At 70.2% G+C, this 56,824-nt stretch carries 47 protein-coding genes, 3 rRNA genes and 1 pseudogene (2 of these 51 only partly in view); 34 read left to right on the top strand and 17 right to left on the bottom strand.

Going from position 1 to position 56,824, the window contains the following annotated elements; genetic code table 11:
• Both OG247_RS11050 and OG247_RS11045 read right to left on the bottom strand, forming a co-directional pair.
• Positions 1-2,100, bottom strand: the 5' portion of a protein-coding gene (locus OG247_RS11050; RefSeq protein ID WP_327252070.1) for an MXAN_6230/SCO0854 family RING domain-containing protein. 657 nt of this gene lie to the left of the window's left edge; only the first 2,100 of its 2,757 coding nucleotides appear in the window; the start codon lies at positions 2,098-2,100; the stop codon falls past the left edge of the window.
• Between the two features lie 149 nt (positions 2,101-2,249).
• Positions 2,250-2,876 (bottom strand): TetR/AcrR family transcriptional regulator, encoded by a 627-nt coding sequence (locus tag OG247_RS11045; RefSeq protein ID WP_327252069.1) that lies wholly within the window; start codon positions 2,874-2,876, stop codon positions 2,250-2,252.
• Between the two features lie 155 nt (positions 2,877-3,031).
• Here OG247_RS11045 and OG247_RS11040 point away from each other — a divergent pair, with 155 nt between their 5' ends.
• Genes OG247_RS11040 through OG247_RS11025 form a run of 4 tightly spaced genes read left to right on the top strand, consistent with a single transcriptional unit; the run spans position 3,032 to position 7,250 of the window.
• Positions 3,032-3,829 (top strand): acetoacetate decarboxylase family protein, encoded by a 798-nt coding sequence (locus OG247_RS11040; protein ID WP_327252068.1) that lies wholly within the window; start codon positions 3,032-3,034, stop codon positions 3,827-3,829.
• Positions 3,829-4,713, top strand: a complete 885-nt coding sequence (locus tag OG247_RS11035; RefSeq protein ID WP_274552546.1) for an SDR family NAD(P)-dependent oxidoreductase — start codon at positions 3,829-3,831, stop codon at positions 4,711-4,713. The genes OG247_RS11040 and OG247_RS11035 overlap by 1 nt, the downstream gene beginning before the upstream one ends.
• A 12-nt stretch (positions 4,714-4,725) precedes the next feature.
• Positions 4,726-6,012, top strand: coding sequence for an amidohydrolase family protein (locus tag OG247_RS11030; RefSeq protein WP_327252067.1), 1,287 nt, complete (start codon positions 4,726-4,728; stop codon positions 6,010-6,012).
• Positions 6,009-7,250 carry an amidohydrolase family protein gene (locus tag OG247_RS11025; protein ID WP_327252066.1) on the top strand — a complete coding sequence of 414 codons (1,242 nt, stop codon included), beginning with the start codon at positions 6,009-6,011 and terminating at the stop codon, positions 7,248-7,250. The genes OG247_RS11030 and OG247_RS11025 overlap by 4 nt, the downstream gene beginning before the upstream one ends.
• A gap of 85 nt (positions 7,251-7,335) precedes the next feature.
• Here the strand turns inward: OG247_RS11025 and OG247_RS11020 are convergent, their stop codons facing one another.
• Positions 7,336-10,392 (bottom strand): NACHT domain-containing protein, encoded by a 3,057-nt coding sequence (locus tag OG247_RS11020; RefSeq protein WP_327252065.1) that lies wholly within the window; start codon positions 10,390-10,392, stop codon positions 7,336-7,338.
• Positions 10,393-10,519: 127 nt separating this feature from the next.
• On the opposite strand from OG247_RS11020, the gene OG247_RS11015 reads away from it, so the two are divergent.
• From OG247_RS11015 to OG247_RS11005, 3 genes are read left to right on the top strand one after another with little or no spacing between them, the layout of a single operon-like run.
• Complete coding sequence (locus OG247_RS11015) at positions 10,520-11,416, top strand: sterol desaturase family protein (protein WP_327252064.1); 897 nt, start codon at positions 10,520-10,522, stop codon at positions 11,414-11,416.
• Complete coding sequence (locus tag OG247_RS11010; protein WP_442813253.1) at positions 11,413-12,138, top strand: lysoplasmalogenase; 726 nt, start codon at positions 11,413-11,415, stop codon at positions 12,136-12,138. The genes OG247_RS11015 and OG247_RS11010 overlap by 4 nt, the downstream gene beginning before the upstream one ends.
• A gap of 18 nt (positions 12,139-12,156) precedes the next feature.
• Entirely contained in the window at positions 12,157-13,200 is a 1,044-nt protein-coding gene (locus tag OG247_RS11005) for a zinc-dependent alcohol dehydrogenase family protein (protein ID WP_327252063.1), read from the top strand.
• Positions 13,201-13,279: 79 nt separating this feature from the next.
• Here the strand turns inward: OG247_RS11005 and OG247_RS11000 are convergent, their stop codons facing one another.
• The gene (locus OG247_RS11000) at positions 13,280-14,824 is read right to left on the bottom strand and encodes a S8 family serine peptidase (protein ID WP_327252062.1); all 1,545 of its coding nucleotides are present in this window, start codon (positions 14,822-14,824) and stop codon (positions 13,280-13,282) included.
• Between the two features lie 255 nt (positions 14,825-15,079).
• Here OG247_RS11000 and OG247_RS10995 point away from each other — a divergent pair, with 255 nt between their 5' ends.
• The 3 genes from OG247_RS10995 (at position 15,080) to moaA (ending at position 18,283) form a co-directional block, all read left to right on the top strand.
• Positions 15,080-15,445, top strand: a complete 366-nt coding sequence (locus OG247_RS10995) for a DUF485 domain-containing protein (RefSeq protein ID WP_327252061.1) — start codon at positions 15,080-15,082, stop codon at positions 15,443-15,445.
• Positions 15,442-17,097 (top strand): solute symporter family protein, encoded by a 1,656-nt coding sequence (locus tag OG247_RS10990; RefSeq protein ID WP_327252060.1) that lies wholly within the window; start codon positions 15,442-15,444, stop codon positions 17,095-17,097. Before OG247_RS10995 ends, OG247_RS10990 begins: the two co-directional genes overlap by 4 nt.
• Positions 17,098-17,293: 196 nt before the next feature.
• Positions 17,294-18,283 carry a GTP 3',8-cyclase MoaA gene (gene moaA / locus OG247_RS10985; protein ID WP_327252059.1) on the top strand — a complete coding sequence of 330 codons (990 nt, stop codon included), beginning with the start codon at positions 17,294-17,296 and terminating at the stop codon, positions 18,281-18,283.
• Between the two features lie 58 nt (positions 18,284-18,341).
• Here moaA and OG247_RS10980 read toward each other — a convergent pair whose 3' ends face one another.
• Together OG247_RS10980 and OG247_RS10975 are read right to left on the bottom strand one after the other, a co-directional pair.
• The gene (locus OG247_RS10980; protein ID WP_442813252.1) at positions 18,342-18,602 is read right to left on the bottom strand and encodes a hypothetical protein; all 261 of its coding nucleotides are present in this window, start codon (positions 18,600-18,602) and stop codon (positions 18,342-18,344) included.
• A gap of 136 nt (positions 18,603-18,738) precedes the next feature.
• A complete protein-coding gene (locus tag OG247_RS10975; RefSeq protein ID WP_327252058.1) occupies positions 18,739-19,017 on the bottom strand; it encodes a DUF3099 domain-containing protein in 279 nt (92 codons plus the stop codon).
• 232 nt (positions 19,018-19,249) lie between these two features.
• On the opposite strand from OG247_RS10975, the gene OG247_RS10970 reads away from it, so the two are divergent.
• Positions 19,250-19,528: a GlsB/YeaQ/YmgE family stress response membrane protein gene (locus tag OG247_RS10970; protein WP_327252057.1), complete on the top strand. Its 279-nt coding sequence runs from the start codon at positions 19,250-19,252 to the stop codon at positions 19,526-19,528.
• Positions 19,529-19,631: 103 nt separating this feature from the next.
• Here OG247_RS10970 and tyrS read toward each other — a convergent pair whose 3' ends face one another.
• The 3 genes from tyrS to OG247_RS10955 all read right to left on the bottom strand — a co-directional run bounded on the left by tyrS (position 19,632) and on the right by OG247_RS10955 (position 23,978).
• Positions 19,632-20,897 carry a tyrosine--tRNA ligase gene (gene tyrS, locus OG247_RS10965; protein WP_327252056.1) on the bottom strand — a complete coding sequence of 422 codons (1,266 nt, stop codon included), beginning with the start codon at positions 20,895-20,897 and terminating at the stop codon, positions 19,632-19,634.
• A 121-nt stretch (positions 20,898-21,018) separates the two neighbouring features.
• Positions 21,019-22,419: a metallopeptidase TldD-related protein gene (locus tag OG247_RS10960; protein ID WP_327252055.1), complete on the bottom strand. Its 1,401-nt coding sequence runs from the start codon at positions 22,417-22,419 to the stop codon at positions 21,019-21,021.
• Positions 22,416-23,978, bottom strand: a complete 1,563-nt coding sequence (locus OG247_RS10955) for a TldD/PmbA family protein (RefSeq protein ID WP_442813251.1) — start codon at positions 23,976-23,978, stop codon at positions 22,416-22,418. The genes OG247_RS10960 and OG247_RS10955 overlap by 4 nt, the downstream gene beginning before the upstream one ends.
• A gap of 146 nt (positions 23,979-24,124) precedes the next feature.
• Here OG247_RS10955 and fabG point away from each other — a divergent pair, with 146 nt between their 5' ends.
• The 3 genes from fabG (at position 24,125) to OG247_RS10940 (ending at position 26,290) form a co-directional block, all read left to right on the top strand.
• Positions 24,125-24,844 (top strand): 3-oxoacyl-[acyl-carrier-protein] reductase, encoded by a 720-nt coding sequence (fabG, locus tag OG247_RS10950; RefSeq protein WP_327252053.1) that lies wholly within the window; start codon positions 24,125-24,127, stop codon positions 24,842-24,844.
• Positions 24,845-24,849: 5 nt separating this feature from the next.
• Complete coding sequence (gene fabI, locus OG247_RS10945) at positions 24,850-25,623, top strand: enoyl-ACP reductase FabI (protein WP_327252052.1); 774 nt, start codon at positions 24,850-24,852, stop codon at positions 25,621-25,623.
• 235 nt (positions 25,624-25,858) lie between these two features.
• Entirely contained in the window at positions 25,859-26,290 is a 432-nt protein-coding gene (locus OG247_RS10940; RefSeq protein WP_327252051.1) for a hypothetical protein, read from the top strand.
• On the opposite strand, the gene OG247_RS10935 is transcribed toward OG247_RS10940, so the two are convergent.
• Entirely contained in the window at positions 26,271-26,975 is a 705-nt protein-coding gene (locus OG247_RS10935; protein WP_327252050.1) for a FadR/GntR family transcriptional regulator, read from the bottom strand. The genes OG247_RS10940 and OG247_RS10935 overlap by 20 nt on opposite strands.
• A gap of 129 nt (positions 26,976-27,104) precedes the next feature.
• Between OG247_RS10935 and OG247_RS10930 the strand changes: the two genes are divergently transcribed.
• The 4 genes from OG247_RS10930 (at position 27,105) to OG247_RS10915 (ending at position 29,530) form a co-directional block, all read left to right on the top strand.
• Positions 27,105-28,400 carry a CynX/NimT family MFS transporter gene (locus OG247_RS10930; protein ID WP_327252049.1) on the top strand — a complete coding sequence of 432 codons (1,296 nt, stop codon included), beginning with the start codon at positions 27,105-27,107 and terminating at the stop codon, positions 28,398-28,400.
• 5 nt (positions 28,401-28,405) lie between these two features.
• Positions 28,406-28,525 carry an SGM_5486 family transporter-associated protein gene (locus OG247_RS10925; RefSeq protein ID WP_266876817.1) on the top strand — a complete coding sequence of 40 codons (120 nt, stop codon included), beginning with the start codon at positions 28,406-28,408 and terminating at the stop codon, positions 28,523-28,525.
• A 139-nt stretch (positions 28,526-28,664) separates the two neighbouring features.
• The gene (locus OG247_RS10920; RefSeq protein WP_327252048.1) at positions 28,665-28,880 is read left to right on the top strand and encodes a hypothetical protein; all 216 of its coding nucleotides are present in this window, start codon (positions 28,665-28,667) and stop codon (positions 28,878-28,880) included.
• A 131-nt stretch (positions 28,881-29,011) separates the two neighbouring features.
• A complete protein-coding gene (locus tag OG247_RS10915; RefSeq protein WP_327252047.1) occupies positions 29,012-29,530 on the top strand; it encodes a SixA phosphatase family protein in 519 nt (172 codons plus the stop codon).
• A gap of 113 nt (positions 29,531-29,643) precedes the next feature.
• On the opposite strand, the gene serB is transcribed toward OG247_RS10915, so the two are convergent.
• Positions 29,644-30,843 (bottom strand): phosphoserine phosphatase SerB, encoded by a 1,200-nt coding sequence (gene serB, locus OG247_RS10910; protein ID WP_254387950.1) that lies wholly within the window; start codon positions 30,841-30,843, stop codon positions 29,644-29,646.
• A gap of 451 nt (positions 30,844-31,294) precedes the next feature.
• On the opposite strand from serB, the gene OG247_RS10905 reads away from it, so the two are divergent.
• Positions 31,295-33,865, top strand: a complete 2,571-nt coding sequence (locus OG247_RS10905) for an FHA domain-containing protein (protein ID WP_442813250.1) — start codon at positions 31,295-31,297, stop codon at positions 33,863-33,865.
• 106 nt (positions 33,866-33,971) lie between these two features.
• Here OG247_RS10905 and OG247_RS10900 read toward each other — a convergent pair whose 3' ends face one another.
• On the bottom strand, positions 33,972-34,661 hold the full coding sequence (locus OG247_RS10900; RefSeq protein WP_327252046.1) for a transglycosylase SLT domain-containing protein: 690 nt from the start codon (positions 34,659-34,661) through the stop codon (positions 33,972-33,974).
• Between the two features lie 682 nt (positions 34,662-35,343).
• Here OG247_RS10900 and OG247_RS10895 point away from each other — a divergent pair.
• The 3 genes from OG247_RS10895 (at position 35,344) to OG247_RS10885 (ending at position 37,527) form a co-directional block, all read left to right on the top strand.
• Positions 35,344-36,501: a GAF domain-containing sensor histidine kinase gene (locus OG247_RS10895; RefSeq protein WP_327252045.1), complete on the top strand. Its 1,158-nt coding sequence runs from the start codon at positions 35,344-35,346 to the stop codon at positions 36,499-36,501.
• Positions 36,494-37,153, top strand: coding sequence for a response regulator transcription factor (locus OG247_RS10890; protein ID WP_327252044.1), 660 nt, complete (start codon positions 36,494-36,496; stop codon positions 37,151-37,153). The genes OG247_RS10895 and OG247_RS10890 overlap by 8 nt, the downstream gene beginning before the upstream one ends.
• A 128-nt stretch (positions 37,154-37,281) precedes the next feature.
• The gene (locus OG247_RS10885; protein WP_243338617.1) at positions 37,282-37,527 is read left to right on the top strand and encodes a chaplin; all 246 of its coding nucleotides are present in this window, start codon (positions 37,282-37,284) and stop codon (positions 37,525-37,527) included.
• A 442-nt stretch (positions 37,528-37,969) separates the two neighbouring features.
• Here the strand turns inward: OG247_RS10885 and OG247_RS10880 are convergent, their stop codons facing one another.
• Positions 37,970-38,749: a hypothetical protein gene (locus OG247_RS10880; protein ID WP_327252043.1), complete on the bottom strand. Its 780-nt coding sequence runs from the start codon at positions 38,747-38,749 to the stop codon at positions 37,970-37,972.
• A 141-nt stretch (positions 38,750-38,890) separates the two neighbouring features.
• Here OG247_RS10880 and OG247_RS10875 point away from each other — a divergent pair, with 141 nt between their 5' ends.
• The 4 genes from OG247_RS10875 (at position 38,891) to OG247_RS10860 (ending at position 42,198) form a co-directional block, all read left to right on the top strand.
• Positions 38,891-39,685, top strand: a complete 795-nt coding sequence (locus OG247_RS10875; RefSeq protein ID WP_327252042.1) for an ABC transporter ATP-binding protein — start codon at positions 38,891-38,893, stop codon at positions 39,683-39,685.
• A 65-nt stretch (positions 39,686-39,750) separates the two neighbouring features.
• Positions 39,751-40,182, top strand: a complete 432-nt coding sequence (locus OG247_RS10870) for an NfeD family protein (RefSeq protein WP_266909853.1) — start codon at positions 39,751-39,753, stop codon at positions 40,180-40,182.
• Positions 40,183-40,328: 146 nt separating this feature from the next.
• Positions 40,329-41,327: an SPFH domain-containing protein gene (locus tag OG247_RS10865; protein ID WP_327252041.1), complete on the top strand. Its 999-nt coding sequence runs from the start codon at positions 40,329-40,331 to the stop codon at positions 41,325-41,327.
• Positions 41,328-41,427: 100 nt separating this feature from the next.
• The gene (locus OG247_RS10860; RefSeq protein WP_327252040.1) at positions 41,428-42,198 is read left to right on the top strand and encodes a sulfite exporter TauE/SafE family protein; all 771 of its coding nucleotides are present in this window, start codon (positions 41,428-41,430) and stop codon (positions 42,196-42,198) included.
• A gap of 79 nt (positions 42,199-42,277) precedes the next feature.
• On the opposite strand, the gene OG247_RS10855 is transcribed toward OG247_RS10860, so the two are convergent.
• The 3 genes from OG247_RS10855 to OG247_RS10845 form a co-directional block, all read right to left on the bottom strand.
• Entirely contained in the window at positions 42,278-42,781 is a 504-nt protein-coding gene (locus OG247_RS10855) for an HNH endonuclease (RefSeq protein ID WP_327252039.1), read from the bottom strand.
• Positions 42,782-42,942: 161 nt separating this feature from the next.
• Positions 42,943-43,476: a YbhB/YbcL family Raf kinase inhibitor-like protein gene (locus OG247_RS10850; RefSeq protein ID WP_327252038.1), complete on the bottom strand. Its 534-nt coding sequence runs from the start codon at positions 43,474-43,476 to the stop codon at positions 42,943-42,945.
• A 68-nt stretch (positions 43,477-43,544) separates the two neighbouring features.
• Positions 43,545-44,327, bottom strand: coding sequence for a sporulation protein (locus OG247_RS10845; protein WP_327252037.1), 783 nt, complete (start codon positions 44,325-44,327; stop codon positions 43,545-43,547).
• 137 nt (positions 44,328-44,464) lie between these two features.
• On the opposite strand from OG247_RS10845, the gene OG247_RS10840 reads away from it, so the two are divergent.
• From OG247_RS10840 to OG247_RS10815, 6 genes and pseudogenes are all read left to right on the top strand, one after another.
• Positions 44,465-45,106: a DNA-3-methyladenine glycosylase gene (locus OG247_RS10840; protein ID WP_327252036.1), complete on the top strand. Its 642-nt coding sequence runs from the start codon at positions 44,465-44,467 to the stop codon at positions 45,104-45,106.
• A gap of 552 nt (positions 45,107-45,658) precedes the next feature.
• Positions 45,659-47,183, top strand: a 16S ribosomal RNA gene (locus OG247_RS10835).
• Between the two features lie 283 nt (positions 47,184-47,466).
• Positions 47,467-50,590, top strand: a 23S ribosomal RNA gene (locus OG247_RS10830).
• 107 nt (positions 50,591-50,697) lie between these two features.
• A 5S ribosomal RNA gene (gene rrf / locus OG247_RS10825) occupies positions 50,698-50,814 on the top strand.
• Together the 16S, 23S and 5S rRNA genes form the textbook arrangement of a ribosomal RNA operon.
• A 159-nt stretch (positions 50,815-50,973) precedes the next feature.
• Positions 50,974-52,122 (top strand): annotated as a pseudogene (locus OG247_RS10820) (hypothetical protein); the annotation flags it as partial.
• Between the two features lie 540 nt (positions 52,123-52,662).
• Complete coding sequence (locus OG247_RS10815) at positions 52,663-53,547, top strand: hypothetical protein (RefSeq protein ID WP_442813599.1); 885 nt, start codon at positions 52,663-52,665, stop codon at positions 53,545-53,547.
• Positions 53,548-53,611: 64 nt separating this feature from the next.
• On the opposite strand, the gene OG247_RS10810 is transcribed toward OG247_RS10815, so the two are convergent.
• On the bottom strand, positions 53,612-54,883 hold the full coding sequence (locus tag OG247_RS10810; protein ID WP_327252035.1) for a DUF1015 domain-containing protein: 1,272 nt from the start codon (positions 54,881-54,883) through the stop codon (positions 53,612-53,614).
• A gap of 88 nt (positions 54,884-54,971) precedes the next feature.
• Between OG247_RS10810 and OG247_RS10805 the strand changes: the two genes are divergently transcribed.
• Positions 54,972-56,015: an HAD-IIA family hydrolase gene (locus tag OG247_RS10805; protein WP_327252034.1), complete on the top strand. Its 1,044-nt coding sequence runs from the start codon at positions 54,972-54,974 to the stop codon at positions 56,013-56,015.
• Positions 56,016-56,215: 200 nt separating this feature from the next.
• Positions 56,216-56,824, top strand: partial view of a FecCD family ABC transporter permease gene (locus OG247_RS10800; RefSeq protein ID WP_442813598.1) — the 5' portion only. 435 nt of this gene lie beyond the right edge of the window; the window shows 609 of its 1,044 coding nt (coding positions 1-609); the start codon lies at positions 56,216-56,218; the stop codon falls past the right edge of the window.

The following is a 56,824-nucleotide window of genomic DNA, read 5'->3' as shown; positions in this document are numbered from 1 at the left end:
TGGAGGTGGGGATGGGGATGAAGGTGGGGATGGGGACGCGTGCGGGCCGTCCGCCGGCCGGGCCGTGAACCCGGTGAAGGCCCGCGCCAGCTCCTCGAACGGCACCCCGCTGTAGCCGGACACCAGTGCCACCGCGTACGCGTCCCCGCGCCCGGCGAGCCCGGCCGGGTTCAGGTCGACGTACTCCGTGTCCCCCTGCCGTGCCGGTACCGGTACGGGAGCCCAGCCGTGGCCGCCCGAGTGCACGGCGCCGGCCCCGGGCCTCCCGTGCACCGGGCGGCCCCGGTCGCACAGGCCGGTGAACTTCCAGTCGGCGTCGAAGAAGGCCACCGCCAGGTCCAGGTGCGCCACCTGGTTGCGGGCCTCGCTCCAGTGCAGGAACAGCCTCAGCTCCTCGCCCGCCGGAAGCGCCAGGACGCTGCCCCGGGGCACCGAGGCCGGAGCCCCGGCGTGGGCCTGCTCCCCTGAAGGCACGGGCAGTTCCGCGAGCCCGGAGTCCAGGACGGCCAGCTCGTAGGGTTCCCCCTCGGCGAGGGCGAACCGGCGCAGCACCTCCGCTTCCAGCAGGGCCGCGGCCGCCGTGACGAGCGGGCCCGGAAGCGGCGGGCGGTCCTCCGCCACGGACCGGACGTGCCCGGCCGGGCCCTTGGGGAAGAACACGCGCCGCGAGCCGGTCCGGTCCCGGGCGCGTCCGCGCAGGGCGCCGAGCGCGGCCAGCAGCGGGCCCGCGCCGACGGCGGGGAGCCCGCGGGCCAGCTCCCGGGCCAGCTCCGGGACCAGACGGTCGCCGGTGTGCAGGCGCAGCAGATGGTCGAGGCGCAGGACGAGTTCCTCCGGGCGCTCCCCGGCCACCGCGGCGGCCGCCCCGGGGTCCGCCCCGGCGAGGGCCCGCTCCAGGCGCCCGGACCAGGTCGCGGGCCGGAGCCGGTTCCCCTCCACGCGTAGGGCGTCCGGATGGGCGGCGGCGCCCTCCCGCAGCGCCGCGCCCAGGGCGCCGGACAGGACGGTGCCCCGCAGCACGGCGAAGGCCAGGGCGGCCCGGGGATGGCGGGCGTACCGCTCGAAGGGGTGCAGGGTCTCGGCGGCCCGCTTCCAGGCGGTCGGATGCCGCAGCAGCTCCTCGACGAGGCCGGGGACGGGCAGCGCGTCGAGTACGCCGAGCAGGGCGCGGCGCAGCGGCCGGTCCGGGGAGTGGAACCGGGAGGGCGCGGGCGTGAGCAGCGCCGGGTCCCCGCCGGACAGCGCGGCGAGGAGCCGCAGCACATCGGTGGCGCTGGTCAACCGCCCGGCCAGCAGCGGCAGTACGGCATTCCGCGGGGCGGGTCCGGTCAGCAGGCGGGCCAGGACCAGCGCCCGGGTCTGCGGTACGGGGATCCGCGCGGGCAGCCAGTCGAGCCCGGCCGGTGCCAGCGGGACCAGCAGCGCCAGGTCGGCGCGGTCCTCCGGGGACAGCGGGGCCGGTCCGGCGAGTAGCGGGGCCAGCACCCGGGCGGCGTCGGCCGAGGGGTCGGTGCCGAGCCGCAGCAGCCGGAGCGGGCCGGGCGGGATCCCGCTCCCGTCGCCGTCGGGCACGCGGTGCTCCGTAGCGAGGGAGAGGAAGGGCGCGGCCGGGTCGAGGGGGCGCAGGCAGACGGGGCAGCCGGGGTGGTCGGCGTGGTCGGCGCCCTCCCGGCAGGAGCCGCAGACGAGATGGGCGCACGGGGCGAGGGGACGCACGGGCCGGGTCTCGGCGCAGAGGGCGCACGGCCGGGCGGGGTCCCGGCGCAGCAGGGTCAGGACGCGTTCGGTGTACCAGCGCTCGGTGTCGCGCGGGATGGAGAAGGGGAAGCGGCGGAAGGCCGGCCGGTGCGCCGGGTCGGCGCCCGCGAGCCCGTCGGCCAGTGCCAGCAGGCGCGAGCGTTCCTCGGCCAGATCGGTCGGCGCCAGGACGGCCAGGGCGGCGTACAGCTCCCGGCTCAGGGTGTGGCCGCGTTCCAGGAGTTCGCCCTCCAGCGGGCGGACCCCCTCGGTGCCGGGCGAAGCGGCGGCCGGCGGCCGGTCGACGTAGACGGTCTGGAGCCGGCGCAGCATGAGCTCTTCGACGGATCGGGTGACGGGCACGGCCTGGTTTCCCTCGTTTCCCTCCGCGAACGAAAAACGGGGGCGGAGAGAAGGCGCGCGGACTTTCCGTGAAAGGGAGAGGATGCACGCCGGGGAGCCGCCCCCGTGAGGCAGATCCCACCACGGGCGGCCGCGCGGCGGCAAGCCGGTTACCCGGCCGGTGGCGTCAGCAGGGCCTTCACCAGGGCCCTCAGGGTCAGTTGGAACAGCCGTTCCGGATCCACCGGCCGGGCCAGCGCGCGGGCCAGCGGCGGGTCGTGCGGGGCGTCGGCCGGATCCCAGAGCTCGCTCTCGGCGGGGGACTGGGCGGGGGAGCGTTCGCGATTGCGCTCGACCAGGACGAAGCCGATGATCTGGAACTGGATCGCGCGCACCGCATCCGCGGCCCGGCTCCCGCGCAGGCCGGCCGCGTGCACCTCGTGGACCAGGGCCTGCTGGGCGGGCAGGAACATCCGGTCGGTGAGGCCGCGCTCGTGGACCATCGCGATCAGGTGCGGGCGCTCGCGCAGCTCGCGGCGCAGTGTCCGGGCGACCGAGACGATGCGGTCGCCGGGGTTGCGGCCGACCGGCCGGATGGCGCCCACTTCCTCCACGGTCCGCTCCACGAGGGCGTCGAGCAGTGATTCGCGGTTGCCGACGTGCCAGTAGATGGAGGTCACCGCGGTGCCCAGCTCGGCGGCGAGCTTGCGCATGGTGAGGGCGGCGGGGCCGTGCTGTTTGACCAGGGACGCGGCGGCGTCCAGTACCTCCGCGCGGGTCAGCGTGGTTCTGGCCATCGTGTCCGCCCAGCTTTCTGTCGATCCGTCAGATCAGTTACGTGCAAGGGTCTTTACCCTTCATCGGTCCCGGTGTAACTGTGTTACAGAACCAGCTGCGTCAGAACCGACTGCCTCAGACCCGACTGCGTCCTAGACGAAGGATGGTGCGATAGATGGCACGCGTACGGTACGGAGCGCGCACCGAGGCCGAGATCGCCGCTTCGCGCGAGAAGAGTTCCAAGCTCCCCGACATCTGGTCCACCGGTGTGGTGGCCGTTTGGGAGACCGACCCGGACGTGGTGGCGGCGGTCCTCCCGCCGCCGCTGAAGCCCACGGAGCGGCCCCTGGTGCGGGCCAACATCAGCAAGGTGGACCTGCCCGGCTACCCGCTCGGCGCCGGCTCGGTGGCCGTCGCCGCCCAGCACGACGGGGTCGAGGGCTGGTACCCGCTGGTCATGCCGATGAGCATGGAGCGCGCCCTGATCGGGGGCCGCGAGGTCTTCGGCGAGCCGAAGAAGCTCGGCGAGATCACCGTCGAGCGCGAGGGCCTGGTCGTCCGGGCCTCCCTCGCCCGGCACGGGATCGCCTTCGTGGAGGTGCGCGGGGCGGTGGACCGCGTGCTGCCGCTGCCGGAGCCCACGGTGAAGACCGACTTCTACTTCAAGTTCCTCCCCGCGGTGGACGGTTCGGGATTCGACGCCGATCCGGTACTGGTGCACTGCACCCGCAACGAGAAGGTCCGCAAGCTGGAGCACGTCACCGGCGACGTGGTGCTCCGCGAGTCGATGTTCGACCCGGTGGCCGACCTTCCCGTACGCCGCCTCGTCGAGCTCACCATCGGCGAGAAGACCACCGACCAGCGCGGCAGGGTCGTCGAGCGGGTCAGCGCCCAGGCCCTGCTCCCGTACATCCACCAGCGCTACGACGACCCGATGCAGATCCTCGACGGACCGCCCGAGGGGAGCGTCTGATGCGACTCGAACCGGGACAGGTGGCCGTGGTCACCGGGGCCGCGAGCGGCATCGGCCTCGCCATGGCCCGCCGCTTCGCCGCCGAGGGGCTGAAGGTGGTCCTCGCCGACGTGGAGGAGGGCGCCCTGCGCAAGGCCGCCGACGAACTCGCCGCCGACGGCGCCGAGGTCCTCGCCAAGATCGTCGACGTCAGCGACCGGGACTCCGTGATCTCGCTGGCCGACGCGGCGTACGAGACCTTCGGCGCGGTGCACGTCCTCTGCAACAACGCGGGCGTCGGCTCCGGAGCCGAGGGCCGCATGTGGGAGCACGAGCCCAACGACTGGAAATGGGCCTTCTCCGTCAACGTCTGGGGCGTCTTCCACGGCATCCAGGCCTTCGTCCCCCGCATGATCGCGGCCGGCGGCCCCGGCCACATCGTCAACACCTCCTCCGGAGACGGCGGCATCGCCCCGCTGCCCACCGCCTCCGTCTACGCGGTCACCAAGGCGGCCGTGGTCACCATGACCGAGTCGCTCTACGCCCACCTCAAGGCGGAGGGCGCGGCCATCGGCGCCTCCGTGCTCTTCCCCGGACCGCACATGCTGCGCACCGGCCTGTGGGAGTCGCACCGCAACCGGCCCGACCGGTACGCCAAGGAGCGCCCGCGCAAGTCCCCGTACCGCAGCCTCGACCAGTACGAGGCCGCCATGAAGCAGGCCGGCCACGAGGTGAACTTCACCCCGGTCGAAGACGTCGCGGACCACGTCGTGGACGGCATCCGCGCCGACCGCTTCTGGATGCTGCCCGACAGCGAGCACAGCGACCGGCAGATCCGCGCCCGGTCGCAGTCGATGCTCGACCGCGCCAACCCCGCCTACCTGGAAAGCTTCATCCTCGACTGAGGAGCCTCAATCGTGAGTGCGTACGAAGACCCGTACCTGATCATCTCCTCCGACTGCCACGCGGGGCTGCCCACCGAGCAGTACCGCCCCTACCTGGACCGCGCCTTCCACCCGCAGTTCGACGAGTTCCTCGGCGAGCGCGACGCCCGCCGCGCCGAGGCCACCAAGCTGGGCGTGCGCAACGAGGCCTTCGCCGAGAAGTGGTTCCACGACCACGAGGAAGGCCTCAAGGGCGGCTGGGACGTCACGCAGCGGCTGAAGGAACTCGACGGCGACGGCGTGGCCGCCGAAGTCGTCTTCCCCGACGCCGACGCCGTGGACAGCCAGACCGCCGCCCCCTTCGGGGTGGGCCTCGGCCTCTCCGGCGACCAGGACCCCGAGCTCGGCATGGCCGGAGCGCAGGCGCACAACCGGTGGCTGGCCGAGTTCGTCTCCGAGAATCCCGAACGGCACTGCGGGGTCGCCCTGCTGCCCATCACCGGCGAACCGGACAAGGTCGTCGCCGAGATATACCGGGCCAAGGCGTCCGGGCTCGGCGCCCTGATGATCCCGGCCATGTGGGTGGACAAGGCCCCCTACCACGACCGCCGTTACGACCCGGTGTGGGCGGCGGCGGCCGAGACGCAGATGCCGATCGTCACCCACTCGGGATCCTCGCCGCGCCACGAGTACGGGGACCACCTGGGCATCTTCGTCTCCGAGGTCACCTGGTGGCCGGCCCGCCCGCTGTGGTTCCTGCTCTGGTCCGGGGTCTTCGAGCGGCACCCGGGGCTGAAGTTCGGCGTCGCCGAGTCGGGCTGCTGGTGGCTGCCGAACCAGCTCTGGTTCATGGACCGGCTCTACCTCGGCGCGCACGGTGGCAAGAAGCTGTCGCCGTTCGAGGAGCTGAAGCGGCCGCCGAGCGAGTACCTGGACCGGCAGGTGTTCATCTGCGCCACCAACACCAAACGGCGCGAGCTGGCCCAGCGCTACGAGATCGGCGTGGACAACATCCTGTGGGGCTCGGACTTCCCGCACCCCGAGGGGACCTGGCCCAACACCCGGAACTGGCTGAGGAACACCTTCCACGACATCCCCGTCGAGGAGACCCGCCGGATGCTGGGCCTGGCCGCGGCGGACGTCTTCGGCTTCGACACCGAGAAGCTGGCGCCGATCGCCCGCCGCATCGGCCCCACCCCCGCCGAGCTCGGCCAGAGCGCGGACCAGGCGGCCGTCGAAGCCTCCTGGTCGCGCTCGCGCGACGTGGGCCGGCACTGGCTGACCGACAACGACTTCCCGGTCCTGGGGGTGAACCCGTGAGCTCCGAGACACCGGCCGCCGGGGAGGACCGCTACACGGTCATCTCGGCCGACTGCCACGCGGGCGCCGACCTGCTGGACTACAAGCCGTACCTGGAGAAGCGCCACCACGAGGAGTTCGACGCCTGGGCCGCGACCTACGTCAACCCGTACGAGGACCTCCTCGCGGACACGGCCGACCGCAACTGGAACTCCCAGCGCCGGCTGGCGGAGCTGGAAGCCGACGGGATCGTCGCGGAGGTGCTCTTCCCGAACACCATCCCGCCGTTCTTCCCCAAGGCCTCGCTGATGGCCCAGCCCCCGACGGCGGCCGAGTACGAGATGCGCTGGGCCGGGCTCCAGGCCCACAACCGGTGGCTGGCGGACTTCTGCGCGGACGCGCCGGGCCGCCGGGCGGGCGTGATCCAGATCCTGCTGAACGACGTGGACGCGGCGGTCCGGGAGATCCGCCGCACCCGCAACGCGGGCCTGACCGGCGGCATCCTGCTGCCCGGCGTCCCGCCCGGCTCCACCGTTCCCGAGCTCTACTCACAGGTCTACGACCCGATCTGGGCCGTCTGCGACGAGCTGGACGTCCCGGTCAACCACCACGGCGGCTCCGCCTCGCCGCCGCTGGGCGACGAGCCGGCGGCAAGGGCCGTCTTCATGGTGGAGACCACCTGGTTCTCCCACCGGGCCCTGTGGCACCTCATCTTCGGCGGGGCCTTCCGCCGCAACCCCGGGCTGAAACTGGTCCTGACGGAGCAGGGCTCCGGCTGGATCCCCGGCGTCATCGAGATGCTGGACTACTACCACGGCCGGCTGGTGGCGGCCTCGGCCACCGCCGAGGCCAAGTTCGGGGCCGGGCTGGCCGAGTCCATGGGCAAGGGGCCGGGCGAGGTCTGGCGGGACAACTGCTTCGTCGGAGCGAGCTTCATGCGCCCCCACGAGGTCCCGCTGCGCGACCGGATCGGCCTCGACAAGATCATGTGGGGCAGCGACTACCCCCACGACGAGGGCACCACGCCCTACTCCCGGGAGGGCCTGCGCATCGCCTACGCGGGGCTGCCCCGCGAGGAGGTCGCCGCCATGGTCGGCGGCAACGCCGCCCGGGTGTACGGCTTCGACCTCGCCCTCCTCGACGCGGTGGCCGCCAAGCACGGCCCCCTCGTCTCGGAGGTCGCGCAGCCCCTGACGGAGGTTCCGGCGGGAGCCACCAGCCCGGCCTTCGCCCGCGGGGGCTCGGTCCGGGTCTGGTGACGGGGAGCGCGCAGACGCCCCGTAGCACCACCTCGGCCGCCTGACCCGGCGATCCCGGCGGCCCCGGCAGCCCCGCCGGAGCGGTTCAGTCCCTGCGGACGAGCCGCTCCGGCGGGATCAGCTCCGCCCCGGTGACGTGCGTGCCCCGGCGCAGCTCGATCACCAGCTCCTCCAAGGGGGCGAGCGGCGACAGGTCCACGGTCCCCAGGCATTCGCTCAGCACCAGCCGGCGCAGCGCCGGGACATCGCGCAGCGCCTCCAGGGTGCCCTCCAGCGCGCACCGGATCAGCACGAGCCGGCCGAGGCGTTCGTACGGCAGGAGCGCCCCGGCCGAAATGGGCGCGGCGTGCCGGATCTGCAGCGCGGTCAGCCCCCTGAGCGGCAGCGAGCGCACCAGCTGCCGGTACTGGCCGCTCCCGGCGACCGTCAGCTTCTCCACCAGCGGCCACCGCTCGATCCCGTCGAGGGTCATCCGGCGGGCGCCCTGCCACAGGTGCAGCGCGGTCAGCGAGTCCGCGGCCGGTACGTCCCCGATCCGCCGCTGCTCCGGTTCGAAACCGATGACCAGCGAGCGCAGGCCGGCCGCCCCCGCCAGCGGGGCCAGCGAGAGGTCGTCCCGCAGGTAGCCGAAGGCGAGGCTGTCCGCCCGCAGCTCGGACACCACCTCGATCCCGGTGACCTTCGGGCAGTCCAGTACGCCCAGGTGCCGCAGCGCCGTCCGCCCGGCCAGCGGGGACAGGTCGGCCAGCCGCGCGTTGCGGTGCAGGATCAGCGACTCCAGGTCCCGCCGCCCGGCGATCTCCGGCGGCACCGGCCCGTCCCAGGTGACGTGCACCCGGTGGATGTGCGGGAGCCGGTCCAGGGCCCGCAGCTGTCCGGCGGTGCGCACGTGCAGGTGGGCCGCGCGCATGGAGGCGTCGGCGAGCACCGTGTCCACGTAGGCGTCCACGGGGAACCGCCCCCAGGCATCGGACAGTTCGCGCCCCACCTCGTAGCGGTCGTCGGTCCGGAAACCCGCGATGACCTGGAGGGCCCGGTCGCCGCCGACCAGTGCCGCGGTACGGATCGTCGCGGCGGCCTCCTCCTCGGTGAGCCCGGCCGGCTCCGGCAGCAGCTCCAGGACCAGCTCGCCCGCCTTGGCCAGCTCCCCGGCCTGGCTCGGGGAACGCGGCGGCAGCAGCCGGGCCGTACGGGCCTCCACCTCGCGCCAGACCTCCGGGTCCAGCTCCGGCGCGTGCTCCAGACAGGCTGCCGCGAGCAGCACCAGGCGGCTGCGGTCGGCTTCGACCTGGTCGGCGCGGTGCAGCAACTGCCGCAGCAGCGAGGCGCGTTCGTCGGGGCGGGCGTGCCCCACGGCCATCCGGACCACGTTGTCCCAGGTGTCCTCGTGGGCATTGCGCACCAGGACGCCGAAGTCCCGCGCCTCCACGGCCGCCTTGGCGCCGAGGTAGTCCTGGAAGGTGCGGTGGACGAACAGCACCGAGCCCGGCACCGGCTCCCGGAGCAGGCCGCTGCGGATCAGCAGGTGCCGGAACACCGTCTGCGCGCTGCCCTGCGCCTTGACCTGCGGCATGGCGTCGAGCGATTCGGCGATCATCCTGATCGCCTCCTCGGCGGAGGCCTCCACCTGCCCGTTGCGGATCAGCCAGTACGCGAGCCGCTGGAGCAGCAGGGTCTGTTCGTCCCGGCTGAGGTAGACGCCCTCGACCCCGGAGATGTCCCGCTCGCTGTCGCGGCGGATCAGGAGCATGTCCAGCGCCGCGTCGTAGAGCTCCTTGCGGGCCCGGGGCAGGTGCATCCGGCGGTCCCGGTTCAGGGCGCAGAGCAGGGCGCACATCAGCGGGTTCGTCGCGAGCCGGCCCAGGTCCCGGCGGGTGGCGACGGCCTGCAGGAGCGCCTTCTCGTACCGGTCCAGCAGCTCGCGCTCCCGGCCGGAGCCCTCGCCGTCGGCTTCCGCGCGGGCGGAGTCGTGCCAGTGCGTGATGAAGGCGCCGACGTCGTCGCGTTCCATCGGCAGCAGGGCGAGCGAGGAGAAGCCCTGGGCGGTCAGCCAGTCCTCCGGTACGGCCGAGGGGCGGGTGGTGACCACGAAACGGGCCGCCGGGTACGCGGTGAGCAGCTCCCGGAGCCAGGACTCGGTCCGGCTTCGCAACCGCGGCGGCACCTCGTCGACCCCGTCGACCAGCACCAGCGCCCGCCCGGCGGCGAGGAGCTGCTCGACCCAGCCCTCCGGGGCCGTCAGCGGGACCCCGGTCGCGGTCAGCCAGTCCCCGGGCCGCGGGAGCCCGGCGGGGGAGTTGAAGGAGCGCAGCGGCAGGACGAAGGGGACCAGGGTGTTCCAGTCGCGCAGCTGGGGCCCGAAACTGCTGCGGGCGGCGTTCAGCGCCAGCCACTGGACGAGGGTGCTCTTGCCCGAGCCGGCCGGGCCGCGCAGCAGGACCCGCTCCGCGGAGTTCAGGGCGACCTCGGCCTTGACCGGGGTCTGCGGGCCGGGCTCCTCCAGGAGCTGCGCGCCGCTGACGGCGAGGCTGATGTAGGCGAGGTCCAGGGGCCAGTCCCGGCGGTCCTGGCTGAAGGTCAGCCCGAACAGCTGGACCCGTGCCTGGGCCCGGGCCACGTGGTGCGCGTACTCCTCCTCGAACCGTGCCGCCCGGTCGTCGGCGCCTCCGCTTTCCGTGCTCCCACTTCCAGCGTCCCCGCTTCCCGCGCTCCCGCCCCCGCCCCCGCCCGCCGGGTCCTGCGGGCCGCTCCTGCCCGCCGCGCGGCACAGGGCGAACAGCTTCCGGTAGGCGGCCGCCGCCGCACGGCTCAGGGCGGCGCCGGCCGGGGGGTCATCAGCAAGCGCCGGGCCGGGGTCCGTCGCGAAGAGGGCCCGGGCCTCCCTAGGGCCCAGCGCGGCGAACACCTCGCCGACGGCGGTCACCGCCGCCAGCCGGTCGGGCTCCGAGAGTTCCGTGAGTTCCGCGACCGCCCCGGCCAGCCGGCCCGCCAGCTCGTGCGCGAGGCGTCGTACCGCGGGATCGCCCGCCTTCGCCGGCCTGAGCCGGCGCGCCGGCCCCGGCCGGGACTTCGCCAGGGCGAGCGCCACCGCCTCGGCCGTCCTTAAGGCCGCGGCCCCGAAACCCGCCCCTGAGTCCGTCATCCCCATGTCCTCCCCTTGCCCGGACACCCTCACCCGGAAGCATCTCGTGAACCGTCGGTAACACCGATGGATACCGATCGGTAACAACCACTAGCCGAGCCCCCGAACCCGCCTCTATGGTGCGGACATGCCGAACCTGCCCGATGTCGTGCTGTGGTCCATACCCGCCTTCGTCCTGCTCACCGTGATAGAGCTCGTGAGCTACCGCATCCATCCCGACGAGGACGCCGCCGGGTACGAGACCAAGGACGCCGTTACCAGCCTCGGCATGGGGATCGGCAGCCTCGGCTTCGACTTCCTCTGGAAGATCCCGATCGTCGCGATCTACACCGCGGTCTACGAGCTCACCCCGCTGCGCGTCCCCGTCCTGTGGTGGACCATCCCGCTGATGCTGCTCGCCCAGGACTTCCTCTACTACTGGCAGCACCGCGGCCACCACGTCATCCGCATCCTGTGGGCCTGCCACGTCGTCCACCACAGCAGCCGCAAGTTCAACCTCACCACCGCCCTGCGCCAGCCCTGGACCAGCGCCACCTCCTGGCCGTTCTACCTCCCGATGATCGCGCTGGGCGTGCATCCCGCCGCCATCGCCTTCTGCTACTCGGTCAACCTCGTCTACCAGTTCTGGATCCACACCGAGCGCATCGACAAACTGCCCCGGCCGATCGAGTACGTCTTCAACTCCCCCTCCCACCACCGCGTCCACCACGCCTCCCAGGGCGGCTACCTGGACCGCAACTTCGGCGGCATCCTGATCGTCTGGGACCGGATGTTCGGCTCCTGGGTCGGTGAGACCGACAAGCCCGTCTTCGGTCTCACCAAGAACATCGGCACCTACAACCCGCTGCGCGTCGCCACCCACGAGTACGCGTCCATCGCCCGGGACGTACGCGGGGCCACCACCTGGCGCGAGCGCGCCGGACGCGTGTTCCGCGGCCCCGGCTGGCAGCCCGCGCAGGCACCGCAGGTATCACAGGCCGCCCCGGCCGAGGCGCCCGCGCCCGCCCCGGAGCACGCCGCGTGAGCGCCACCGGATCCACCGAGCGCGCGGGGTCCCGTACGCCCGCCCGGGCGCGCCCCGCCCTCCCCGCGGGCGCCGGCTTCGCCACCCGGGCGCTGCTCGTCGCCTTCGCCGCCGCCACCGCCCTGGACCTCGGGTCGCTGCTGGCGGGCTGGCACACCGGGCACCTCATCGCCAAGCCGCTGCTGATGCCGCTGCTCGTCGCCTACGTCATCACCCTGCGCGCCCCCCGGCTGCTGATTGCGGCCCTGCTCTTCGGCTGGGGCGGGGACCTGGCCCTGCTCTTCGACGCCGACGTCGCCTTCCTGATCGGCATGGGCTCCTTCGCCGTCGGGCACGTCTGCTATCTCGTGCTTTTCGGCCGCCGCCGGACGGGCCCCCTGCTCGGGGCCGCGTACGCCGCCGCGCTGCTGTCCACGGTCACCCTGCTCTGGGGCGACCTGCCCGCGGAGCTGCGGATCCCGGTCGCCGGGTACAGCCTGCTGCTCACCGCCATGGCCTACCGCTCCAGCGCCCTGGGGCTGCGGGCCGGGCTCGGCGGGGCGCTGTTCCTGCTCTCCGACACGCTCATCGCCACCGGGGTCGCCGAGTGGCCCCAGCTGCCCCGCCCGGACTTCTGGGTGATGGCCACCTACGTGGCGGCCCAGTACCTGCTGGCCACCGGAGCACTCGCACCGCGGCGGGCGTACGGTAGGGAGGCCCTACAGGGCTCCACCACTTCCTAGCCGGAGGACTGCACCACCATGCGCGCCACCGTCATCCACGCCCCGCACGACATCCGCGTGGAGGAGGTGCCCGACGCTGCGATCCAGCGCCCCGAGGACGCCGTCGTCCGCGTCCTGCGTGCCTGTATCTGCGGCAGCGACCTGTGGGCCTACCGCGGTGAAGCCAAGCGTCAGCCGGGCCAGCGGATCGGCCACGAGTTCCTCGGCATCGTCGAGGAGACCGGCTCCGCCGTCTCGGACCTGCGCGCCGGAGACCTCGTCGTCGCCCCCTTCATGTGGTCCGACGGCACCTGCGCCTACTGCTCGGAGGGCCTCTACACCTCCTGCGAGCACGGTGGCTTCTGGGGCTCGGTCGGCCACGACGGCGGCCAGGGCGAGGCCGTCCGGGTCCCGCACGCCGACGGCACGCTGGTGAAGCTGCCCGCCGACGCCGCCTCCGACGACCACCTGCTGACCGCGCTGCTCGCGCTGTCCGACGTCATGGGCACCGGCCACCACGCCGCGCTCGGCGCGGGGGTCCGCAAGGGCTCGACGGTCGCCGTCGTCGGCGACGGCGCGGTCGGGCTCTGCGGGGTCCTCGCGGCCAAGCGGCTGGGCGCCGAGCGGATCATCGCACTGGGCCGGCACGCGGTCCGTACGGACATCGCCAAGCTCTTCGGGGCCACCGACGTGGTCGCCGAGCGCGGCGAGGCCGCCGAGGCGGCCGTGCGCGAGCTCACCGGCGGCCAGGGCGCCCATGCGGTCATCGAGGCGGTCGGCACCGAGCAGTCCATGCGCACCGCCGTGAACATCGCCCGCGACGGCGGGGCCATCGGCTACGTCGGGGTCCCGCACGGCAGCGGCACCGGCCTCGACCTCGGGGTCATGTTCGACCGCAACCTCACCCTGCGCGGCGGGGTCGCGCCGGTCCGCGCGTACATCCCCGAGCTGCTCGCGGACGTGCTCAGCGGGGCGATCGACCCGTCGCCGGTCTTCGACCGGGCCGTCACCCTGGACGAGGTCCCGGAGGGCTACCGGGCGATGGACGATCGCAGCGCGCTGAAGGTCATGATCAAGCCCTGACGGCAGGGCCCGGCGTACGGAAGGGCCGGGCGGGATGTTCCCCGCCCGGCCCTTCCGCGATGCAGCGGATTCAACCGGATTACTTGACGGCCTTCAGCGCGTCGACCACGCCGTAGCCGTAGTAGCCCGTCTGGCCCCAGCCGCTCTCGCAGGTGGTGGCGTCGATCAGGGTGCCCGCGGCGTTGAAGATCTGCGACGGGCAGGCCGTCTTGGTGGCCTGGCCCTTGAGCATCGCCTGGATGATCGCGGGCGAGGCGTACGGGTGGGCGCTCTTGAGGAGCGCCGCGACACCGGCGACGTGCGGGGCGGCCATCGAGGTGCCCTGCTTGTAGCCGTAGCCGCCGCCCGGGACCGTCGACAGCACGCGGCCGTTGGCGTCCGGGGTGGCCGGGATCTGCCACTTGTCGCCACCGGGGGCGGCGACGTCGACGACTCCGAGGCCGTAGCTGGAGTAGTACGAGCGCAGGCCCTTGTCACCGGTCGCCGACACCGTGACCACGCCCGGGAGCTGGGTGGGCAGGTCGAAGCAGACGCTCGGGTCGATGGTGCGCGGCACCGGGGTGGTGTCGTTCGGGCTGGTGTCGTCGAGGATCGAGTCGCCGGCCAGGTCGTGGTTGGAGTTTCCGGCCGAGGCCACGTGCAGCGTGCCCTTGCGCTCGGAGTACTTGGTGGCTCGGCCGATGGCCTCCACCAGCGCCTTCTGGTCTTCGTCGGCCTTGCAGTTGTAGAGCCAGGGGTCGACGTAGTAGCTGTTGTTGGTCACCTCGATCCCCTTCTCGGCGGCGAACATGAAGCCGCAGACGACCGCCTCGGTGTAGAAGAGGCTGGTGCCGGGCTCGCTCACCTTGATGCCGGCGACCTTGACGCCCGGCGCGACACCGCTGATGCCGAGGCCGTTGCGCGGGGCCGCGATGGTGCCGGCCACGTGCGTGCCGTGGTCGCTGCCGTCCACGTACGGACGCCAGGCACCCTCGCTGGTGTCAGCGACGCCGCCGACACAGTTGGCCGACTGCTCCTTGGAGAAGTTCGGCGCGATGTCGGGGTGAGTGTCGTCGACACCCGTGTCGATGACGCCCACGGTGACGTTCCGGCTGCCATCGTTGATCTTGTGAGCCTGATCGGCCTTGATCGTCCGCAGGTCCCACTGGTTGGACTCCAGCGGCTCCTGACCTTCCTGGGCCGCCGCCGCGGCCTTGGCGGCGTCCGCCGCGCTCAGCTGCTGCGTCGCGCCCTCGTCGGTGGTCTGCACCGCCGAGAGGGGGGCCGTACGGGTGGCGCCGACCGAGTCGAACAGACCGCGGTTGGCGCGCAGCTGCTTGGCGAAGTCGGGGTTCTGGGAGTGCGCGACGACGACGCCTATCTGCTCATACGCCGTCACCACCGTTCCACCGGCCCGCTCGATGGCCTTCTTCGCCGCCGTCACCGTGGCATAGGTCCTCAAGTTCGCCACGTACGACAGCTTCGGGCCGGTCGTCCCGGCCGTAGAGGTCGCAGCCGCGTCCGCCGTGCTGCTCAGCGGTGCGGCTGAAGCCGCGACCGAGGGCAGGAAGGCGAGCGAGGCGGTGAGCGCCAGGCCGACCGGTACGGCGAGAGCACGCCGGCGGCCGGATCCCAGATGAGCCATGGGTTCTCCAGATCATCTTTGAAAAGCCGTCCGGGCGCGGTCGCGACGGACGGGTTCATGACAGGCGAACTTAGCGTTTCTGTTCCCCTCTGCGCCATTAGTTCGAGGAATCAGTTCCCAAAGAAACAAACAGGTGTTGAACCACCCCGACGCGCCGGACGTGCCGTTGACAGGGGGGATCGGCACCACCGTCCCCCCACGGAGGTTGTTTTGTCCGTCATCCCCACCGCACCCGCGTCACAAGGAGAGTCCCCCGTGACAGCCGAAACAGCGCCGCCCCCGGGCAGCACGGGAACGCCGCCGGCGAGCCCCGGGCCCCAGGAGTTCGTACGCGTCCAGCAGAGCGAGGAGTTCGCCGGACTGCGCCGCGCCCACCGCTCCTTCGCCTTCCCGCTCACCGTGGCGTTCATCGCCTGGTACCTGCTCTACGTCCTGCTCTCCAACTACGCGGGCGACTTCATGGGGACGAAGCTCTTCGGCAACATCAACGTGGCCCTCGTCCTGGGCCTCGGCCAGTTCGCGACGACCTTCCTCATCGCCTGGCTGTACTCGCGCCACGCGGCGTCCCAGCTCGACCCCAAGGCCTCGGCCATCAAGGCAAGGATGGAGGCGGGCGAATGAGCGCCCCGCTGTACGTGGCGGTCGCCGGGGCGGCCACGGCGGGTACGACCACCGCCGCCGGTGCCTCCGAGCACCGCCCGCTGATCATCACCCTGTTCGGGCTGTTCGTCGTCGCCACCCTGGCCATCACGATCTGGGCCGGACGCCAGACCAAGGACGCCGCCGACTTCTACGCGGGCGGCCGCCAGTTCACCGGATTCCAGAACGGCCTGGCCATCTCCGGCGACTACATGTCCGCCGCGTCCTTCCTCGGCATCGCCGGGGCCATCGCGCTCTTCGGCTACGACGGCTTCCTCTACTCGATCGGCTTCCTCGTCGCCTGGCTGGTGGCCCTGCTCCTGGTCGCCGAGCCGCTGCGCAACTCCGGCCGCTACACGATGGGCGACGTGCTCGCGTACCGGATGCGCCAGCGCCCCGTACGGACCGCCGCCGGCACCTCCACCATCGTGGTCTCGATCTTCTACCTGCTCGCCCAGATGGCCGGCGCCGGCGTGCTCGTCTCGCTGCTCCTCGGCATCACCAGCGACCTCGGCAAGGTCGTGATCGTCTCGCTGGTCGGCGTCCTGATGATCCTCTACGTCACCATCGGCGGGATGAAGGGCACCACCTGGGTGCAGATGATCAAGGCCGTGCTGCTGATCGCGGGCACGCTGCTGATCACCTTCCTGGTGTTGCTCAAGTTCAACTTCAACGTCTCGGACCTGCTGGGCCAGGCCGCCGACAACAGCGGTCAGGGAGTGAAGTTCCTGGAGCCGGGCCTGAAGTACGGCAAGGACTCGCTCTCGAAGCTGGACTTCCTCTCGCTGGGCCTCGCCCTGGTGCTGGGCACCGCAGGCCTGCCGCACATCCTGATCCGCTTCTACACGGTCCCGACGGCCAAGGCCGCCCGAAAGTCCGTGAACTGGGCCATCGGCATCATCGGCGCCTTCTACCTGATGACGATCGTCCTCGGCTTCGGCGCCGCGGCCCTGCTCAAGCGGGCCGACATCATCGCCTCCAACAAGGCGGGCACCACCGCGGCCCCGCTGCTCGCCCAGGAGATCGGCGGCGGTTCGGGCTCCACCGGCGGCGCGGTCCTGCTCGCCGTGATCTCGGCGGTGGCCTTCGCCACGATCCTCGCGGTCGTCGCGGGCCTGACCCTGGCCTCCTCCTCGTCCTTCGCGCACGACATCTACGTGAACGTGATCCGCAAGGGCAAGGCCACCGAGAAGGAAGAGGTACGGGCGGCCCGCTGGTCCACCGTGGTCATCGGAGCCGTGGCCATCGGCCTCGGCGCCCTCGCCCGCGACCTCAACGTCGCCGGCCTCGTCGCGCTGGCCTTCGCGGTGGCCGCCTCCGCCAACCTGCCGACGATCCTCTACAGCCTCTTCTGGAAGCGCTTCACCACCCAGGGCGCCCTGTGGTCCATCTACGGCGGCCTGGTCTCCTCGGTCGTCCTGGTGCTCTTCTCCCCGGTCGTCTCGGGCAAGCCCACCTCGATGTTCAAGGGCGCCGACTTCTACTGGTTCCCCCTGGAGAACCCCGGCATCATCTCCATCCCGCTCGGCTTCCTGCTGGGGTGGCTGGGAACCGTCCTCTCCAAGGAGAAGGCCGACCCGCAGAAGTTCGCCGAGCTCGAGGTCCGGTCGCTCACCGGAACCGGCGCGCACTGACACCCTGCGCCTCAGCGAGATCCTCTGAGTACCCAGCGTGGCCGTGTCGTATTTCCCTACGACACGGCCACGCCTCGTCTCGTTCATTCGGGCACCCCTACATGTCACGGGTGTCGCGTAGGCTCGTTGTTAGCGCTCGTACTCTCATCCATCACGGCGCGAACCTCTACAAACCGGACAGGGGAGGGGGCTTACAGTGCTTCTCGACACCTACGGCCGCGTAGCCACTGACCTGCGCGTCTCACTCACCGACCGGTGCAATCTGCGCTGTACCTACTGCATGCCCGAAGAGGGCCTGCAGTGGCTCGGCAAATCAGATCTGCTCAGCGACGACGAGATCGTCCGGCTGATCCGCATCGCGGTCACCCAGCTCGGGATCAAGGAAGTCCGCTTCACCGGCGGCGAGCCGCTGCTGCGCCCCGGCCTCGTCGGGATCGTCGAGCAGTGCGCGGCCCTGGAGCCCCGCCCCAAGATGTCGCTGACCACCAACGGCATCGGCCTCAAGCGCACCGCACAGGCGCTCAAGGCCGCCGGCCTGGACCGGGTGAACGTTTCCCTGGACACGCTGCGGCCCGAGGTCTTCAAGACCCTGACCCGGCGCGACCGCCACAAGGACGTCATCGAGGGCATGGCCGCCGCCCGCGACGCCGGCCTCACCCCCGTCAAGGTCAACGCGGTGCTGATGCCCGGACTCAACGACGACGAGGCCCCCGACCTGCTGGCCTGGGCCGTGGAGAACGAGTACGAACTCCGCTTCATCGAGCAGATGCCGCTCGACGCCCAGCACGGCTGGAAGCGCGACGGCATGATCACCGCCGGTGACATCCTGGAATCCCTGCGCACCCGCTTCACGCTCACCGAAGAAGGGTCCGAGGAGCGCGGCTCCGCCCCGGCCGAGCGCTGGGTCGTCGACGGCGGCCCGGCCACCGTCGGCGTCATCGCCTCGGTCACCCGCCCGTTCTGCGGCGCCTGCGACCGTACGCGCCTCACGGCCGACGGCCAGATCCGTACGTGCCTCTTCGCCACCGAGGAGTCCGACCTGCGCGCCGCCCTGCGCTCGGGCGCCCCGGACGAGGAGATCGCCCGCCTGTGGAAGGTGGCGATGTGGGGCAAGAAGGCCGGCTCCGGCCTCGACGACCCGAGCTTCCTGCAGCCCGACCGCCCGATGTCGGCGATCGGCGGCTGACCCCAGCCGTCAACCGCCGTCACCGACGGCTCCGAGCGACCCCGAGGGCTCGCAGTGGCTACGGCCGCTGCGAGCCCTCGGGCGCTTCCCACTCGTCGAGCTTGACGACGTCCTTGAGGAAGCCGCGGACCCCCAGGAACTGGGACAGATGCTCGCGGTGCTCCTCGCACGCCAGCCAGGTCTTGCGGCGCTCGGGGGTGTGCAGCTTCGGGTTGTTCCACGCCAGGACCCAGACGGCCGCCTGGCGGCAGGCCTTGGCGGAACAGGTGGGTGCGTCGGCGGCGGGGACGTCGTTCAGAAGTGCGTCTAGAGGAGTCACGGCTCAACCCTAAGACGGAATGGCGACGCCGAGCAGCCACGGGGGGAGCTGCCCGGCGTCGGTCCGTCGCTCCGACGGGGGATGCGGAGCGCGTAGGCAGTATGTCACGCAGGACCCGGTGCGGTGCACTGGAACTTCACGATTGATCTGAGGTTTTCTTGAGGTTTCCGTCACCCAGTTCGGGGCGCACGGGCGCCGGCGCGAAGTGGGACGGCAGGGAGGGCGTCGATTCGCGCCCCGCGTTCGCGATGACCACCGCGATGTACGGCAGCAGCGCCCCCGCGACGAGCGTCACGATGGCCACGGGCCGCTGCACGTTCCACAGGACGATCGTCGCGACGACCGACAGCGTCCGGATCAGCATCGAGATCACGTACCGGCGCTGGCGTCCCCGTACGTCCTCGGCGAGGCTCATCCGCGCCCCCGTGATCCGGAAGACCTCGGACCCGTTCCGCTTCGTCCGCTCCACAACCCACCACCCGATCGATCGCCGGACACTCCCCGGCCCGGACGCCTCCACGGTACGCCGCGTGCCCGCGGACGGGCAGAGGGGGTGTCCCCCGAATGGAGGTGCCCGAAATGCGCAGTAGGTCGGACGGGTCGAGACTGGGCCCACATGCGCACAACGCGCCAGGAGGAGGCTCGACATGGGTTGGTTGTGGGCGATCATCGTCGGCTTTGTACTGGGACTGATTGCCCGGGCGATCCTGCCGGGCAAGCAGCACCAGCCCCTTTGGCTGACCACCGTCTTCGGCATCATCGGCGCGGTCCTCGGCAACGCCGTGGCCACCTGGATCGGCGTCAACGAAACGCGCGGCATCGACTGGATCCGGCACTTGCTGCAGCTTGCCGGAGCCGTCGTGGTGGTCGGTCTCGGTGACCTGATCTACAGCTCGCTGCGCGGCGGCAAGAAGCAGATGACCTGAGGGCAGCTCCGGGCCCGCCGCGTGGCGCGGCGGCGGAGCAAGACGGAGGGGCCGGCCCGGACAGTACGTCCGGGCCGGCCCCTCCGTCGTGTCGCGGCGGCGACTAGCCGGTGACCTCGACCGCCGCCAGGTTCTTCTTGCCGCGGCGCAGCACCAGCCAGCGCCCGTGCAGCAGGTCCTCCTTGGCGGGGACCGCGTCCTCGGAGGCGACCTTCACGTTGTTCACGTAGGCGCCGCCCTCCTTGACGGTCCGGCGCGCGGCCGACTTGCTCGCGACCAGCCCGGTCTCCGCCAGCAGGTCGACGACCAGGCCCGGCTCGGCCACCTTCGCGTGCGGCAGCTCGGACAGCGCCGCCGCCAGGGTGGCCTCGTCCAGGTCCGCCAGCTCGCCCTGGCCGAACAGCGCCTTGGACGCCGCGATCACGGCGGCGCACTGGTCCGCGCCGTGCACCAGCGTGGTCAGTTCCTCCGCCAGCGCCCGCTGCGCGGCACGCGCCTGCGGCCGCTCGGCGGTCTGCGCCTCCAGCGCTTCCAGCTCCTCACGGGTCTGGAAGGACAGGATGCGCATGTAGGTGGAGACGTCCCGGTCGTCCACGTTCAGCCAGAACTGGTAGAACGCGTACGGGGTGGTCATCTCCGGGTCGAGCCAGACGGCGCCGCTCTCGGACTTGCCGAACTTGGTGCCGTCCGCCTTGACCATCAGCGGGGTCGCGATGGCGTGGACGTGCGCGTCCGGCTCCACCCGGTGGATCAGGTCGAGACCGGCCGTCAGGTTGCCCCACTGGTCGGACCCGCCCTGCTGGAGCACGCAGCCGTGCCGGCGGTACAGCTCCAGGAAGTCCATGCCCTGGAGCAGCTGGTAGCTGAACTCCGTGTAACTGATGCCCTGGTCGGACTCCAGCCGCTTGGCGACCGAGTCCTTCGTCAGCATCTTGTTCACGCGGAAGTGCTTGCCGATGTCCCGGAGGAACTCGATGGCGGACATGCCCGCCGTCCAGTCCAGGTTGTTGACCATGACCGCCGCGTTCTCGCCCTCGAAGGACAGGAACGGCTCGATCTGGGTGCGCAGGCGCGTCACCCAGTTCGCGACGGTCTCCGGGTCGTTCAGGGTGCGCTCGGCGGTCGGGCGCGGGTCGCCGATCTGACCCGTGGCCCCGCCGACCAGCGCCAGCGGACGGTTGCCCGCCTGCTGGAGCCGGCGCACGGTGAGGACCTGCACCAGGTGACCCACGTGCAGCGAGGCCGCCGTCGGGTCGAAGCCGCAATAGAACGTGACGGGACCGTCCGCGAACGCCTTGCGCAGCGCTTCTTCGTCGGTGGACTGGGCGAAGAGCCCGCGCCACTTCAGTTCGTCGACGATGTCCGTCACGGTTCTGGGTCTCCTTGAACGAGGTGGAACAGAAAGCTGAGGGATTCCCCGCCAGTCTAGGCGGGGAAGCCCCGCACCTCTCACGCTTTGTTGATCCATCCCGTTGGGCGGACGCCGTTGATCAGACGCCCTTGCTGACCGAGCTCATGTTGAAGTCCGGGATGCGCAGCGCCGGCATCGAGGTCCTGGTGAACCAGTCGTTCCATTCGCGCGGCAGGGTCTTCTCGGTCCGGCCGGCCTCCGAGGCCCGTGACAGCAGGTCCACGGGGGACTCGTTGAACCGGAAGTTGTTGACCTCGCCGACGACCTGGCCGTCCTCCACCAGGTAGACGCCGTCCCGGGTCAGCCCGGTGAGCAGCAGCGTCGCCGGGTCCACCTCGCGGATGTACCAGAGGCAGGTCAGCAGCAGCCCGCGCCGGGTGGAAGCCACCATCTCCTCCAGGGACTTCTCCCCGCCGGCCTCCAGGATCAGGTTTCCGAAGGAGGGGGAGACCGGCAGCCCGGTCAGTTCCGCGGTGTGCCGGGTCGTGGTCAGCCGGGACAGCTCTCCGTCCTTGATCCACTCGGTCGCCGGCACCGGCAGGCCGTTGTCGAAGACGGAGGCGCTGTCGCCGGAGCTGTGCGCGATCACGAACGGCGCGGACTCCAGGCCCGGCGCGTTCGGATCGCTGCGCAGGTCCAGTGGCAGCGGGGAGAGCCGCTCGCCGAGCCGGGTGCCGCCGCCGGGCTTGGAGAAGACCGTCCGGCCCTCCACCGCGTCCCGGGCCGACGCCGACCACATCTGGTAGATCAGCAGGTCGGCCACCGCCGTGGGCGGCAGCAGCGTCTCGTACCGCCCGGCCGGAAGGTCGATCTTCCGCTCCGCCCAGCCGAGGCGCACGGCCAGCTCCGCGTCCAGCGCGGTCGGGTCCACGTCCTTGAAGTCCCGGGTCGCGCGGCCGGCCCAGGCCGAGCGCTGGCGGTCCGGGGACTTGGCGTTGAGCTCCAGGGTGCCGTTGGGCTGGTCGTGGCGCAGGCGCAGCCCCGTAGAGGTGCCCACGTACGTGGACACCAGCTCGTGGTTGGCGAAGCCGTACAGCTCGCGGCCGCCCGCGCGGGCCCGCGCGAAGGCCTCGCCGAGGGCCGGGGCGAAGTCCGCGAACACCGCCGAGGAGGTCTCGGCCGGGGCGTCCGCGAAGTCCGGCGAGGACGGGGTGCCGGTGACCAGCGCCCGCGCGTCCTCCGCCGGCCCGGCGCCGCGGGCGGCCGCCTCGGCGGCCCGGACCAGCGGCTCCAGCTCCGCGGCCGTGACGGCGGAGCGCGAGACGACCCCCGAGGCCGTGCCCTCCTTGCCGTCGACGGTGGCGATGACCGTGAGGGTCCGGCCGCGGGTGACCCCGTTGGTGGTCAGGGCGTTGCCCGCCCAGCGCAGGTTCGCGCTCGACTCCTCGTCGGCGATGACGACGCAGCCGTCCGCAGTGGACAGCTCCAGCGCCCGCTCGACGATCTCGTGGGGCTTGGTGGTGCGACTCGACGAGGTCATCGTCCGGCCTCCTGCGTGGTGTTCAAGATGTTCACGTCGCGGAACAGCGCGGACGGGCAGCCGTGCGAGACCGCCGCGACCTGGCCCGGCTGGGCCTTGCCGCAGTTGAAGGCGCCGCCCAGGACGTAGGTCTGCGGACCGCCGACCTTCTCCATCGAGCCCCAGAACTCCGTGGTCGTGGCCTGGTAGGCCACGTCGCGGAGCTGTCCGGCGAGCTTTCCGTTCTCGATGCGGAAGAAGCGCTGCCCGGTGAACTGGAAGTTGTAGCGCTGCATGTCGATGGACCAGGAGCGGTCGCCGACCACGTAGATCCCGCGTTCCACCCCGCCGATCAGGTCCTCGGTGGAGAGCCCGCCCGGATCCGGCTGGAGCGAGACGTTCGCCATGCGCTGGACGGGCACGTGCCCGGGGGAGTCGGCGTAGGCGCAACCGTTGGAGCGGCCGAGGCCGGTCAGCTTCGCGATCCGCCGGTCCGTCTGGTAGCCGGCCAGGGTGCCGTCCTTGACCAGGTCCCAGCTCTGCGCCTCGACGCCCTCGTCGTCGTAGCCGATGGTGGCCAGCCCGTGCTCGGCCGTCCGGTCGCCCGTCACGTTCATGATCGGGGAGCCGTAGGCGAGCTTGCCGAGCTGGTCGAAGGTGGCGAAGGAGGTCCCGGCGTACGCGGCCTCGTAGCCCAGCGCCCGGTCCAGCTCGGTGGCGTGGCCGATGGACTCGTGGATGGTGAGCCACAGGTTCGAGGGGTCCACGACCAGGTCGTAGCGCCCGGCCTCGACGCTCGGCGCCCGCATCTTCTCGGCGAGCAGCCCGGGGATCGCCTCCAGTTCGGCGTTCCAGTCCCAGCCGGTGCCCGTCAGGTACTCCCAGCCCCGCCCGGTCGGCGGGGCGATGGTGCGCATCGAGTCGAACTCGCCGGTGGCGGCGTTCACGGCGACGGCGGTGAGCTCCGGGTGGATGCGCACCCGCTGCTGGGTGGTGGAGGTGCCCGCGGTGTCGGCGTAGAACTTGTTCTCGTGGACCGCGAGCAGCGAGGCGTCCACGTGGGCCACCCCGTCGGCCGCCAGGAGGCGCGCGCTGAAGTCGGCGAGCAGCGCGGCCTTCTCCGTGTCCGGCACCTCGAAGGGGTTCACGTCGTAGGCGGAGATCCAGGTCTTGTCGGCGTGCACGGGCTCGTCGGCGAGCTCGACCCGCTCGTCAGACCCGGCCGCCTTGATGATCTGGGCGGACAGCTTGGCCATGGCCACGGCCTGCGAGGCGACCTTGGCGGCGGCGTCCATGGTCAGGTCCACACCGGAGGCGAAGCCCCAGCTGCCGCCGTGCACCACGCGGACCGCGTAGCCGAGGTCGGTGGTGTCGGAACCGCCCGAGGGCTTGGTGTCACGCAGCCGCCAGGAGGCGCTGCGGATCCGTTCCAGGCGGAAATCGGCATGGTCTGCGCCCAGCGCGCGGGCCCGCGCGAGCGCCGCGTCGGCCAGCGCCCGCAAGGGCAGCGCGGTGAAGGCCGCGTCGATGGAATGGGGCACGGAGGTCCTCCCGGGGGTCTGGGCAGCAGACCCGATCATGTCGCGTCGGCGCTTGCCGTGCCTACATCTTTCTGTAGGGACTCGACAGAGCGCGTACCGAGGCCCTGTCGGAGCCGGATTCTCCGGAAGGGGTACTTGACCTATAGGTTTTTGGTATTCAGACCGCTAGTCGAAAGGGTGATCCGTTGAGCCGCTCGGTTCTCGTCACCGGAGGTAACCGGGGCATCGGCCTCGCCATCGCCCGAGCTTTCGCGGAAGCGGGGGACAAGGTCGCGATCACGTACCGGTCGGGCGAGCCCCCGGCCGAGCTCACGGCCCTGGGCGTGCTGGCGGTCCGCTGCGACATCACCGACTCCGACCAGGTCGACCTGGCGTACAAGCAGGTCGAGGACGCGCACGGCGCGGTCGAGGTCCTCGTGGCCAATGCCGGCATCACCAAGGACACGCTGCTGATGCGCATGTCCGAGGACGATTTCGCCTCGGTCGTCGACACCAACCTCACCGGCACCTTCCGCGTGGTCAAGCGCGCGAACCGCGGCATGCTGCGCGCCAAGAAGGGCCGCGTCGTCCTGATCTCCTCGGTCGTCGGCCTGCTCGGCTCGGCCGGCCAGGCCAACTACGCCGCCTCCAAGGCGGCGCTGGTCGGCTTCGCCCGCTCCCTCGCCCGTGAGTTGGGCTCCCGCAACATCACCTTCAACGTCGTCGCCCCCGGCTTCGTGGACACCGACATGACGAAGGTGCTCACGGACGAGCAGCGGGCCGGCATCGTCGGCCAGGTGCCCCTGGGCCGCTACGCGCAGCCCGAGGAGATCGCGGCCGCGGTCAGCTTCCTGGCGTCCGACAACGCCGCGTACATCACTGGTGCCGTCATTCCCGTTGACGGCGGATTGGGCATGGGTCACTGATCACCATGAGCGGAATTCTCGACGGCAAGCGCATCCTCGTCTCCGGGGTGCTGATGGAGTCGTCCATCGCCTTCCACGTTGCCAAGCTGGCCCAGGAGCAGGGCGCCGAGGTCATCCTCACCGCGTTCCCGCGTCCGACGCTGACCGAGCGCATCGCCAAGAAGCTGCCCAAGCCGGTCAAGGTGATCGAGCTCGACGTCACCAACGACGAGCACCTCGCCCGCCTGGAGGGCCTCGTCCGCGCGGAGCTCGGCGGCCTCGACGGCGTCGTCCACTCCATCGGCTTCGCGCCGCAGGACGCGCTCGGCGGCAACTTCCTGAACACCCCGTTCGAGTCGGTCGCCACCGCCATGCACGTCTCGGCGTTCTCGCTGAAGTCGCTGACCATGGCCTGCAAGCCGCTCTTCCCGGAGAACGAGGGAGGCTCGGTCGTCGGCCTGACCTTCGACGCGCAGTTCGCCTGGCCGCAGTACGACTGGATGGGCCCGGCCAAGGCCGCGCTGGAGGCCACCAGCCGCTACCTCGCCCGTGACCTGGGCAAGGAGAAGGTCCGCTGCAACCTGATCTCGGCCGGTCCGCTCGGCTCGATGGCCGCGAAGTCCATCCCCGGCTTCTCCGAGCTGGCGGACGTCTGGAACCACCGCTCCCCGATGGAGTGGGACATGTCGGACCCGGAGCCGGCGGGCAAGGGCGTCGTCGCCCTGCTGTCGGACTGGTTCCCCAAGACCACCGGCGAGATCATCCACGTCGACGGCGGTCTGCACGCGATGGGTGCCTGACCTCCCCGGTACCTCCCCGGTCGGGACCCCGTTCCATCCGTACGGCGGCGGCCGCGTCTTCCCTTCCGGGAGGCGCGGCCGCCGCCGTTTTGGCGCGCGGGGCGGGGACCGTACGGGGTGACTCGATCAGATGTCCGCCCCCGGGCCTGATCTTCCCGAGTCGAAAATCGGGACATTTGCCTGCAAACTGGGCCCGTCGGGATCTTCCCGGCTCCTGCGGGGAGGAGGTACGGGAGTGCGCGCGAGGCGGAGCCGAGCGGTATCCCTGCTGATCACCTCGGTGGTCCTGACCGGATTCCTGCTCCCGGGAGCCGTCGCGCAGGACGAGGTGACCGCCCCGGCGTCCGGTACGGACCTCCAGGCCCCGGCCGTGGTCGACCTGGCCCAGATCCCCGCCGAACCCCCCGTACAGCCCGCGCGGCCCGCCGCCCGGGAGCTCTTCGGAGCCGACTGCGACACCGAGATCAACGGCTCGCAGGTGGTGGCGTTCTGCCACAACAGCTATCCGCAGACCGACCTGGTCCGCCTGCACGTGGAGTGCGACCGCTGGTGGGACGTGGACGGGGACGGCGCCGCCGTGGCCGTCGGCCCGGCCGGTCGCGTGGAGCTCTCCGGCCGCTGCTGGAAGGAAGTCCGCTCCGCCTGGGTCAGCCACCAGCGGCAGTGAGCCCCGCGGCGCGCCCCTCCTCGGCCAGGCAGACGAACGGATAGCCGGCCGCCTCCGAGGCCGCCGCGTCCCCGTCCCCGCGCCGGATCGCCTCGATCAGCCGCGCGTGGTCCAGGTGTGCGGCGGGATCGAGCTCCGTGCCCACGTCGGTGCGCAGCCAATCGGCCACCAGATCGCCTAGGTCCGCGTACAGCTCGATGAGCACGTCGTTGTGCGAGGCCGCCACCACCGCCATGTGCAGGGCCACGTCCGCCGCGATGAACGGCTCCGCGTCCCCGCCCGACCAGGCTTCCTCGCGCCGCGCCAGCAGCGCGTCCAGCTGTACGAGGTCCCGCGCGGTCCGCCGCTCCGCCGCGAGGCGGGCCGCCGAGGACTCCAGCGTCGAGCGCAGCTCCGCGATGTGCCGGGGGTCGGCGCCGGCGAAGCGGCGGTGCATGACCCCGGCCAGCTCGCTGGTGGCGATCACGTAGGTCCCCGAGCCCTGGCGGATGTCGAGGAGGCCGTTGTGCGCGAGGGCCCGCACGGCCTCCCGCACGGTGTTGCGGGCGACGCCCATCAGCTCCACGAGCTCCGGCTCGGTGGGGATGCGGGATCCCACGGGCCATTCGCCGGTGGTGATCTGGTTCCGGAGCTGGGCGATCACCTGCTCGACGAGCGCGGATCGCCGGGGCGAGGTCAGCGGCATGCGGTCGGGGTTCCTCTCGGGGCGGGCGCGGTTTGGGGGACGGGAACGGTGACCGGAACGGTCCGGGTGACGGGAACGATACGGCTGCGGGGTGGACAACCAATCATCCCATGATTCTATGATGGTTGAATGTCCGACGAAGAAGTCCAGATCCTGAACCGGCCCCAGGCCGCTCACACGGCCGCGCCGCAGCCCCTCCCCACCCCCGCCGCCACCCCGCAGCCGGCCTGGCTCGGCCCCGTGCTCCTCGTCGGCATCGTGCTGGCCGCCCTCAACCTGCGGCCCGCCATCACCAGCCTCGGCGCCCTGTTCGAGGAGACCCGCGAGGGCCTCGGCATGAGCGGCACCGTCGCCGGACTCATCACCTCCGTACCCGCCCTCTGCTTCGCCGTCTTCGGCGTCACCGCGCCCCGGCTCTCCCGCCGCTTCGGCCCGGCCGCCGTCGTCTGCGCCGGCATGGCCGCCGTCGCCGCGGGCCTGCTGATCCGGCCGTTCGCGTCCAACGCCGCCGGGTTCCTCGCGGCCAGCGCCCTGACCCTGGCGGGCATAGCCCTGACCAACGTGCTCCTGCCGGTGATCGTCAAGCGCTGGTTCCCCGACCGGGTCGGCACCATGACGGGGCTCTACTCCATGGCCCTGGCCGCCGGCACCTCGCTCGCCGCGGCGGCGACCGTCCCGATGACCCAGGCCCTGGGCGGCAGCTGGCGCACCGGCCTGCTGATCTGGGCCTTCCTCGCCGCGGTGGCCGTCCTGCCCTGGCTGGCCATCGCCGCGGCGGCCCGCAAGGAGAAGGCCGCGGCCGCGGGCGTACCGGCCGCTCGCCCCGACGCCGGGCCGAGCGTGGTGCGCAGCCGTACCGCGTGGGCCCTCGCCTGCTACTTCGGACTCCAGGCCACGGGCGCGTACATCACCATGGGCTGGCTCCCGCAGATCTTCCGCGACGCGGGGGTCTCCGCCTCCACGGCGGGCATCCTGCTCGCCGTCACCATGGTCATGGGCGTCCCGCTCGCCTTCGTCATCCCGGGCCTCGCCGGCCGGATGAGGAACCAGGGCCCCATCGCCGTCGTACTCGGCCTCTTCGGCCTCGTCGGCTACCTCGGCCTCTCCTTCGCCCCCGCCGCCGGCGCGTGGGCATGGGCCATCCTGCTCGGCGTCTCCAACTGCGCCTTCCCGCTCGTCATCACCCTGATCGGGCTGCGGGCCAAGTCCCCGGCCGGGGTCGTCAAGCTGTCGGCCTTCGCCCAGAGCACCGGCTACCTCATCTCCATCCCCGGGCCGCTCCTCATCGGCACCCTCTACCAGCACACCGGCGGCTGGGACCTGCCCCTCGCCCTGATGGCCGGTCTGCTCGTCCCGCAGATCGCGCTCGGCGTGCTGGCGGGCCGGGACCGCACGATCGAGGACGAATGCGGCATGCGAGACTGATCGGCATGTCGCCCGTACTTGAACCGAACCCCCAGAACGGCCACCGGAAGCTCGGCCTCGTGCTGGGCGCGATGCTGCTGGTGACCGTGGTCATCGCCGTCGTCGCCACCCTCGCCTCGCCGTAGGGGGTGGGGTTAACCCCCCAACCCCTAGGGGGTCAGGCTCAGGGACATCTGGGGTGCGTCCCGGATGGGAACCGCCTGCTCGAATCCTTAGATTCGAAGAGCAAGAGCGAGCCCGTCCGACCACCCCACGGAGGCGGCCATGTCGGCCCCCACGCACCTGGCCCCAGGCCGCCCGTCCGCTCCCCGCGCCGCCGGGGCCGACGCCCGGCTGCCCTGGTGGGCCCTCGCCCTGCCCGCCCTCGCCTTCGGCCTCCTGCTCATACTCCTCGCCGGATCCGGCCAGGCACACGCCGCCTCCGGCGACGGCTCCACCCTCGTCCAGGTCACCGAACGGCTGCTGAGCGCCGTCGGCTGACGGGGCGCCAGCCGCCGGGAGCCCACCCGCGCCGCCGTGCGCCGGGGCGCTCCCCGCGCCCCCACACCTGGGGGTGATGACCCCCTCAACCCCCTGCGCCCCGTGGCTCGATTCATGCGAAGCTGGGAGTCATGAGCGCCGACACACCCCGCAGGATCGTTCTCCTCCGGCACGCCAAGGCCGAATGGTCGGACGGCACGGACCACGACCGCCCCCTGGCGGACCGCGGCCGTCACGACGCCCCGGCCGCGGGCCAGAAACTGGCCCAGACCGGCATCGCCTTCGACCTGGCCCTCTGCTCCAGCGCGGCCCGGACCAGGGAGACCTGGAAGCTGGCCGTCCAGGAGCTGCCGCACCGGCCGAGGACCACGTACGAGGAACGGCTCTACGAGGCTTCGCTGGGCGAGCTCATCGCCCTGGTCAACGAGACCTCCGACGAGGTCAAGAACCTCCTGGTCATCGGCCACAACCCCGGCATGCACGCGCTGGCCGACGCCCTCTCCGGGAGCGCGCAGGGCGACGTGCTCGCCCGGATGAACCGCAGCGGCTTCCCGACCTCCGGAATCGCCGTCGTCTCCTTCACCGGCTCGTGGAAGTCCGTGGAACACGGCGTGGGCACCCTGCTGGACTTCTGGACCCCGCACAGCTGACGCGCACGCACGCCCCGACGACCAAGCCGACGGAGCGGGCCCCGGCACTTGCGCAGTGCCGGGGCCCGCTCCGTGGTGGTAGTCGTCGGGGCGTCGTGGTTCAGCCGTGTCCGTCACGCCAGGTCGGCGGCCTCGACCTCTTCGCGGGTGATTCCGAGCAGGTACAGCACGGCGTCCAGGAAGGGCACGTTCACCGCGGTGTGCGCGGCCTGGCGGACCACCGGCTTGGCGCAGAAGGCCACGCCCAGCCCGGCCGCGTTCAGCATGTCCAGGTCGTTGGCGCCATCGCCGATGGCCACGGTCTGGGCCAGCGGTACGCCGGCCTCCGCGGCGAAGCGGCGCAGCAGCCGGGCCTTGCCGGCCCGGTCCACGATCTCGCCGGTGACCTTGCCCGTCAGCTTGCCGTCGACGATCTCCAGGGTGTTGGCGGAGGCGAAGTCCAGCCCGAGCCGCTCCCGCAGATCGTCCGTCACCTGCGTGAACCCGCCGGAGACCACGCCCACCTGGTACCCGAGCCGCTTGAGGGTGCGGATCAGCGTCCGGGCGCCCGGGGTGAGGCGCACCTCGGAGCGGACCTTGTCCACCACGGAGGCGTCCAGCCCGGCCAACAGCGCGACCCGGGCGTGCAGCGACTGCTCGAAGTCCAGCTCCCCGCGCATGGCGCGCTCGGTCACCTCGGCGACCTCGGCCTCACAGCCGGCGTGCGCGGCGAAGAGCTCGATGACCTCGTCCTGGATCAGGGTCGAGTCCACGTCCATGACGACGAGGCGCTGGGCCCGCCGGTGCAGCCCGGCCGAGACCACGGCCACGTCGACGCCGATCTGGGCGGCTGCGGTGGCCAGCGCGGTGCGCAGCGGCTCGGTCGCGGTGCCGGAGACGGCGAATTCCACGGCCGTCACCGGATACTTCGCGAGCCGGAAGATGCGGTCGATGTTGCCGCCGGTCGCGGTGATCCGCGCGGCGATGGCGGCCGTGGACTCGGCCGTGAGCGGGTGCCCGAGCACGGTGACGTGCGAACGGCCACTGCCGCGCGGCCGGTTGTCACCGGTGCCGGAGAGGATCTCGGCCTGCAGCTTGAGGGACTCGGCCCAGCTGTGGACGGTGGCCCGCAGCTCGCCCTCGGTGCCGGCGGTCGGGTGGGTGACGAGGGCGCACAGGACGATGCGGCCCCGGGTGACGACCTGCTCGATGTCGACGACGTCGACGGAGTAGGCGGCGAGGGTGTCGAACAGCCCGGCGGTGATCCCGGGACGGTCCTTGCCGAAGATCTTGACGAGGAGGGTGGGGACGTCGGAGGTCTGCGAAGCGCTCATGGTGCCTTCACCGTATCTCCCCGGCCTGCGCGCACGGAGCCCCGTCCCACCTGGCGGAACCGTTTCGCTCCGTACGGACGTGCGGGGGCCACTCCGTGGACGTGTGGAGGTCGTGCGGTGGCCATGGGCGGGCCCTGGAGCGGGCGCGTGGAGATCCGGCGACGGGAACGCCGGACGGCCGGAGGCCACGCACGGGACGGGAGGGCGAGGGCCGCGAACGAGCCCGTCCGACGGGCCGATGCGTTCCCCGGCCCGGCCCGGGGGACGTCGGAGCGTCCCGAAACGCACCTTCCGGGGCACTTTCAACCCCCTCGGCGGGCCTCCCGGGGCGCTGCCAAGTGGCCCGGATTCCCCTTGTGGCCGTGCGCCTGAAATAGTTCCCCCGGATGTTCGCCATCCCTAGACTCCCTGACGTCATGGGGGATTCTCGGGGGACTTAAGTGGGGCTGGAGTGCCGGAACTCGTACTGGAATTGAATGGAAGGACCTGGACGCTCGATCCGTCCAGGTCGTACTCGCTGGGGCGCGACCCCCAGGGAGACGTGGTGATCGATGACGCCCGGGTGTCGTGGCGGCACGCCACCATCGCCTGGAACGGGCGAGGTTGGGGAATCGAGGACCACGGCAGCACCAACGGCACGTACGTGCGCGGGGCGAGGGTCCAGCAGGCCGAGCTCGTCCCCGGCACGCCGGTGCACCTGGGCAACGCCACCGACGGGCCACGACTGAATCCCGTCGCGGGCGCGGCCGCGGCCGCCCCGGCGCCGCAGCCGGCCGTGGCGCAGCAGGCGCCGGCCCAGGCGTACGCGCAGCAGCAGCCGCCGCAGGTACAGCCGCAGCCGCAGGCGCAGCAGCCCTGGGAACAGCAGGTCCAGCAGGCCCCGCCGTTCCCGCAGCAGCAGGCCCAGCAGCAGGCCCAGCAGCCGCACCAGGTACAGCCCTTCCCGCAGCAGCAGCACCAGCAGCACCAGCAGCAGCCGGGCGGCGGCGGTACCCCGGGCTACGGCGACCACCGCAGCCCGACGACGTTCCACCAGCTCGCGCTGGGCCACGTCATGCGCATCGGCCGTGCGCTGGAGAACGAGCTGGTGGTCTCCGACCTCCAGGTCTCCCGCCACCACGCGGAGTTCCACTCGATGCCGGGCGGCCGCTTCGAGATCCGCGACCTCGGCAGCCACAACGGCACCTACGTCAACGGCCAGCCGCTGGCGAAGTCGGGCACCGCGCTGCTCGGCCCGAACGACATCGTCGGCGTCGGCCACTCGACCTTCCGGATCGTCGGCGACCGCCTCGAGGAGTTCGTCGACACCGGTGACGTCTCCTTCTCGGCCCGCCACCTCACGGTCACGGTCGACGGCGGCAAGCAGATCCTCAAGGACGTCACCTTCGGCGTCCCGGAGAAGTCGCTGATCGGCGTCATCGGCCCCTCCGGCTCCGGCAAGTCGACGCTCCTCAAGGCGCTGACCGGCTACCGCCCGGCCAACGAGGGCGACGTCCTCTACGACAACCGCAACCTGTACAAGCAGTTCGCGGAGCTCCGCCAGCGCATCGGCCTGGTCCCGCAGGACGACATCCTGCACAAGGAGCTGAAGGTCAGCACCGCCCTGAAGTACGCGGCCAAGCTCCGCTTTCCGGGCGACACCGCCGAGTCGGAGCGCGCCGCCCGCATCAACGAGGTGCTGCGCGAGCTCAAGCTCGACATCCACAAGGACAAGAAGATCACCTCGCTCTCGGGCGGCCAGCGCAAGCGCGTGTCCGTGGCCCTGGAGCTGCTGACCAAGCCCTCGCTGATCTTCCTGGACGAGCCCACCTCGGGCCTCGACCCGGGCATGGACCGCGATGTCATGCAGCTGCTGCGCGGCCTCGCCGACGACGGCCGCACGGTCCTCGTCGTCACGCACTCGGTCGCCGAGCTGGCCATCTGCGACAAGCTGCTGGTCATGGCCCCGGGCGGCTCGGTCGCGTACTTCGGCCCGCCGGACGAGGCGCTGAACTTCTTCGGCTACACCACCTGGGCCGACGTGTTCTCCGCCTTCGAGAGCTACCGCGACTACGACTGGGCCGGCCGCTGGAAGGGCTCGCAGCACTACCAGCTCTACGCCGCCGACATCGACGCGGTCGCCCCGCAGTCGGTGCAGCCCGCCGTGCAGCAGACCCGGCCGCCGAAGCCGCAGGGCTGGGGTTCCCAGCTCTGGACGCTGATGCGCCGCTACATGTCGGTCATCGCGTCCGACAGGGGATTCATCGCACTGATGCTGATCCTCCCGGCGGTCCTCGGCGTGGTCTCCGTCGTCATCCCCGCGAAGTTCGGACTCGCGCCGCCCGTGGCGCCGTCCCGCTTCAACGGCGACGCCGGCACGATCATGCTGATCCTCGCGGTCGGCATGTGCTTCTCCGGCGCGGCGAACTCGGTCCGTGAGCTGATCAAGGAACGCGTGATCTACGAGCGCGAGCGCGCGACCGGCCTGTCCCGGTCGGCGTACCTCGTGTCGAAGGTGATCGTCCTCGGGGTCATCACGGCCATCCAGGGCGTGATCATCTGCGGGATCGGCTTCTACCCGCGCGACCTGCCCGCCGAGGGTCTGCTGATGCCGCCGGCCGTGGAGATCTGCCTGTCGGTCATCGCGCTCGGCTTCACCTCCATGATGTTCGGCCTGGTGATCTCCTCGCTGGTCAAGACCGCCGAGAAGACCATGCCGCTGCTGGTCATGTTCGCGATCGTCCAGGTCGTCTTCACCGGCATCCTCTTCCAGGTCTACGATTCTCCGGGCCTGGAGCAGTTCGCCTGGCTGATGCCGTCCCGCTGGGCGATCGCCGCCGCCGGCACCACGCTGAACCTCGGCGTGCTCATGCCGCCGTGGGACGCGGAGAACCCGACCAACACCGACCCGCTCTGGGACGCCACGGTCGGCCAGTGGAGCCTGAACATCACGGTCCTGCTGCTCCTCGGCGTCGCGTGCGGCTTCGCCGTGCAGCGCCTGCTGCGCCGCCACGAGCCCGAGGTCATGCGCGCGGGCAAGTAAGCGCCGGGCCCGCGTACGCACGCGGGCACGCACGAACGCCTCAGGGCGGCTCCGGAACACCGGGGCCGCCCTGAGGCGCATGGGGGCTGGGGAGGACGCCAGGGGCCTAGTAGGCGCTGTTGACGTTGTCCATGGAGCCGTAGCGGTCGGCCGCGTAGTTGCAGGCCGCGACGATGTTGGCGACCGGGTCGTACTGGTCGAACTTGGTGCCCTTGACGTGGTACGCCTTGAAGGTCGGGGCGATGACCTGGAGCAGACCCTTGCTGGGGATGCCGTTCTGGGCGTTGATGTCCCAGTTGTTGATCGCCATCGGGTTGCCGCTGGACTCGCGCATGATGTTCTTGTGGATCCCGGCGTAGGTGCCCGGAATGCCCTCCTTCTTCATGATGAAGAGGGCTTCCTTGATCCAGCCGTCCAGGTTGTTCGCGAAGACCGGCGCGCGGTTCACGGAACGGCTGGCGGCCGCCTTCTGCTCGCGGTCCTTCTTCGCGTCCGCCTCGGCCTTGGCCTTGGCGGCGGCGGCCTTGGCGTCCTTCGCGACCTTGGCCTGCTGGTCCGCGACGACCTGCTGAACGGTGAGGTGCTGCTGCACGGCCTGCGTCTGTGCGCCGTCGACGACCTTCGACCAGGCGACGGGAGCAGCGGCGACGGCCGTCTGCGTCTCGACGGCGTTGGCCGGTACGAGGGAGAAGGCGAGGGCGGCGGCGCCCAGGGTGGCTACACCGGCGATGGAAAGCTTGTGCGCCTTCGTCATCGTCAGACGACGACTGTGGCCGGGAGTGCTGGTCTCGGTCATGCGTAGCAACCTCTTCGAATAGCGGGGGCCGCAGGAAAGCGCCTGCCGGATCCGGGATCCGCGGCGCTGTGCGGCGAGAGCAATTCTTAGCGGTGGCAAAATCCTGTGGCAAAGGTGTGACGTACGATCCCGCTTAGTGGATCAGGGGCCGGAGCCGAGCCCCGAATTCGGCGCCTGGAGCGCGTGAGTCAGCGCTAACAGCGTCTTTATTCGTCCACTAGGGAGCTTCGTAAGTGATGTGCGTCCTATGTGCGGGCTCACATCGGGCATGTATCAATCTCACCAACCGTTGCGTCAGCAATCCGTTCAGTGACCGTTCTCATCCTTGAGTAGCAGAAGAACGTCCCGGAACTCCTGCCAAAGGCACAGCTTCGCTACGGCTGACCGGTACCCGCGCAGTACGCCGCCGTGTACGGCGGCGCCGAACGGCCTCCCGCCCGGCGAGGGGGCGGGCCGCAAGGCCCGGCGGAATGTCCCTTATATACAGTCCCTTCTCCCGTACCCCCCGAGCGCTCTCCCGCTCCACCCCGGCCGGGCCCCGCCCCGCGTACCGGCCGCCCGGAAGCCGTCCGAGGCCCGGGACCTACGCCGGGACCTACGCCGAGACCTACGCCGCCACCCGCGCGAGGCCTACGCCTCCGGCCCGATCCGACCGCCCGGCCGCCGCGAGTACCGTGAGGCCATGCACTCCGGACCCCGAGGCCCCCGCGGCGGCGGCCTGGCCGCCGTGAGTACCGCGCTGCTCGCCATGAGCCGCCGGCTGGAGGTCCGCGACGTGCTGCGCACGATCGTCGCCTCGGCCCGCGAGCTGCTCGACGCCGAGTACGCGGCCCTGGGCGTCCCGGACGACCACGGCGGCTTCGCCCAGTTCGTCGTGGACGGCATCAGCGAGGAGCAGTGGCGGGCCATCGGCCCGCTGCCCCGCCAGCACGGGATCCTCGCCGCGATGCTCCACCAGGACGGCCCCGAGCGGCTGGCCGACGTACGCAGGGACCCCCGCTTCGAGGGCTGGCCGGCGGCCCACCCCGACATGTCCGACTTCCTGGGGCTGCCCATCCGCGACGGGGAGGAGACACTCGGCGCCCTCTTCCTCGCGAACAAGCGGAGCGTCCCGGGCGGCGGGCGGGGCTTCACCGACGAGGACGAGGAGCTCCTCTCCCTCCTCGCCCAGCACGCGGCGATCGCCCTCACCAACGCACGCCTCTACGAACGCAGCCGCGAGCTGACCATCGCGGAGGAGCGCTCCCGCCTGGCCCACGAGCTGCACGACGCGGTCAGCCAGAAGCTCTTCTCGCTCCGCCTGACCGCACAGGCCGCAGCCGCCCTGGTGGACCGCGACCCGGCCCGGGCCAAGGACGAGCTCCAGCAGGTCGCCACCCTCGCGGCCGAGGCCGCCGACGAACTGCGCGCGGCCGTCACCGAGCTCCGCCCCGCCGCCCTCGACGAGGACGGCCTCGTCGCCACCCTGCGCAACCAGGTCCGCGTCCTGGACCGGGCCCACACCGCGCAGGTCACCTTCACCTGCGACGGCGTACGGGCCCTGCCCGCGGCCCAGGAGGAGGCGGTCCTGCGCGTGGCGCAGGAAGCCCTGCACAACGCCCTGCGCCACTCCGCCGGAGACCGGATCGACGTCACCCTCACCCGCCGGGAGACCGGCGGAGCCCTGCTCCGGGTGACCGACGACGGAACCGGCTTCTCCCCTCCCACCGTCCGCCGGGCGGGCCGGCACCTCGGCCTGGTCTCCATGCGGGACCGGGCAGCGGGCGTCGGCGGCCGGCTCACCGTGCGGTCCGAGCCCGGCACCGGCACCACGATCGAACTGGAGGTACCCGGTGGCTGACACGCCGGGCCGTAGCGGCCGCGTCAGGGTGTTGCTCGTGGACGACCACCAGGTCGTCCGGCGGGGCCTGCGCACCTTCCTGGAGGTACAGGACGACATCGAGGTGGTCGGCGAGGCCGCCGACGGCGAGGAGGGCATCGACCGCGCCGAGGAGCTGCGCCCCGACGTCATCCTGATGGACATCAAGATGCCGGGCACCGACGGCATCGAGGCACTGCGCAGGCTGCGCACGCTGGCGAACCCCGCGCGCGTGCTGATCGTCACCAGCTTCACCGAGCAGCGCACGGTGGTCCCCGCCCTGCGCGCGGGCGCGGCGGGCTACGTGTACAAGGACATCGACCCCGACGCCCTCGCCGCCGCCATCCGCTCCGTGCACGCGGGCCACGTCCTCCTCCAGCCGGAGGTCGCCGGGGCCCTGCTCGCCGAGGAGGGGCCCGGCCCGTCATCCGGCCGCGGCGGCAACCTGACGGATCGCGAGCGCGAGGTGCTCCATCACATAGCGGACGGGCGTTCGAACCGGGAGATCGCCCGCGCGCTCGTCCTGTCGGAGAAGACGGTGAAGACGCACGTCTCGAACATCCTGATGAAGCTGGACGTCGCGGACCGTACGCAGGCGGCGCTCTGGGCGGTCAGGCACGGCATCGCGCGGTGACTCGTACGGGCAGTGATTCATACGGTCGGGTGTATGTAGCCCACATGGCGCATCCCGTTCGTCGGATGAGCGTTCTTCATGACGTGCCGCGGCGGCTGGCCGCGGCAGACGTACTGGAGGACGAGAACGTGAAGAACTTCAAGAAGGCCACCGCCGTCACCATGATCGCGGGCGGCCTCCTCGCCGCCGGCGCGGGTGTCTCGTCGGCGCACGGCGGTGCGTCGGCGGAGGGCGAGGCCCTGAACTCGCCCGGCGTGGCCGCGGGGAACCAGCTCCAGCTCCCCGTCCACATCCCCGCGAACGTGGTGGGCAACTCGGTCAACGTGATCGGCCTGCTCAACGGCGCCTGGGGCAACACGGGCGTCAACAACTGAGCCCCTCCTCAACGCGGCGCCCGCACTGCCCGCCTTTCTGACGCGGCGCCCGCACTGCTCCGCAGGCCTCCGACCGGCGTGAGTGTCGGTCCCGCGTAGCGGCCACACACCTCGGCCCCGCTTCCCCCCTCTCCCTGGGAAGCGGGGCCGAAGCCTTCCCGCCACGACCGGACCACTCCGCCCCCTCGGCAGCGCCGGGCCCATCCGCCGCGGGGAGATCCCACCCCGTGCCGGTCCGGCGCGGCCGGGCAAAATCAGCCTCGCCGGCGTTTGAGGCGCGGGGTCCGGGGCGGCGCCCCGGAAGGCCCGGCGCAGCCGGGGTCGCTCGCGCAACGGCGCCGCACCCCGATCCCCGCACCCCGATCCCCGCACCCCGATCCCCGCACCCCGATCCCCGCACCCCGATCCCCGCACCCCGATCCCCGCGGCCAGCGGCCAGCGGCTAGCGGAGCCGCTCCTCGACGGCCGAGTTGTACGCCGCGACCAGCGCCCGCCGAGCGACCCGCTCCACCGGCCGCAAGGCCTCCGCCCGTGCGGCCATCTCCGACGCGGCCACCGCCGCCCCGTGTCCCCGCTCGGTCGCCAGCGACACCATCAGGTCCACCCGCTGCGCCAGCGACAGGACCCGTACCGCCCGCGCCGGATACCCCGGCGCCAGCGCGTCCCGCCCGGCCTCCGTCCGCGCCCGGTACGCGGACAGCGCCGCCTCCGCCACCGGCCCGGATCCCGCCACGTCCAGCCGGGTCAGCACCACCGTGGCCTCGCGCAGCGCCTCCGCCAGTTCCCGTTCCGCCTCGCCGAGCGACGGCACGTCCGCCGGCGGGGCCTCCCGTACCGGCAGGCAGTGCCAGGTCACCGACACGTGCACGTCACCCGCGGGCCCGGCCTCGTGGACCTCCGGCACCAGCCCGACCGCCGCACCCACCGCGACGACCGCCTCCTCCGCGTCCAGCGCCCTCGCGTTGAACTCCGGCGGCCCGCTCAGCCCCAGCGGATGCCCCGGCGCCGGGAGCGCGATCCGCAGCCCGGTCACCCCCAGCACCCGCAGCCGGCCCAGCGCCAGGGTGAGCCCCACCGGCCCGGATTCCCCGGGCAGCCCCTCCACCCGGTGCACGGAGTCCTCGCCCACGATCGACAACACGGCCTCGTCGGGCGAGACGAGACCGGCCAGCAGAGCGTTCCCCCAGGCGGCCAGCCGCCCGGAACGCGGTTCGAAAAGCATCCCCCTACTTTACGGACGGCCTTCTGGACCCGGGCCCGCGCCCGGACCCCTCCCCGAGTGGCGTAGGTTTTCCCCTGGGGCCGCGCCCACGGACGGGCGGCGCACAGACGAACCAAGACTGCAAGGGGAGACAACACGCTCATGAGCGATGTTCTGGAGCTGGTGGACGTATCCGTGGTCCGCGAGGGCCGGGCTCTGGTGGACCAGGTCTCCTGGTCGGTCAAGGAGGGGGAGCGCTGGGTGATCCTCGGCCCCAACGGCGCCGGCAAGACCACGCTGCTGAACCTCGCCTCCAGCTACCTCTTCCCCACCAAGGGCTCCGCCACCATCCTCGGCAGCACCCTCGGCAAGGTGGACGTCTTCGAGCTGCGCCCCCGCATCGGCATGGCCGGCATCGCGATGGCCGACAAGCTGCCCAGGCGCCAGACCGTCCTGGAGACCGTCCTCACCGCCGCGTACGGGATGACGGCCACCTGGCAGGAGGAGTACGAGGAGATCGACGAGCAGCGTGCCCGCGCCTTCCTCGACCGCCTCGGCATGACGCCCTACCTCGACCGGAAGTTCGGCACGCTCTCCGAGGGCGAGCGCAAGCGCACCCTGATCGCCCGCGCGCTGATGACCGACCCCGAGCTGCTGCTGCTCGACGAGCCCGCCGCCGGTCTCGACCTCGGCGGCCGCGAGGACCTCGTACGCCGCCTCGGCCGGCTCGCCCGCGATCCGCTCGCCCCGTCGATGATCATGGTCACGCACCACGTCGAGGAGATCGCCCCCGGCTTCACCCACGTGCTGATGATCCGTCAGGGCAAGGTGGTCGCGGCCGGACCCATCGACCTCGAACTGACCTCCCGCAACCTCTCGCTCTGCTTCGGCCTGCCGCTCGTCGTCGAGCGCAACGACAGCGACCGCTGGACCGCCCAGGGCCTGCCCCTGCGGTAGTCCGCGCACCAGCCGGGCTTCCCGCACCCTGTCCGGACCGCGCCCACCCGACCTACCATGACCATGTGGACATCGACGCGTGGGTGTGGTGGCTCATAGGCGCGGTCGGACTGGGCATTCCCCTGGTCCTGACCGCGATGCCCGAGTTCGGCATGTTCGCCGCCGGAGCGGTGGCGGCCGCCGTGACGGCGGCCCTCGGCGGGGGAGTGGTCGCCCAAGTCCTGGTCTTCGTGGCCGTGTCGGTCGCGCTCATCGCGGTCGTCCGCCCGATCGCCAACCGGCACCGCAACCAGAAACCCCAACACCGCAGCGGAATCGATGCGTTGAGGGGCCGCAGCGCGGTCGTCCTGGAACGCGTGGACGCGGGCGGCGGTGGCCGGATCAAGCTCGCCGGGGAGATCTGGTCGGCGCGCTCCCTGGACGCGGACATCACCTTCGAACCGGGCCAGTCCGTCGACGTGGTGGAGATCGACGGGGCGACCGCCGTCGTCATGTGACGAACGGCACGATGTGACGGACCAGCACGTGAGCAACTCACCTGTGTGCAAGCACATGTGGGCAAGCAGCCGACCCGCGGCCCCGGGGTCTGCGAGACTCCGCTGAACGGGGCAGCACAGATAGCCGGAAGGGCACGGGGAACCGCATGCAACCGATCATCATCGTTCTGATCATTCTGGTGGTTCTGGTCTTCATCGCACTGGTCAAGACGATCCAGGTGATCCCGCAGGCCAGCGCCGCCATCGTCGAGCGATTCGGCCGCTACACCCGCACCCTCAACGCGGGCCTCAACATCGTCGTCCCGTTCATCGACTCGATCCGCAACCGGATCGACCTCCGCGAGCAGGTCGTCCCGTTCCCGCCGCAGCCCGTCATCACCCAGGACAACCTCGTCGTCAACATCGACACGGTCATCTACTACCAGGTGACCGACGCCCGCGCCGCGACGTACGAGGTGGCCAGCTACATCCAGGCCATCGAGCAGCTCACCGTCACCACGCTGCGCAACATCATCGGCGGCATGGATCTGGAGCGGACCCTGACCTCCCGCGAGGAGATCAACGCGGCCCTGCGCGGAGTCCTCGACGAAGCCACCGGCAAGTGGGGCATCCGCGTCAACCGCGTCGAGCTGAAGGCCATCGAGCCGCCGACCTCCATCCAGGACTCGATGGAGAAGCAGATGCGCGCCGACCGCGACAAGCGCGCCGCGATCCTCCAGGCCGAAGGTGTCCGCCAGTCCGAGATCCTGCGCGCCGAGGGCGAGAAGCAGTCCTCCATCCTGCGCGCCGAAGGTGACGCCAAGGCCGCCGCCCTGCGCGCCGAGGGCGAGGCGCAGGCCATCCGTACGGTCTTCGAGTCCATCCACGCCGGCGACGCCGACCAGAAGCTGCTCGCCTACCAGTACCTCCAGATGCTGCCGAAGCTCGCCGAAGGCGACGCCAACAAGCTCTGGATCGTCCCGAGCGAGATCGGCGACGCCCTCAAGGGCCTCTCCGGAGCGATGGGCAACTTCGGCCCGATGGGCGCCGCCTCCGGCTTCAACCCGCAGAACGCGGGCAGGGACGGTGCCAAGGAGGGCGGCGGCATCCCGGCCGCCCGCGACAAGGACGCCGCTGAGCGCCGGGAACAGCCAACCATTGACTGAACGGGATTGAACGGGCCGTCCCCTCCGGCATGATCAGTGAGGCCCCCCGACCTTCATGGCGGGGAGGCGACTCACTCATGCAAAGGGGACGACCCCGCCCATGTCCATCTGGGAATCACTCGCGGTCTTCGCGGCCGGCATCGGCGCCGGCACCATCAACGCCATCGTCGGTTCCGGAACCCTCATCACCTTCCCGGTGCTGCTGGCCACCGGCCTGCCGCCGGTCACGGCCAACGTCTCCAACACCCTGGGCCTCGTGCCCGGTGCCATCAGCGGAGCCATCGGCTACCGCAAGGAGCTCCAGGGCCAGCGCGCCCGCATCGTCCGGCTCGGTGCCGTCTCCCTCGTCGGCGGACTCGCCGGCGCGATCCTGCTCCTCATCCTGCCGTCGGACTCCTTCGACACGATCGTGCCGGTCCTGATCGGCCTGGCCCTCGTCCTCGTCGTGTTCCAGCCCAGGCTCGCCGCCGCACTGCGCAAGCGTCAGGAGGCCGCGGGAGGCGACACCGGCCACCCCGACGGCGGCCCCCTGCTGCTGTCGGGCATGCTGCTCTCCAGCGCGTACGGGGGGTACTTCGGCGCCGCCCAGGGCGTGCTCTACCTCGGCCTGATGGGCCTGCTGCTCCACGAGGACCTCCAGCGGATCAACGCGGTGAAGAACGTCCTCGCGGCGATGGTGAACGGCATCGCGGCGGTCTTCTTCCTCTTCGTCGCCGAGTTCGACTGGACGGCCGTCCTGCTCATCGCCGTCGGCTCCACCATCGGCGGCCAGCTCGGCGCCAAGGTCGGCCGCCGCCTGCCGCCCACCGTGCTGCGCGCCGTGATCGTGACCGTCGGGATCATCGCGATCGTCCAACTGCTGCTCCGCTGAGCGACGTAGAAAACGTACGTCGCCCAGCGCAGCCGTCTATCCGGCGGGACGATCCCGCCCTACGAGATCACCGGCAGCCCTACGCGGAACGCTCCAGCCACTCCGGCAGCGCCTCCCGCCCGCCCACCCCCAGCGCGAGCAGCATGGCGTCGGCCGGCGAGGGAACGAAGGGCTTCCGGAGGAGCGGCATCCCCGCCTCCTCCGGAGTCCGGGCCGCCTTGCGGTGGTTGTCCTCGGAGCAGGAGGCCACCGTGTTCAGCCAGGTGTCCCCACCGCCCTGCGCCCGCGGAAGCACGTGGTCCACGGTCGTGGCGCGCTTCCCGCAGTACGCGCACCGGTGTTGGTCCCGGATCAACACCCCCCTCCGTGACCAGGGAGCATGTCTCCGGAAAGGCACCCGTACGTACCTGCAGAGTCTGATCACCCGCGGCAGCGGAAGATCCATCGTGGCCGCGCGCACACGGAACTCGGGATGCGCCTGTTCGACCACGGCCTTGTCCTGGAGCACCAGGACCACCGCCCGGTTCAGCGTCACCGTCGACAGCGGCTCGAAGCTCGCGTTCAGCACCAGCGTGTCCCGCATCTCGCCCACCTCCCGTGTGCAGGCCCGCGACCACCCTGGCGGCAAGGCCCACGACCACTCTGGTCGCGCGCGCCACGCGGGACAACGCAATAAAAATGCCCGGTCCTGGTCGTCTTTAGACCAGGACCGGGCTAACGCTCGGAGAACGAAGGGCGGAACGATCAGCCCGCGGGAGCCTCGTACTCACCGATGAGCTGCGCACGCCCCAGCGTGTGGAACCGCAGATTGAACCCGACGACGGCCGGCGACACATCCGCGCCGGGACCGAGCTTCTCCTCGTCCACCGCGTACACGGTGAACACGTAACGGTGCCGCTCCCCGGCCGGGGGAGCCGCCCCGCCGAAGTCCTGCGTGCCGTAGTCGTTGCGCACGTGCACGGCCCCGGCGGGCAGTCCCTCGAACTTTCCGGAGCCCGCCCCGGCCGGCAGCTCGGTGACCGAGACCGGCAGATCGAAGAGCACCCAGTGCCAGAACCCGCTCCCCGTCGGCGCGTCCGGGTCGAAGCAGGTCACGGCGAAGGACTTCGTCGCCTCCGGGAACCCCTCCCACCGCAGGTGCGGCGATACGTTCCCACCGGCCAGCACCTGGGCGGACCCCAGATCGGCCCCGGGCTCCAGGTCCGCACTGCTCATGGTGAAAGCGTGCACCGCCGGATGGAAATCGTGGGGGAGCGGCGCCCTGCTCTGCTCGGCCACTGCGGAACCTCCTACTGGATCGAGTCGACGCTGACCGGTACCTGTACCGGCACCGAGCCTAGATCCGCTCAGAGCCAGTTGCGCTGCGAACCCACCGACGAGATCCACTGGTTCAGGTAGGCCGCCCAGTCGGTGTCCTGGTAGGACTGCAGCCCCACCTGGAAGCAGCGGAAGGTGTCGCTGCCCTCGCTGAACAGACCCGGCTTCTTGTCCATCTCCAGGACGACGTCCATCTCGCGTCCGTCGGAGACGAAGGTCAGCTCGACCTGGTTCAGCCCCCGGTACTGCGACGGCGGCAGGAACTCGATCTCCTGGTAGAACGGCAGCGTCTGCCGCGTCCCCCGGATGTGCCCGCGCTCCATGTCCGCACTGCGGAAGGAGAAGCCCAGCTGCGTGAAGGCGTCGAGGATCGCCTGCTGCGCCGGCACCGGGTGCACGTTGATCGCGTCGAGGTCGCCGGCGTCCACCGCGCGCGCGATCTCCAGCTCGGTGCTGACCCCGATGTTCATCCCGGGCAGCTGACGCCCTCCGAAGTGGGTGATCGGCGTCTCCCAGGGGATCTCCAGGCCGAACGGCACCACGTGCAGGGCGCCCGGCTGCACCTGGAAGGCACCGCCGAGACGCTGCTTGGTGAAGACCACGTCCTGCTTGTACTCCTGGTCGTTGCCCTCCACCTCCACCCGCGCTTGGAGCCCGACCGACAGCCCCTCGATCTGCTGCTCCACGGATCCGCCCTGGATCCGGACCTCGCCCTGGACGATCCCGCCCGGCACGACGTTCGGCTCGGTGATGACCGTGTCGACCGAAGCACCACCGGCACCCAGGCTCGCGAACAGCTTCCTGAACCCCATGCTCTGACTCCCCTATACGACGTGCTCGAAAAAAGTCCTGCTCGAAAGCCCCGCGCGACCAGGCGCGGCACTACCTCTACAAACGCGGAACCTTAGGCCCCGGTTGCAGGAGTACGCAGTCCACTACGCTCGACTGGATGAGCGCGCGCCCCGACCGTACGCCCCTGCCCCGGTCCTTCTTCGACCGCCCGGTCCTCACCGTGGCCCCGGACCTCCTCGGCCGCACCCTGGTCCGCCGCACCCCGGACGGCCCGCTGGAACTGCGCATCACGGAGGTGGAGGCGTACGAGGGGGAAGCCGACCCGGGCTCCCACGCGTACCGCGGCCGGACGGCGCGCAACGCGTCGATGTTCGGTCCACCCGGACACGCGTACGTCTACTTCATCTACGGCATGTGGTTCAGCCTCAACCTGGTCTGCGGCCCCCCGGGCCACGCGAGCGGTGTCCTGCTGAGGGCGGGGGAGATCACCGTGGGCGCCGAGCTGGCCCGTAAACGCCGTGTTTCAGCCAGAACCGACCGAGAACTGGCCAAAGGCCCGGCCCGCCTGGCCACCGCCCTGGCCGTGGACCGCTCCCTCGACGGCACGGACCTCTGCACCGGCCCGGATTCCCCCTTGTCCCTCCTGACAGGCACCCCTGCCCCGGCCGACCTGGTGAGCAAGGGCCCCCGCACCGGAGTGGGCGGCGCCGGCGCCACCCACCCGTACCGCTACTGGATCGCCCACGACCCGACGGTGAGCCCGTACCGGGCCCACGCGCCACGCCGCCGCTCAACTTGACTCGGCGTCGGCGGACGCCTAACGTAGCCCGAGCCGCTTGAACGGGGCACTGCTATCAGCAGACCCCCAGAGCGGCCAACCCACTACCTACGACTTACCCCTGGCGGGGTCTTATTCGGCATGTCCGAATTCGATTCCGAACGGCCGATTATGAGCCGCACGGGATAAGCGCTAATGTGGTGGAGCGCCGAAAGGCAAAGACCCCCAACGGTCACCAAATTCAAATCCAAACCGACTGCGACTTTCGAGAAGCAGGGCGCGGAAATGATCTGGTAGAGTTGGAAACGAAGGAAGCGCCCGGAGGGCCTGGAAACAGGAACAAAGGAAGCGTCCGTTCCTTGAGAACTCAACAGCGTGCCAAAAATCAACGCCAAAAAGTTGATACCCCGTCCATTTCGGTGGATGAGGTTCCTTTGAAAAAGACCTGTGAGGTCACGGCTTCGGCTGGGATGCTTGCAGGCAATTACACAGCGAGGATGCAGTGGACGGTCGGTCTTATTCCGACATGACTGTCCCGCTCTAAGTGCGTGTGCACCGGATTACCGGTAAACATTCATGGAGAGTTTGATCCTGGCTCAGGACGAACGCTGGCGGCGTGCTTAACACATGCAAGTCGAACGATGAAGCCCTTCGGGGTGGATTAGTGGCGAACGGGTGAGTAACACGTGGGCAATCTGCCCTTCACTCTGGGACAAGCCCTGGAAACGGGGTCTAATACCGGATAACACTCCTGCCTGCATGGGCGGGGGTTAAAAGCTCCGGCGGTGAAGGATGAGCCCGCGGCCTATCAGCTTGTTGGTGGGGTAATGGCCCACCAAGGCGACGACGGGTAGCCGGCCTGAGAGGGCGACCGGCCACACTGGGACTGAGACACGGCCCAGACTCCTACGGGAGGCAGCAGTGGGGAATATTGCACAATGGGCGAAAGCCTGATGCAGCGACGCCGCGTGAGGGATGACGGCCTTCGGGTTGTAAACCTCTTTCAGCAGGGAAGAAGCGAAAGTGACGGTACCTGCAGAAGAAGCGCCGGCTAACTACGTGCCAGCAGCCGCGGTAATACGTAGGGCGCAAGCGTTGTCCGGAATTATTGGGCGTAAAGAGCTCGTAGGCGGCTTGTCACGTCGGATGTGAAAGCCCGAGGCTTAACCTCGGGTCTGCATTCGATACGGGCTAGCTAGAGTGTGGTAGGGGAGATCGGAATTCCTGGTGTAGCGGTGAAATGCGCAGATATCAGGAGGAACACCGGTGGCGAAGGCGGATCTCTGGGCCATTACTGACGCTGAGGAGCGAAAGCGTGGGGAGCGAACAGGATTAGATACCCTGGTAGTCCACGCCGTAAACGTTGGGAACTAGGTGTTGGCGACATTCCACGTCGTCGGTGCCGCAGCTAACGCATTAAGTTCCCCGCCTGGGGAGTACGGCCGCAAGGCTAAAACTCAAAGGAATTGACGGGGGCCCGCACAAGCAGCGGAGCATGTGGCTTAATTCGACGCAACGCGAAGAACCTTACCAAGGCTTGACATATACCGGAAAGCATTAGAGATAGTGCCCCCCTTGTGGTCGGTATACAGGTGGTGCATGGCTGTCGTCAGCTCGTGTCGTGAGATGTTGGGTTAAGTCCCGCAACGAGCGCAACCCTTGTCCTGTGTTGCCAGCATGCCCTTCGGGGTGATGGGGACTCACAGGAGACCGCCGGGGTCAACTCGGAGGAAGGTGGGGACGACGTCAAGTCATCATGCCCCTTATGTCTTGGGCTGCACACGTGCTACAATGGCCGGTACAATGAGCTGCGATACCGTGAGGTGGAGCGAATCTCAAAAAGCCGGTCTCAGTTCGGATTGGGGTCTGCAACTCGACCCCATGAAGTCGGAGTTGCTAGTAATCGCAGATCAGCATTGCTGCGGTGAATACGTTCCCGGGCCTTGTACACACCGCCCGTCACGTCACGAAAGTCGGTAACACCCGAAGCCGGTGGCCCAACCCGTAAGGGAGGGAGCTGTCGAAGGTGGGACTGGCGATTGGGACGAAGTCGTAACAAGGTAGCCGTACCGGAAGGTGCGGCTGGATCACCTCCTTTCTAAGGAGCACAGTACCGATTGCAGACAAACGTTCTGCACGGTCAGCTCAGGGTGGAACGTTGATTAGTTGGCACGGTTTCCTGGATGGATCACAAGTACTGCTTCGGCGTGGAAAGTGACTCACTGACGGGGGATCGTGCTTGGCACGTTGTTGGGTATCTGAGGGTACGGCCGAAAGGCTTTATCTTCGCGATGCCGGCCCCAGTGAACTTCGTCTTAGGATGAGGGTGATGGGTGGCTGGTCGTTGCTTGAGAACTACACAGTGGACGCGAGCATCTGTAGGCCAAGTTTTTAAGGGCGCACGGTGGATGCCTTGGCACCAGGAACCGATGAAGGACGTGAGAGGCCGCGATAGGCCCCGGGGAGCTGCCAACTGAGCTTTGATCCGGGGGTGTCCGAATGGGGAAACCCGGCAGTCGTCATGGGCTGTCACCCACTGCTGAACACATAGGCAGTGTGGAGGGAACGCGGGGAAGTGAAACATCTCAGTACCCGCAGGAAGAGAAAACAACCGTGATTCCGGGAGTAGTGGCGAGCGAAACCGGATGAGGCCAAACCGTATGCGTGTGATACCCGGCAGGGGTTGCGCATGCGGGGTTGTGGGAATTCTTTTGATCGGTCTGCCGGCCGGTCGGCGAGTCAGAAACCGTTGATGTAGTCGAAGGACATGCGAAAGGTCCGGCGTAGAGGGTAAGACCCCCGTAGACGAAACATCAGCGGCTTGCTTAAGAATCTCCCAAGTAGCACGGGGCCCGAGAAATCCCGTGTGAATCTGGCGGGACCACCCGCTAAGCCTAAATATTCCCTGGTGACCGATAGCGGATAGTACCGTGAGGGAATGGTGAAAAGTACCGCGGGAGCGGAGTGAAATAGTACCTGAAACCGTGTGCCTACAAGCCGTGGGAGCGTCGCTGTATGTGCTTGCACATACAGTCGTGACTGCGTGCCTTTTGAAGAATGAGCCTGCGAGTTAGCGGTGTGTAGCGAGGTTAACCCGTGTGGGGAAGCCGTAGCGAAAGCGAGTCCGAATAGGGCGATTGAGTTGCACGCTCTAGACCCGAAGCGGAGTGATCTAGCCATGGGCAGGTTGAAGCGGAGGTAAGACTTCGTGGAGGACCGAACCCACCAGGGTTGAAAACCTGGGGGATGACCTGTGGTTAGGGGTGAAAGGCCAATCAAACTCCGTGATAGCTGGTTCTCCCCGAAATGCATTTAGGTGCAGCGTCACGTGTTTCTTGCCGGAGGTAGAGCACTGGATAGGCGATGGGCCCTACCGGGTTACTGACCTTAGCCAAACTCCGAATGCCGGTAAGTGAGAGCGTGGCAGTGAGACTGTGGGGGATAAGCTCCATGGTCGAGAGGGAAACAGCCCAGAGCATCGACTAAGGCCCCTAAGCGTACGCTAAGTGGGAAAGGATGTGGAGTCGCAGAGACAACCAGGAGGTTGGCTTAGAAGCAGCCACCCTTGAAAGAGTGCGTAATAGCTCACTGGTCAAGTGATTCCGCGCCGACAATGTAGCGGGGCTCAAGCGTACCGCCGAAGTCGTGTCATTGCAGCAATAGGGCCAACGCCCGCTGTGATGGGTAGGGGAGCGTCGTGTGCCGGGTGAAGCAGCAGCGGAAGCTAGTTGTGGACGGTTCACGAGTGAGAATGCAGGCATGAGTAGCGATACACACGTGAGAAACGTGTGCGCCGATTGACTAAGGGTTCCTGGGTCAAGCTGATCTGCCCAGGGTAAGTCGGGACCTAAGGCGAGGCCGACAGGCGTAGTCGATGGACAACCGGTTGATATTCCGGTACCCGCTTTGAAACGCCCAATATCGAATCAGGCGATGCTAAGCCCGTGAAGCCGTTCCGGACCCTTCGGGGAAAGGAAAGTGGTGGAGCCGGCGAACCAGACTTGTAGTAGGTAAGCGATGGGGTGACGCAGGAAGGTAGTCCAGCCCGGGCGGTGGTAGTCCCGGGGTAAGGGTGTAGGCCGAGGGGTAGGCAAATCCGTCCCTCATATAAGGCTGAGACCTGATGCCGAGCCGATTGTGGTGAAGTGGATGATCCTATGCTGTCGAGAAAAGCCTCTAGCGAGTTTCATGGCGGCCCGTACCCTAAACCGACTCAGGTGGTCAGGTAGAGAATACCGAGGCGTTCGGGTGAACTATGGTTAAGGAACTCGGCAAAATGCCCCCGTAACTTCGGGAGAAGGGGGGCCATCACTGGTGATCGGATTTACTCCGTGAGCTGGGGGTGGCCGCAGAGACCAGCGAGAAGCGACTGTTTACTAAAAACACAGGTCCGTGCGAAGCCGTAAGGCGATGTATACGGACTGACGCCTGCCCGGTGCTGGAACGTTAAGGGGACCGGTTAGTCACATTTCGGTGTGGCGAAGCTGAGAACTTAAGCGCCAGTAAACGGCGGTGGTAACTATAACCATCCTAAGGTAGCGAAATTCCTTGTCGGGTAAGTTCCGACCTGCACGAATGGCGTAACGACTTCTCGACTGTCTCAACCATAGGCCCGGTGAAATTGCACTACGAGTAAAGATGCTCGTTTCGCGCAGCAGGACGGAAAGACCCCGGGACCTTTACTATAGTTTGATATTGGTGTTCGGTTCGGCTTGTGTAGGATAGGTGGGAGACTTTGAAGCGGCCACGCCAGTGGTTGTGGAGTCGTCGTTGAAATACCACTCTGGTCGTGCTGGATGTCTAACCTCGGTCCGTGATCCGGATCAGGGACAGTGTCTGATGGGTAGTTTAACTGGGGCGGTTGCCTCCCAAAAAGTAACGGAGGCGCCCAAAGGTTCCCTCAGCCTGGTTGGCAATCAGGTGTTGAGTGTAAGTGCACAAGGGAGCTTGACTGTGAGACCGACGGGTCGAGCAGGGACGAAAGTCGGGACTAGTGATCCGGCGGTGGCTTGTGGAAGCGCCGTCGCTCAACGGATAAAAGGTACCCCGGGGATAACAGGCTGATCTTCCCCAAGAGTCCATATCGACGGGATGGTTTGGCACCTCGATGTCGGCTCGTCGCATCCTGGGGCTGGAGTCGGTCCCAAGGGTTGGGCTGTTCGCCCATTAAAGCGGTACGCGAGCTGGGTTTAGAACGTCGTGAGACAGTTCGGTCCCTATCCGCTGTGCGCGTAGGAATATTGAGAAGGGCTGTCCCTAGTACGAGAGGACCGGGACGGACGAACCTCTGGTGTGCCAGTTGTCCTGCCAAGGGCATGGCTGGTTGGCTACGTTCGGGAGGGATAACCGCTGAAAGCATCTAAGCGGGAAGCCTGCTTCAAGATGAGTATTCCCACCTCCTTGAGAGGGTAAGGCTCCCAGTAGACGACTGGGTTGATAGGCCAGATGTGGAAGCCCGGTAACGGGTGGAGCTGACTGGTACTAATAGGCCGAGGGCTTGTCCTCAGTTGCTCGCGTCCACTGTGTTAGTTCTGAAGCAACGAACGGTTGCTGGTTTCTAGAGCTAGAACATAACTACAAAGTGTGCTTGTTCGCTCGAAACCGATTAGGGTTTCGGTGGTCATAGCGTTAGGGAAACGCCCGGTTACATTCCGAACCCGGAAGCTAAGCCTTTCAGCGCCGATGGTACTGCAGGGGGGACCCTGTGGGAGAGTAGGACACCGCCGAACAATTTTTCAAAGGACCCCTGGTCCAGCGTTCAACGCTGGAGCAGGGGTCTTTTTTGTTTTCCAGATCTTTACGCCGAAGCGCGGCCATGGGTTGGTTGCGCGAGAATGACTAGCGGTACCCCGAAGACAGGAGTCACACCCATGTCCAACTCTCCCGACGATCGTCCGGAGCGCGAGCCTCGGCGCAACGACGGCGGTGACAGGGGCGGCTACCGCGGGGGCCGTGACGACCGTGGCGGCGAGCGTCCGCCGTTCCGTCGCGATGACCGTCCCTCCGGTGGCGGTGACCGTCCCTCCGGCGGTGGCTTCCGCCGTGACGACCGTGGCGGCCGTCCGGCGGGCGGTGGCGACCGTCCCTCGTACCCGCGTCGCGATGACCGTCCCTCCGGTGGCGGTGACCGTCCCTCCGGCGGCGGCTTCCGTCGCGATGACCGTGGCGGCCGTCCGGCCGGCGGTGGCGACCGTCCGTCGTACCCGCGTCGCGATGACCGTCCCTCCGGCGGTGGCGACCGCCCGTCCGGTGGTGGTTTCCGTGGGAACGACCGGGGTGACCGTCCTTCCGGTGGTGGCTTCCGCGGTAACGACCGTGGAGACCGTCCGTCGTACCCGCGTCGGGATGACGACCGTGGTGGGTTCCGCGGCGGTCGTGACGACCGCGGTGGCGACCGTCCCTCCTTCCCGCGTCGCGACGACCGTGGTGGCGACCGTCCCACCGGTGGCGGCTTCCGCGGCAACGACCGCGGCGACCGTCCGTCGTACCCGCGTCGTGACGACCGCCCCTCCGGTGGCGGTGACCGTCCCTCCGGCGGTGGCTTCCGTCGCGATGACGACCGTGGTGGCTTCCGCGGTAACGACCGCGGTGACCGTCCGTCGTACCCGCGTCGTGACGACCGGCCCTCTGGTGGGGACCGCCCGTCCTTCCCCCGTCGGGACGACCGTCCCTCCGGCGGCGGCGACCGCCCCTCGTACCCGCGTCGCGACGACCGTGGTGGCGACCGCCCCACCGGTGGCGGCTTCCGCGGGAACGACCGGGGCGACCGTCCCACCGGTGGCGGCTTCCGCGGCAACGACCGTGGAGACCGTCCGTCGTACCCGCGTCGGGATGACGACCGTGGTGGGTTCCGCGGCGGTCGCGATGACCGCGGTGGCGACCGTCCCTCCTTCCCGCGTCGCGACGACCGTGGTGGCGACCGCCCCACCGGTGGCGGCTTCCGCGGGAACGACCGGGGCGACCGTCCCACCGGTGGCGGCTTCCGCGGCAACGACCGCGGCGACCGCCCGTCGTACCCGCGTCGTGACGACCGCCCCTCCGGTGGCGACCGTCCCTCCTACCCCCGTCGCGATGACGACCGTGGTGGGTTCCGCGGCGGTCGCGATGACCGCGGTGGCGACCGTCCCTCGTACCCGCGTCGTGACGACCGTCCCTCTGGTGGGGACCGTCCGTCCTACCCGCGTCGGGACGACGACCGTGGTGGGTTCCGCGGCGGTCGCGATGACCGCGGTGGCGACCGTCCCTCGTACCCCCGTCGTGACGACCGTCCCTCTGGTGGGGACCGTCCGTCGTACCCGCGTCGGGACGACGACCGTGGTGGCTTCCGCGGCGGTCGCGATGACCGCGGTGGCGACCGTCCCTCGTACCCGCGTCGTGACGACCGTGGTGGCGACCGTGGTGGGTTCCGCGGGCGTGACGACCGGGGTGGCGACCGTGACTTCCGTGCGGACCGGGACCCGGTCAAGCGGCTTCCGATCGACGATGACGTCACCGGTTTCGAGATCGACTCCGACGTCCGCCAGGAGCTGCTGAGCCTGCCCAAGGGGCTGGCCGAGGAAGTCTCCAAGAACCTGGTCATGGTGGCCCGGCTGATCGACGAGGACCCGGAGCAGGCGTACGCGTACTCGCGCATCGCCCTGCGTCTGGCCTCCCGTGTCGCCGCCGTGCGCGAGGCCGCCGGCTTCGCCGCGTACGCCAACCAGAAGTACGCCGAGGCGATCGCGGAGTTCCGCGCCGCCAAGCGGATGACCGGTTCGGTCGAGCTGTGGCCCGTCATCGCCGACTGCGAGCGCGGCCTCGGCCGTCCGGAGCGGGCGCTGGCCATGGCCGGCGAGCCCGAGGTGCAGAAGCTGGACAAGGCCGGACAGGTCGAGATGCGTCTGGTCGCGGCCGGTGCCCGCCGGGACATGGACCAGCTCGACGCCGCCATCGTGACCCTGCAGAGCCCGGAGCTGGCCTCCAGCTCCGTGCAGCCGTGGACCGCGCGTCTGCGGTACGCCTACGCCGACGCCCTGCTGGCGGCCGGCCGTGAGGACGAGGCGCGCGAGTGGTTCGCCAAGACCCTTGAGGCCGACAAGGACGGGGCCACGGACGCCTCCGACCGCCTCGCCGAGCTGGACGGCGTCGAGTTCGTCGACGCCTCCGCCGACGACTCGGACGTGGATGTCGAGGACCAGGACGAGGACGAGGACGAGGACGAGGTCGAGCCGGAGTTCGAGGCCGAGTTCGACGACGAGGACGACGAGGACGACGACGACCCGGAGGTCGTGGCCGCCGAGCGCGCCTCCGACCAAGCCGAGTACTACGACGAGGACGACGACGAGTACGAAGGTGACGCAGATGTCGACGCCGACGTCGACGTCACCGACGAGGTCGTCGTTCTCGACGAGGACGAGGACGAGGACGAGGACGACCGTCAGGTTGACGACCGTCGTGATGCCGGAGTCCGCGACGACGGCTGAGTGAGCTGAGAAGGGCGGTACCCCCGATGGGGGTACCGCCCTTTTTTGTTGCTCCGGGGGTCCGTCAGTCGACGCTGCGCAGGACCAGGCCGGTGGCCGGCTTCGGGCCGAAGGAGGTGGACTTGCGGGGCATCGTCACGCCCTGGCGGGCCAGTTCCCGTACGACCGACTCGCGTACGGGGTGCAGCAGGACGGCCGTGCCGCCGAGGCGCTCCGCCATCTCGACGGTGGCCTCGGTGTCGTGGATGTACGAGATCTGCTCGGGGGCGTCGGGAACCGCCCAGAGGGTGTCCAGCAGGGTCGCGTGGAGGACCGTGGCGTCCAGTCGGCGCCAGGCCTCGGGGCGGTCGCCGCGGACCGTGCGCTCGATCAGGGCGGGCTCGGGGTCGGTCACCAGGTGGAAGGTGCCGTCGCCGGTGAGCAGGAAGGCGTTGCCGAGCTCCGCGGCCTCGGCCAGGGCCGCCATGGCGGCCGGCAGCGGGCCGTCGACGGTGCGGACCCGGAAGCGGCCGTCGAGGGCGGCCAGGGCGTCGGCGGGGGACAGGCGCCTGAGCAGCCGGTGGATCGCGCGGACCTGGAGCGGGTAGCGGGCGGTGTCGACGAGGAGGACCAGGCCGAAGTCCCAGGGGGTGGGGGAGCGGTGCTCCTCCTGGAGGCGCAGGTACGTCGCCCAGCGGTGGTGGCCGTCGGCGATGAGGGCCTGGCGGTCGCCCAGGTCGGCGGTGATCGCGGCCAGGTCGGCGGGGTCCGTGATGGCCCACAGCCGGTGCTGGAAGCCGTCCTCCGTGGTGGTGGAGAACAGCGGGGTGGAGTGGGCGGTGCGCTCGACGACCGCTGCCGCGCCCGCCGCCGGATCGTCGCCGAGGTAGGTCAGGAGGAGCGGTTCGAGGTTGGCGGAGGTGGCGCGCATCAGGCCGGCGCGGTCGGTGACCACGTGGGGCATGACGTCCTCGTGGGGGAGGACGATCCCCTCTTCGGCCGTGGAGAGGGCGAGGGCCCCGATGACCCCGCGCTGGAGCAGCTCGCCGCGGCGCTGCTCGTAGACGTAGAGCGCGGGTACCGGGTCGGCGCTGAGGATGCCCTCCGAGAGCCAGTCGCGCAGGGTGTGCGCCGCCTGCTGGTTGCGGGCGGCCGGGGTGTCGGCCTGCGGGAGGATCAGGCGGACGATGTTGTGGGGGTCGGCGGACTCCAGGTGGTTGAGTCCGTCGGGGCGCACGACCACGTCGTACGGCGGCGAGGTCACGGCGGCCAGACTGCCGACGCGCTCGGGGACATAGCGCAGGCCATGGAACGGGATCAGGCGCAGTCCGTGGTCCGCGGTGCCAGATGTGGTCATTGATGAATCCTAAGACCCGTCTCGGCATGCGGGATGATCGGGGGAGTACGGAAACCGGACAAGATCGATCGCATGAGGAGCCGACACCATGACGCGGCAGAGCAGGACCCTTCCCGCCGGCAGTGAGCGGAGTCTGCACCAGGCGTACGACACGGCCCTGCTGGACCTCGACGGTGTGGTGTACGCGGGCGGGGAGGCCATCGCGCACGCCGTGGACTCGCTCGCCGCGGCGCGGGCCGACGGGATGCACCTGGCGTACGTGACGAACAACGCGCTGCGCACCCCGGACGCGGTCGCCGAGCACCTGAGCGAGCTGGGCATCCCGACGGAGGCCGGCGAGGTGATCACCTCCGCGCAGGCGGTGGCCCGTCTCATCGCCGAGCAGGTGGAGCCCGGTTCGAAGGTGCTGGTGATCGGCGGCGAGGGGCTGCGGGTCGCGCTGCGCGAACGCGGGCTGGTGCCGGTGGACTCCGCCGAGGAGGAGGGGCTCGCGGCGGTGGTCCAGGGTTACGGGGGGCCCGATCTGCCGTGGGGGCGGTTCGCGGAGGCTTCGTACGCGATCAACCGCGGGGTGCCGTGGTACGCCTCGAACACCGACCTGACGATCCCGGGAGTGCGGGGCATCGCGCCGGGCAACGGGGCCGCCGTGGAGGTCGTACGGATCGCCACGGGCGCCGAACCCCAGGTGGCGGGCAAGCCGCTGCCCCCGATGCACCGAGAGACCGTGCTGCGGACCGGGGCCAAGCGGCCGCTGGTCGTCGGGGACCGGCTGGACACCGACATCGAGGGCGCCTTCAACGGGGACGTGGACTCGCTGCTGGTGCTGACCGGGGTGACGGACGGGGCGCAGCTGCTGCGGGCCGAGCCGAAGTACCGGCCGACGTACGTGGACCGGGACCTGCGCGGGCTGCTGACCGGGCAGCCGGAGGTGGCGCCGGCCGACGGGGGCGGGTTCCGCTGCGGAGAGTGGACGGCGGTGGCGCTGGACGGCGTGCTGGAGCTGCGCGGCGAGGACGGCGCGAGCGGTGCGATGGACGGGCTGCGGGCGCTGTGCGCGGCGGCCTGGACCCAGGCGGGCGACGGCTCGTGCGGGCTGGACGCGGGCAAGGCGCTGGCCAGGCTGGGGCTCTAAGGGCTGCAAGGGGCTGCCTGTAAGGGGCTGCGGGGGGCTGTGATCTGTACGGCGCCATGAGCGGGCGGAGCCGGGCTGCCGGTGGGGAGTCGCCGGGTCCTGGCAGGTCAGGGCCGGTGAGGACCGGGTCCGAGGGCCCGGCGGGAGGGCCGTTCGGGGGAGCCGAGCACGGCGGAAGGTAGGTTAGCCTAACTTTCGTGTTGGTCGAGAGTCCCCCCGAACCGAGCGCGGCGCCGGCCGCTGCCACCCGCTCGCGCCACGGCGCGCGAGCCGCCGGTCTGCTCGCCGCCTTCGGCGTGCTCGCGCTGATCGTGGTGGCGAGCATCGCCGTCGGCGCCAAGCAGATGCCGCTCGAGGAGGTCTGGCACGGCCTCTTCCACTACTCGGGGACGGCCTCCGACGTGGTCGTGCGGGACCTGCGGGTCCCGCGCACCCTCCTCGGAGTGCTCGTCGGCCTCGGCCTCGGACTCTCCGGCGCCGTGATGCAGGCCCTGACCCGCAACCCCCTGGCCGAGCCGGGCATCCTCGGTGTCAACGCGGGGGCCGCGGCCGCCGTCGTATCGGCCATCAGCTTCTTCGGGGCGTCCTCGCTGGACGAGTTCGTGTGGTGGGCCTTCCTCGGCGCCGCCGTCGTCTCCGTGGTCGTGTACGTGCTCGGCGGCAGCCGCAGCGCCACGCCCGTGCGCCTGGCCCTCGCCGGTACGGCGGCCACCGCGGCCCTCGTCGGGTACATCAACGCCGTGCAGCTGATGGACAGCGAGGCACTGGACAAGCTCCGTTTCTGGACGGTGGGCTCGCTGGCCTCCGCG

This window comes from Streptomyces sp. NBC_01244, assembly GCF_035987325.1.
Lineage (GTDB): Bacteria > Actinomycetota > Actinomycetes > Streptomycetales > Streptomycetaceae > Streptomyces.
Note: the sequence above shows the minus strand (reverse complement) of the source record. Positions and strands in the feature narration are given on the sequence as shown.

What these genes read in the sequence shown, in the direction of transcription:
- OG247_RS10900 (WP_327252046.1), bottom strand. Translation starts at nt 34,661, where the DNA reads ATGACCGAGACCAGCACTCCCGGCCACAGTCGTCGTCTGACGATGACG.
- OG247_RS10840 (WP_327252036.1), top strand. Translation starts at nt 44,465, where the DNA reads ATGAGCGCGCGCCCCGACCGTACGCCCCTGCCCCGGTCCTTCTTCGAC.
- OG247_RS10805 (WP_327252034.1), top strand. Translation starts at nt 54,972, where the DNA reads ATGACGCGGCAGAGCAGGACCCTTCCCGCCGGCAGTGAGCGGAGTCTG.
- OG247_RS11005 (WP_327252063.1), top strand. Translation starts at nt 12,157, where the DNA reads ATGCGCGCCACCGTCATCCACGCCCCGCACGACATCCGCGTGGAGGAG.
- OG247_RS10970 (WP_327252057.1), top strand. Translation starts at nt 19,250, where the DNA reads ATGGGTTGGTTGTGGGCGATCATCGTCGGCTTTGTACTGGGACTGATT.
- OG247_RS10880 (WP_327252043.1), bottom strand. Translation starts at nt 38,749, where the DNA reads ATGCTTTTCGAACCGCGTTCCGGGCGGCTGGCCGCCTGGGGGAACGCT.
- OG247_RS10810 (WP_327252035.1), bottom strand. Translation starts at nt 54,883, where the DNA reads ATGACCACATCTGGCACCGCGGACCACGGACTGCGCCTGATCCCGTTC.
- OG247_RS10975 (WP_327252058.1), bottom strand. Translation starts at nt 19,017, where the DNA reads ATGAGCCTCGCCGAGGACGTACGGGGACGCCAGCGCCGGTACGTGATC.
- fabI (WP_327252052.1), top strand. Translation starts at nt 24,850, where the DNA reads ATGAGCGGAATTCTCGACGGCAAGCGCATCCTCGTCTCCGGGGTGCTG.
- OG247_RS11045 (WP_327252069.1), bottom strand. Translation starts at nt 2,876, where the DNA reads ATGGCCAGAACCACGCTGACCCGCGCGGAGGTACTGGACGCCGCCGCG.
- OG247_RS10915 (WP_327252047.1), top strand. Translation starts at nt 29,012, where the DNA reads ATGAGCGCCGACACACCCCGCAGGATCGTTCTCCTCCGGCACGCCAAG.
- OG247_RS10815 (WP_442813599.1), top strand. Translation starts at nt 52,663, where the DNA reads ATGGTGGCCCGGCTGATCGACGAGGACCCGGAGCAGGCGTACGCGTAC.
- OG247_RS11000 (WP_327252062.1), bottom strand. Translation starts at nt 14,824, where the DNA reads ATGGCTCATCTGGGATCCGGCCGCCGGCGTGCTCTCGCCGTACCGGTC.
- OG247_RS11015 (WP_327252064.1), top strand. Translation starts at nt 10,520, where the DNA reads ATGCCGAACCTGCCCGATGTCGTGCTGTGGTCCATACCCGCCTTCGTC.
- OG247_RS10930 (WP_327252049.1), top strand. Translation starts at nt 27,105, where the DNA reads ATGTCCGACGAAGAAGTCCAGATCCTGAACCGGCCCCAGGCCGCTCAC.
- OG247_RS10860 (WP_327252040.1), top strand. Translation starts at nt 41,428, where the DNA reads ATGTCCATCTGGGAATCACTCGCGGTCTTCGCGGCCGGCATCGGCGCC.
- OG247_RS11020 (WP_327252065.1), bottom strand. Translation starts at nt 10,392, where the DNA reads ATGACGGACTCAGGGGCGGGTTTCGGGGCCGCGGCCTTAAGGACGGCC.
- OG247_RS10935 (WP_327252050.1), bottom strand. Translation starts at nt 26,975, where the DNA reads ATGCCGCTGACCTCGCCCCGGCGATCCGCGCTCGTCGAGCAGGTGATC.
- OG247_RS10845 (WP_327252037.1), bottom strand. Translation starts at nt 44,327, where the DNA reads ATGGGGTTCAGGAAGCTGTTCGCGAGCCTGGGTGCCGGTGGTGCTTCG.
- OG247_RS11035 (WP_274552546.1), top strand. Translation starts at nt 3,829, where the DNA reads ATGCGACTCGAACCGGGACAGGTGGCCGTGGTCACCGGGGCCGCGAGC.
- OG247_RS10855 (WP_327252039.1), bottom strand. Translation starts at nt 42,781, where the DNA reads ATGCGGGACACGCTGGTGCTGAACGCGAGCTTCGAGCCGCTGTCGACG.
- OG247_RS10960 (WP_327252055.1), bottom strand. Translation starts at nt 22,419, where the DNA reads ATGACCTCGTCGAGTCGCACCACCAAGCCCCACGAGATCGTCGAGCGG.
- serB (WP_254387950.1), bottom strand. Translation starts at nt 30,843, where the DNA reads ATGAGCGCTTCGCAGACCTCCGACGTCCCCACCCTCCTCGTCAAGATC.
- OG247_RS10925 (WP_266876817.1), top strand. Translation starts at nt 28,406, where the DNA reads ATGTCGCCCGTACTTGAACCGAACCCCCAGAACGGCCACCGGAAGCTC.
- OG247_RS10865 (WP_327252041.1), top strand. Translation starts at nt 40,329, where the DNA reads ATGCAACCGATCATCATCGTTCTGATCATTCTGGTGGTTCTGGTCTTC.
- OG247_RS11040 (WP_327252068.1), top strand. Translation starts at nt 3,032, where the DNA reads ATGGCACGCGTACGGTACGGAGCGCGCACCGAGGCCGAGATCGCCGCT.
- OG247_RS10990 (WP_327252060.1), top strand. Translation starts at nt 15,442, where the DNA reads ATGAGCGCCCCGCTGTACGTGGCGGTCGCCGGGGCGGCCACGGCGGGT.
- OG247_RS10955 (WP_442813251.1), bottom strand. Translation starts at nt 23,978, where the DNA reads ATGATCGGGTCTGCTGCCCAGACCCCCGGGAGGACCTCCGTGCCCCAT.
- OG247_RS10875 (WP_327252042.1), top strand. Translation starts at nt 38,891, where the DNA reads ATGAGCGATGTTCTGGAGCTGGTGGACGTATCCGTGGTCCGCGAGGGC.
- OG247_RS10895 (WP_327252045.1), top strand. Translation starts at nt 35,344, where the DNA reads ATGCACTCCGGACCCCGAGGCCCCCGCGGCGGCGGCCTGGCCGCCGTG.
- OG247_RS10920 (WP_327252048.1), top strand. Translation starts at nt 28,665, where the DNA reads ATGTCGGCCCCCACGCACCTGGCCCCAGGCCGCCCGTCCGCTCCCCGC.